Below are 55,375 nucleotides of genomic sequence, written 5' to 3'. Positions count from 1 at the left end.
GGAACGACCGCTGCCACCCGTTCACCTGGACCAAGACCGCCGACGAAATCCTGCCCCACGCCAGCCGTCAACGAACCTCGGACGCACGACACTAGCCGCGGCCAGTGGAAAGCGGCACCGGAGACACGGGCCGATCGGGCCCCGGGAGCACGACAGGGCACATGCGCTGGCCACCCCGGTTCGCTTGCGCGATCGAAGTCGGGCAGGCGCGTCAGTGGTGCCGCCCGCGCGGCACCCTCCCGTTCAGCGTCAGTGGTGCCGCCCGCGCGGCACCCTCCCGTTCAGATGTGGTGGCCGATGGGCCGACCTGTCCCCGGACGGGGTGCCGCTCCGCCGCTGAGGGCGGAGCGGCACCCCGTCACTCGGAGGCTTGTTCCGTCGTCGGGAGGTAGACGCGGAAACGGGTGTCGCCGGGTTCGGACTCGACTCGCAGGTCTCCTCGGTGGCGGTCCACCACGATGCGCCACGAGATGTCCAGCCCGAGGCCCGTGCCCTCCCCCACCGGCTTCGTCGTGAAGAACGGCTCGAAGATCCGCTGCTTGGTCTCCGCCGAGATGCCGGGGCCGGTGTCGCTGATCTCGACCACCACCCGGTCGCCGTCGCGGCTGGTGCGCAGCGTCAGCGTGCCCGTGCCCTCCATGGCGCTGACCGCGTTGTCGATGATGTTCGTCCACACCTGGTTCAGCTCGCCCGCGTACGCGGGCACCGTCGGCAGCGACCGGTCGTACTCCTTGACGACCTTGACCCCGGTGCCGATCTTGCCCGCCAGCATCACCAGCGTCGAATCCAGGCCGTCGTGCACGTCGATCCACTGGTGCGGCGCCCGGTCCATCTGCGAGTACTGCTTCGCCGCCCCGACCAGCGCCGAAATCCGCGTCGTCGAGTCCTCGATCTCCCCCATCAGCATCTCGGTCTCCAGCGCGTACGCCAGCCACCGCAGTGCGCCGTCCAGCAGGCCGTCGCCGACGGACTCCAGGACGTGGTCGAGGCTCTCGGCGGACAGGCCGGCCGCGACGAAGATCGGGGCCAGGTCCCAGCCCTGCTCGATGTCGCGCTCCTCGAGCCAGTCGCCGATCTCGTCCTCGCGGTCGGCCTGCTGCATCGCCGTCAGCGGCGGCGCGTCGGCCACCTGCTTGACCAGCCGCTCCTGCACGTCGAGCAACAGCTCCAGCAGATCGGGCTCGATGTCCCGCTTCGCCAGTATCGCCAGCTTGTGCCGCATCCCGGCGACCCGCTCGCGCAGCGCCGCGGTGGCGCGCACCGCGGCGGCCGCCGGGTTGTTCAGCTCGTGGGTCAGCCCCGCCGACATCTCGCCGAGCGCGAGCAGCCGCCGCCGCTGCCCGATCAGCGCGTCGGTGTTGCGCCAGCCCAGGTACGAACCCTCCAGCAGGTGCGTGGCCATCGGGAACCAGCTGCGGAACTGGTCGGCGAACTCCTTGGCGGGCAACGTCAGGAACATCAGGTCGGTGACCGCGTACACCGAGGCGCCGTAGCGCTGCTGCTGTTGCCCGTAGAAGAACTGCGTGGCCCCGCAGTAGGCGCCGCGCTGGTCGGAGCGGACGGTCTCCACCTCGCTGCCGCCCACCAGCCGCGTCATCCGCAGCGCGCCGGACAGCAGCACGTAGAAGCACGTCGCCGGATCGCCCTCGTTGATGATCGCGGTGTCCGCGGCGTACTGCTCGAGCTTGGCGTGGTCGAGGATCCAGTCGAGCTGGGCGTCCGACAGATCGGTGAACAGGAACAACTCCCGCAGGAACTCGCGGGTCAGCTGCGGCTCGCTCATCGTGCCTCCAGGTAGCGGTGCACGAGCGAGACGGCCATCGCGCCCTCGCCGACGGCCGAGGCGACGCGCTTGACCGACTGCGAGCGGACGTCCCCGGCCACGAACACACCCGGGATGGACGACTCCAGGTGGTGCGGGTCCCGGTCGGGGGTCCACCCCGGTGGTCGTTTGCCGTCGACCATCAGGTCGGCGCCCGTGCACACGAAACCGTGCTCGTCGCGCAGCACGTCGTCACCCAGCCACTCGGTGCGCGGCGCCGCGCCGATGAACACGAACAGGTGCCCGGTCTGCACCGTCTCGGTGATGCCCTGCTCCTCGTCGCACAGGGTCAGCTCTTCGAGGTGGTCGGTGCCGTGCGCGCGCACCACCGTGGTGCGGGTGCGGACGTGGATGTTGCCGATCGCCTCGATCTGCTCGATGAGGTAGTGCGACATGGACGCCTGCAGCGACGGCCCGCGCACCAGGATCGAGACTTCCTTGGCGTAGCGGGAGAAGAACACCGCCGCCTGCCCGGCGGAGTTGGCGCCGCCGACGATGTAGACGTGCTCGCCCTCGCACTCGGGCGCCTCGGTGGCGGCCGAGCCGTAGAACACGCCGCGGCCGGTCAGTTCGGCCACGCCCTCGGCCTCCAGCGCCCGGTAGGACACGCCGGTGGCGAGGACGACGGCGTGCGCCGCGATCTCGCTGCCGTCGCCGAACCGCACCACCCGCGCCGAGCCGCGGGCCTCCAGGCCGGTCACGTCCCGCGCGGTCAGCACCTCCGCGCCGAACTTCTGGGCCTGGCGGCGGGCCCGGTCGGTCAGCTGCGCCCCGGACACCCCGTCCGGGAAGCCGAGGTAGTTCTCGATCCGGGAGCTCTGCCCGGCCTGTCCGCCGGTGGCCCGGCGCTCGACCAGGACCGTGCGCAGCCCTTCGGAGGCGCCGTAGACGGCCGCGCCGAGCCCGGCGGGACCGCCGCCGATCACGACCAGGTCGTAGAACTCCGAAGCCGGTCGGGTCGACAGCCCGACGGCGTCGGCGATCTGCTCGCCGTCCGGCTTGCGCAGCACCGTCCCGTCGGGGGTGATCAGCACCGGGATGTCCGCCGAGACGCAGCCGGCGGCTTCGAGCAGGCGGCAGGCCTCCGGCTCCTCGACGGAGTACCACCGGTACGGCACCGAGTTGCGGGCCAGGAAGTCCCGCACCTTGTACGACGGCGAGGACCAGCGGTGCCCGATCACCTTCGTCTCCTCGACCGGCCGGTCCCCGGCCGCGCGCCACGCGTCGACGAGCGCGTCGACCACCGGGTACAGCTTCTCCTCCGGCGGGTCCCACGGCTTGAGGAGGTAGTGGTCGACGTCGACGACGTTGATCGCCTGGATCGCCGCGTCGGTGTCGGCGTACGCGGTCAGCAGGGCGCGCCGGGCGTACGGGAACAGGTCCATCGCCTGCTCCAGGAAGGTGATGCCGTCCATCTGCGGCATGCGGTAGTCGGCGAGGATGGCCGCGACGGCGTCGCCGCGCAGCTTGATCTCGCGCAGGGCTTCGAGCGCGTCCGCCCCGGAGGCGGCGCGCACGACGCGGTAGTCCTGGCCGTAACGACGGCGGAGGTCACGGGCGACCGACCGGGACACGGCCGGGTCGTCGTCGACGGTCATGAGGATGGGCAGGCTCACGACGCAAACCCTACGGCCTGGCAGCGTTCCAGGGTCAGAACTTTCCCGCACGAGGAGACCACATACTGGACGCACCTTGCCGCCCGCGGCCCTTCGCGGTGATCATCGGAACCCGTCCACGACCGCTGCGGGAGGTCCGCGAAAATGTCCGTCGAGCTGCCCGAACGCGTCCGCGCCCTGCGCTCCGCCGAGGTTCCGCCGGACGGCATTCTGGAGGGGCCGCGGCACCTCTCGCGACTTCACGAAGATGCACAGTCGCGCGAGTACGAGATGTTCACCTCGCGCCCGCTGGGACGCGTGATCGGCGCCGAGATCACCGGCGTGGACCTCAGCAGGCCCCTCACCCCGCGGCTGCGCGACGAGCTGAACCGCGCGCTGCTGGAGTGGAAGGTGCTGTTCTTCCGCGACCAGCGCATCACCCCGGAGCAGCAGCGGGCGTTCGCGCGCAACTGGGGCCCGCTGGAGACCAACCCGTTCCTGCCTGCCGGGGACTCCGACGAGGTCACCCGGTTCGCACGCGGCGCGGGGATGCCGGGTTTCGAGAACATCTGGCACGCCGACACGACCTGGCGCCCGGAGCCGGCGCTCGGCTCGGTCCTGCGACTGGTCGAGGTGCCGCCGCTGGGCGGGGACACCCTGTGGGCCGACATGGCCGCGGCCTACGACAACCTGCCCGCCGATGTCCGCGACCAAATCGACGGCCTGCGCGCGGTGCACGACTTCGTGCCCGGCTTCGCCCGCTTCGCCGACCACGACCTGCTGGCCCGCTGGCAGGACCGCTTCCCGCCGGTCGAGCACCCGGTCGTGCGCGTGCACCCGGAGACCGGCCGGAAGACGCTGTTCGTCAACCAGGCCTTCACCACGCACATCGTCGGCATGGACCGCGCGGAGAGCGACCGCCTGCTGCGGCTGCTGTTCGCGCAGGCGCACGTGCCGGAGTACCAGGTGCGGTTCTCGTGGCGCCCGGACACGGTCGCGTTCTGGGACAACCGCGCGACGCAGCACTACGCGGTCAACGACTACCACCCGCACGCGCGGATCGCGGAGCGCGTCGCGATCGCCGGTGATCGTCCGTTCTGACCGTTAGCCTGGGGCCATGGCGGACCCGAAGAGCACGGTCACCTCGTTCCTGACGGCCCTCGAACGCGACGACGTCGAAGGGGCGCTGACCTTCGCCGCCCCGGAGATGGTGTACCAGAACGTCCCGCTGCCCCCGGCGCGTGGCGTCGCGGCCGTGGAGAAGCAGCTGCGCCTGCTCAGCCGCTACCGCATCGGCTTCGAGGCGCGCGTGCACCACATCGCCGCCGACGGCCCGATCGTGCTGACCGAGCGGACCGACGTGCTGCGCGTGGGGTCGTGGGACACGCGGTTCTGGGTGTGCGGCACGTTCGAGGTGCGCGACGGCCGGATCGTGCTGTGGCGGGACTACTTCGACTGGGCGACCGTGCTCGCCTCGAGCGTGCGCGGCGCCGGGAGGGCCACCGTCACCGGGGTGTCGACGCTGGTCGCCCGCGCGCGCCTGCGGGACTGACGCCGGTACCACTGCAGGCAGATCACCAGCGCGAGCGCGATTTCGACGGCGTCCCCGCCGTAGTACAGGACCTGCGCCCCGGCGTGGAAGCCGTCCGCGTACAGGGTCTTGGCGAGGATGCCGTGCGCCGCGCCGGCCAGCACGAGCGTCGCGCCGCGCAACACCAGGCCGTGGCGGTGGCGCACCGGCTCCACCTGGCAGATCGCGGCGGTGAACAGCAGTCCCGCGGCGAACACGTGCGCCTGCACCCACGGCTGGTGCGCCTGCGCGATCAGCGGTGTCCGGTACAGCAGCCACAGCCCGCCGACGTCGAGCACCGCCGCGACCGGCGGGAACACCAGCACCGCGACCGGCCACGAGCGCAGCACCCGCACCAGCGCGCGGCGGCCACGCCAGGCCCGCGACGCGAGCGTGACCGGCCTGCCCAGCACCAGCAGCAGCGGGCCGGCCATGCCGACCACGAGGTGCTGCGCCATGTGGGCGGTGAACGTGTGCGCCGGGAACGACAGCGTCACGACGACCGCGAGCGCGCCCGCCGTGAACGAGATGGTGCGCCACCGCGGCCACGGGCGCCGCGCCGCGCACAGGTAACCCACCAGCGCGATGGCCACCGCCAGTGCGATCGGCCAGGTGCCGGTGGCGTGGTCAGGCACGCTGGCGCTCCCGCGCCAGCAGCACCACGCCCGCGGCCAGCAACAGCACCGCGATCACGTTCCACGCCCAGTCGTAGGGCACGAGGTCGACGTGGTAGCGGATCTGGTGCAGGGTCAGCAGCTTGTGCTGGATCGTCCCGTCGTAGAGCTGGAACGCGCCTGCCCCGGTGAGGATCCCGCCCAGCAGCGCGCGGCCGGACAGCGCCGCGCGCCGCCGCAGGTCGGCCACCAGCACCAGGCCGAGCACGGTGGCGAACCAGCCGAACGCGTGGAACAGCCCGTCGGACACCAGCCCGGCGTCCGAAGTGGACTTGTCGTAGAAGTGGTGCCAGTGCAGCAACTGGTGGAACACCGTCTCGTCGACGAACGCCGCGATCCCGACGCCGATCGCGGCGCCCGCCCAGGCCGAACGCGCCCGGGCCGGACGCTCCCGTGCCGCCATACCGTCGCACCTCCGAGGTAGCGGCTACCCTGAGGTGCGCGGGTTATGCGTTCAGTGCCGCGTCGAGTTCGGCGAGCAACCGGGCCTTCGGCCGGGCGCCCACCCACTGCGCCACCCGCTCGCCGTCACGGAACAGCACCAGCGTGGGCAGCGACATCACCTGCAGGTCGCGCGCGGTGCGCGGGTTCTCGTCGGAGTTGATCTTGCGGATGGTCAGCTCACCCGCGCGCTCGGCGGCGATCTCGGCGAGCACCGGCGCGATCATGTGGCACGGCGGGCACCACTGCGCCCAGAAGTCGACCAGCACGGGCCCGTCGTGGCGCAGCACCTCCGCCTCGAAGGTCTCGTCGGTCACGGCGAGCACGGCGCCGGTGGTGGTGGTCATCGGGACTCCTCGAAGGACGTGGTGACCCGGCACGGGCCGGGCTCTCGGTCGAGCGCTTCGGTGAGCTTGGCGCGCAGGTCGTCGCGCACGGCCTGCAGCCGGTCCAGGCAGGCCTCGACCTCGGCGAGCTTGCGCTCGTACACCTCGATCGAGTCGGCGCACGAGTCCCCGGTCTCGTGGCCTGCCCGCAGGCACTCCACGAACGGGCGAGTGTCGTCGAGGCTGAACCCGACCGCCTGGAGCGTCTGGATCTCGCGGACGAGCCGGAAGTCGTCCTCGCCGTACTCGCGGTAGCCGTTGGCCGCGCGCCGCGCGGACAGCAGCCCCTGTGACTCGTAGAACCGCAGCGCGCGCGTGGTCGTCCCGGCCCGCTGCGCCAGCTCCCCGATTCGCATGTGATCGAGCGTAAAGGTTGCCGCTGACGTCAAGGCAAGGATTCGCGCGCGACTCGTTCCAGGCGCTCCCGGTAGTCCGCCCACCACTGCGCGTCGGCGTCCGGCAGGTTGCCGGTGTCGCGGCGCATCCCGGCGGCGCCGTCGACGAGTTCGCGGACGATGTCCGCGTGCCCGGCGTGGCGGGAGGTCTCGGCGATCATGTGCACGAGGACCCGGTGCAGCGTGACCGGCTCCCGGCCGGGGATGTGCCCGACGGCGTCCAGCGCGAGCGCGCGGATCGTGGCGTCGGCGTGCGCCCAGGCCTGGCGGTAGAGCGCGACGATCTCGGCGGTGGACTCGTCCGCGCGCGCCCACATGTCGGCGTTGGGTTCGTCGTCGGCGAGCCAGGGCAGCTCGCGGCCGAACGGGCGTCCGAAGGTGGCCCCGAAGTACCCGAGCTCGCAGCCGATCAGGTGCTTGACCAGGCCGAGCAGGTTGGTGCCTGTCGGCGTCATCGGGCGGCGCAGGTCGTACTCGGAGAGGCCGTCGAGCTTCCAGAGCATCACCTCGCGCGCCTGCTGGAGGTACCGGTGCAGATCGTCCTTCGGATCGTTCTCGGTCATGCGGACAGCCTCCCACCGGAGACCGGAAAATGTCGGTGGCGGGTGCGAACATGTGTTCGTGACGAACGAGGGCCCGATCCTGCACGCCGACCTGGACGCGTTCTACGCGTCGGTCGAGCAGCGTGACGACCCGTCGCTGCGCGGGCAGCCGGTGATCGTCGGGGGCGGGGTGGTGCTGGCGGCGAGTTACGAGGCCAAGGCGCGCGGGGTGCGCACGGCGATGGGGTGCGCGCAGGCGCTGCGGCTGTGCCCGGCGGCGGTGGTGGTGCCGCCGCGGATGGCGGCCTACAGCGCGGCCAGCAAGGCGGTGTTCGCGGTGTTCGAGGACACCACGCCGCTGGTGGAAGGGCTCTCGATCGACGAGGCGTTCCTCGACGTCGGCGGGCTGGCCAGGATTTCCGGCTCACCCAGCCGGATCGCGGCCGATCTGCGCCGGGCCGTGGCGGAGCGGGTCGGGCTGCCGATCACGGTCGGGGTGGCGCGCACGAAGTTCCTCGCGAAGGTCGCCAGCGGGGTGGCGAAGCCGGACGGGCTGCTGGTCGTGCCGCACGACCGCGAGCTGGAGTTCCTGCACCCGCTGCCGGTCGAGCGGTTGTGGGGCGTGGGGAAGGTGACGGCGGAGAAGCTGCACGCGCGCGGCATCCGGACGGTGGGTCAGGTCGCCGAGCGGGGTGAGGCGGAACTGGTGGCGCTGCTCGGGCGGGCCGGCGGGCGGCACCTGTACGCGCTGGCGCACAACCGGGACCCGCGCCCGGTGGTCGTCGGACGGCGGCGGCGGTCGATCGGGGCGCAGCGGGCGCTGGGGCGGCGGGCGCGGTCGCCGGACGAGCTGGACGAGATCCTGGCCGCGCTGACGGACCGGCTGGCGCGGCGGTTGCGGGCCGCGCACCGGGTGTGCCGGACGGTGGTGCTGCGGATGCGGTTCGCCGACTACACCCGCGCGACGCGGTCGCAGACGGTGCCGCACCCTACGGCGCACACCGAGGACGTCCTGGCCACCGCGCGGGGTCTGCTGGCCGCGGCGATGCCGATGATCCGCGAGCGGGGGATCACCCTGATCGGCCTCGCACTGTCCAACCTGGACAACGACACGCCGCTGCAACTGGAGCTGCCCTTCGGCGAACACCAGCCCGACGCGCTCGACGCCGCGCTCGACCAGGTCCGCGACCGCTACGGGTCCAAGGCGGTGACCCGGGCGATGCTCCTCGGCCGCGACGACGGCCCGACGGTGCCCCTGCTGCCGGACTAGTGACCGTCCGATCACGACACGTGGCCGGATGTTGGCGGTGGGGCGGAGGGGCATGGCCGGGCGGTGGCGATGGAGCGAAGGCACACGCCCGGAGGCTGGTGGCGGAGGGGCATAGCCGGGCGGTGGCGATGGAGCGAAGGCACACGCCCGGAGGCTGGTGGCGGAGGGGCATAGCCGGGGAGTGCGGCGGAGCGGCAGGTGCGACCGTTTGGAGCCTTGCGCGGCCCCGGATGGGGGGCCACGGTGGGGGCTTGCGGGCGGGTGCCCGCCGGGGGCGGGGAGTGCGGCATGACCGAGGCAGCGAGCGGGTTCGGCAGAGTGGTGGGAGCGCTCCCGGTACGGCGGGCTCTTCTAAGCGGAGGGGTGGACCTGCCGGGCGACTTGCCTGTGATGGGCCGAATTCTGGTGCGGCCACTGCCGATGGTCCCCTCCGGCGGCGGCCCGCCGCGCACTCCTCCTGACTGGGGCGGCGCCGCGGCGCAGCCGTCCCGCACCCCCACACACCCGCTCGGCACCGACGCACAGCGGCGCCGCGGCGCGGTGCGGCCAGCCCGCAGCCACCCGGCGTCCACTCCCCTGGCACCTGCGGCCGGGGGCGGCACCGCCGCGCGCCCACCCCACGCACCCACGCGGGTCGCGCGATGACGGGCACCGCGGCGCGGGCCGCCGCTCCGGCCATCCATCCGCTTCCCCAGTTCGCCGCCGGGCCGGTCGGCGTCGTGCTCGCGCTGCAGGCTCTCGTGCTCAGTCTCTTGTCCGGGCGGTACGGGTTCCACCGCGACGAGCTGTACTTCCTCGCCGCGGGGAAGCGGCTCGACTGGGGATATGTCGACCAGCCGCCGGTCACCCCGCTGCTCGCCAGGGCCGGCACCGCCATGTTCGGCGACAGCCCGGCCGGTGTCCGCGCGCTGGCTACCGTCGCCGCACTCGCCACAGTCCTCCTCGTCGCGCTCGTCGCCCGGGAACTGGGTGGCGGGCGCAGTGCCCAGACCCTCGCCGCGGGCGCGGCGGCGCTCTCCTCGTTCGTGCTCGTCGTGGGCCACATGCTCGGCACCGCGACCTTCGACCTGCTGGTGTGGGTGGCGACCGGGCTGCTGGCGCTACGACTGCTGCGCACCGGCGACGGCCGGTGGTGGCTCGCGATCGGCGCGGTCGCCGGCGTGGGCCTGGCCAACAAGTGGCTGGTCCTGCTGCTCCTCTCCGCGCTCGGCATCGCCGTGCTCGTCACCGGGCCGCGGCACGTCTTCCGGAGCGTGTGGCTCCCCGCGGGCGTCCTCGTCGCCGCCGCGCTCGCCGCTCCGGTCGTGTGGTGGCAGGCCACCCACGGCTGGCCGTTGCTCACCGTCGCGGGCGGCATCAGCGAGGACGACGGCGCCGAGAACCGCATCCTGTTCGTCCCGCTCCAGCTGGTCTACCTGTCGCCGGTGCTGGTGCCGGTGTGGATCGCCGGCATGGTGCGGCTCTGGCGCGACCCGCGGCTCCGCTGGGCCCGCGCGCTCGTCGTGGCCTACTTCGTGGTGTGCGTGGAACTGCTCGTCCTCGGCGGCAAGCCGTACTACTCGATCCCGCTGCTGGTGCTGCTGATGGCCGCGGGCGCCGAACCCACCGTGCGCTGGCTCGCCCGCGGACGCCGCGCGGCCCGGCGGGCCCTCGCCGGCGCCCTCGTGCTGCTCGGGGCCGCGATGTCGCTCGTCGTGGCGCTGCCGGTGCTGCCGCCGGACGGGCTGAACCCGGTGCTGGCGATGAACAAGGAACAGGGCGAGCAGGTCGGCTGGCCGGAGTTCACCGCGACGGTCGCCGGGGTCTGGCGGCAGCTCCCGGAGCCGCAGCGGGCCACGGCGGTGATCCTGACGCGCAACTACGGCCAGGCCGGCGCCATCGAGCGCTACGGCCCGGACCACGGGCTGCCGCGGCCCTACTCCGGCCACATGTCCTACGCCGACTGGGGCCCACCGCCGGACAGCCACACCGGGCCGGTCGTCCTGGTCGGCGCGACCACCATGGCGGGCGTCGACGACTGCCGCGTCGCCGCGGAACATGACAACGGGCTCGGCCTCGACAACGACGAGCAAGGCACCGTCGTCACGGTCTGCGGCGTGCTGACCCGGCCGTGGTCGGAACTGTGGCCGCAACTACGCCACTTCTACTGATCCGCCTTTTCGGACACGCCCGGAATTCCCCCGATCGAGGCACTTTTCACTCTATTGTGCGCGGGCGACGCCGCGATTCGTGGAGGTGCCCATGCGTTATCAGGTGCTGCGCCCGCCGTACTGCTACCGCTGGGCCGTCCTGATCTCCGTGGTGCTCGTGACGATCTCGCTGATCATTTCGCTGTCCTGGTCCGGCGCCGAAGGCACCCCCGCCGCGCCCCGGCCCGAAGCCGGGCAGCCGGTCCGCGCCACCGCCACCCCACCGCCCGCGCCCGGCGCCCCCGTCCGCACCACCGCCAGACCCGGCCGGTTCGTCGCGCTGACCTTCGACGACGGCCCCGATCCCGCCTACACACCGCAGATCCTCGACCTCCTCGCCCACCATGGCGCGGTCGCCACCTTCTGCATGGTCGGCACCCAGGTGCGCCGCCATCCCGAACTCGTGGAACTGGTCGTGCGCCGCGGAATGCGCCTGTGTGATCACACGGTCAGCCACGACGAAGAACTCGCGAAACGCAACGAGGCGCGCATTTCCGCGGACATCACCGGAGCGCTCGCGGATCTGCGTCTCGCGGCCGACGGCGACGTTCCGGTTCCCTATTTCCGCGCACCCGGCGGCAACTGGTCGGAAACGATCACCGCGATCGCTTCCCGCGAAGGGATGACGTCATTGGGCTGGTCGGTCGATTCCCGGGATTGGACGCTCCCGGGGACGCCCGCGATCGTGGCGACGGTGCGGCAGGCCGTGCACCCCGGCGCGGTGATCCTGCTCCACGACGGCGGCGGACAGCGGCGGCAGACCGTCGCGGCCCTCGCCGAACTGCTCCCCTGGCTCGTCTCGCAGGGCTACCAGTTCGACTTCCCGGCGACCTGACCAACGGATTTCAACTCACAGTTGACGTCTTCAACACGCAGTTGTAGCGTCCCTGCTCATCGTTCGATCGGGTGAGGAGATGCGATGTCTGCGAGGTCACGGGTGACGCGCTGGGGCGCGGTGGTCGTCGGCTGCCTGCTGCTCACGGCAGCCTGCGGTGGCGGTTCCGACGGCGCCGGGAGCGCCCCCGCCACCGGATCGGACGTGCCCGACACCGCGGCGATCCTGCAGGGCGTCACGAAGGACGCGCAGCTGGCGGCGGGCCTGCCGGCTCCGGTCACGCAGGCGGGCAAGCTCAACATCGGCTCGAACATGCAGTCCGCGCCGAACAACTTCTACTCCGCCGACGGCAAGACGCCGGTCGGGTTCGAGGTGGACATCGCCAAGGCCGTCGCGGCCAAGCTGGGCCTGACCGTCCAGCACACCGACATGCCGTTCGGCTCGCTGATCACCAGCCTGCAGTCCGGCAGGCTCGACCTGACCATGGCCGGGATGAACGACACCCAGGCCCGCCAGCAGCAGATCGACTTCGTGGACTACTTCACCTCCGGCATCACGATCATGGTCCGCAAGGGCAACCCGGACGGCATCACCGGCCCGGACTCGCTGTGCGGCAAGACCGTCGCGGTCGTGCAGGGCACCAGCCACCAGACCTTCGCCGCCGAGCAGAGCGCCAAGTGCGTCCAGGCAGGCAAGCCGGAGGTCACCACCACCGCCACCGACAGTGACTCGCAGAACCAGAACCAGCTGCGCACCGGCCGCGTCGCCGCCATCCTCAACGACCTGCCGACCGCCGCCTACGTCAGCAAGAACGCGGGCGGCGGCCAGTTCTTCGAAGTCGTGCCGGGCGAGCCGATCAACGGCGGGCCGTACGGCATCGGCGTCAACAAGGCCAACCCGCAGCTGCGCGACGCCGTCGCCGGCGCGCTGACCGCGCTCGTCGACGACGGCACGTACGGCCGGATCCTCGACGCGTGGGGGGTCAAGCAGGGCGCGATCACGAAGGTGACCGTCAATGCCGGAAGCTGACCTGACCACCCGGGCGCCGCAGGCCGAACTGCCCATCGTGCGCCTGCGGCACTGGGGCCGCTGGATCTCGGCGGTGGTCATCGTCGCCCTGCTCGCCGGGCTCGGTGTGGTGCTGGCGCAGGCGCAGATCCAGTACGACACGGTGCCGGAGTTCCTGTGGTACCACGTGATGCTGGTGGGCCTCGTCAACACCGTCCTGCTCGCGGTGATCGCGCAGGCGGTGGCGATCGTCATCGGCGTGGTGATCGCGTTGATGCGCCGGTCGGCCAACCCGGTCGCGCGCGTCGTCGCCGCGGTCTACATCTGGCTGTTCCGCGGGCTGCCGGTGCTGCTGCAGATCCTGATCTGGTTCAACCTGGCGCTGGTGTTCGAGTTCGTCTCGATCCCGCTGCCGTTCGGCGGCGGATACCTGGTGCACGAGCCGACGAACGTCATCGTCAGCGCGTTCGTCGCCGCGCTGCTCGGCCTCGCGCTCAACGAAAGCGCCTACATGGCCGAGATCGTGCGCGCCGGGCTGAACAGCGTCGACCGCGGGCAGACCGAGGCGGCGAAGTCGATCGGCATGACCCCGGCCATGACGCTGCGGCGGATCGTGCTGCCGCAGGCGATGCGGGTGATCATCCCGCCGACCGGCAACGACTTCATCAACATGCTCAAGGGCACCTCGATGGCGTCGGTGATCGGCGTGACCGAGCTGATCCACGCCGCCAACAACATCTCGTCCAACAACCTGCTGGTCATGGAGACGCTGCTGGCGGCCGCGATCTGGTACATGGTCGTGGTCACCGTCGCCAGCGTCGGCCAGCACTACCTGGAACGCGCGTTCGCCGGAGACCAGCGGTCCGCGCGGCCGTGGTCGCGCGTCGGCCGCGCCCTGACCACGCTGCGGAGGGCCTGACATGACCGAACCCCTGCTGCGCGCGGTCGGCGTGCGCAAGCACTTCGCGGGCACGGAGGTGCTGCGCGGGATCGACCTGTCCGTCCACAAGGGACAGGTGGTGTGCCTGCTCGGCCCGTCCGGCGCGGGCAAGAGCACGTTCCTGCGCTGCGTCAACCACCTGGAGACCATCGACGGCGGCCAGGTGTGGGTGGACGGCGAGCCCGTCGGGTTCCGGCTGCGCGGCGGGAAGCTGCACGAGCTGCGCGAGCGCGACGTCGCCCGGCAGCGGCGGGACATCGGCATGGTGTTCCAGCGGTTCAACCTGTTCGCGCACCGCACCGTGCTGCAGAACGTCACCGAGGGCCCGGTCCGGGTGCGTGGCGTGTCCCCCGCCGAAGCCCGCCGCACCGCGCTGGAGCTACTGGACCGGGTCGGCCTCGCGCACCGCGCCGACGCCCACCCCGACCAGCTCTCCGGCGGCCAGCAGCAGCGGGTCGCGATCGCGCGGGCGCTGGCAATGAAACCGAAGCTGATGCTGTTCGACGAGCCGACCTCGGCGCTGGACCCGGAACTGGTCGGCGAGGTCCTGGAGGTGATGACCTCGCTCGCGGCCGAAGGGATGACAATGGTCGTCGTGACACACGAAATGGGGTTCGCGCGGGAGGTGGCCGACGAGGTCGTCTTCATGGCCGACGGCGCGGTCGTGGAGACCGGGCCGCCCGCGCAGGTCCTCGGCGCGCCGGAGCACGAGCGCACCCGTCAGTTCCTGGCGCGCATCCTCTGATGGCCAGGATCTCGCCAAGCTACCTGCTCCAGTTCGACGAGCCCGCCGGTTACCTGGACTTCGCCCGCTACGGCCCGCCCTCGCACGCCGTCGTGGACACCACCGCGCGACTGCTGGACTCCTCGGCCAAGGCCGGGCCGTCCACAGTGGACGACCTGATGCGGCAGGAGATCCGCGCGAAGGCGGCCGTGGCGCGGTTGTGCGGCACCGACACCGACCACGTCGTCCTGTTGCCCAACACCAGCCAGGGCCTGTTCCAGGCCGCGTTCAACGCCCCGGCGGGCGAGGTTCTGGTGTCGGCCGCGGAGTTCCCGGCCAACACCTACCCATGGGCGCGCGCCGAGGAGGTCGGGCGGATCACGCTGCGGCGAATGCGCTGCCGTCACGTGACCCCGGAGGTGGTCGCGAAGGAGCTGGGCCCGGACACGGCGGTGGTGTCGGTCAGCGCCGTCGACTTCCGCACCGGCTACCGCGCGGACCTCGCCGCGCTGCGGGAAACCGTGGGCGACCGGCTGCTCGTGGTCGACGGCATCCAGGGCTTCGGAGTGGTCGAGGCACCGTGGGACGCGGCGGACGTGCTGGTCGTCGGCGGACAGAAGTGGCTGCGCGCGGGCTGGGGCACCGGGTTCGCGGTGCTGTCGGACCGGGCGCTGGAGCGGATGCGGCCGGTGCTGTCGGGCTGGACCGGCGCGCACGACGCCGGCCTGTTCGACGACGAGATCCACCCGCCCGCGGAGTTCGCGGCGTCGTGGTCGGTGAGCAACCTGAGCCCGGTGACGTCGGGCGCGTTCGCCGCGGCGCTGGAACTGGTCGAGGAGGCCGGGGTCGCGGCGATCGAGTCGCGCATCGGCGAGCGGGTGGGCGAGCTGGAGGAGATGCTGCGCTCGCTCGGCGCGGAGATCGTGTCGGCGACCGACCGGCGCGCCGGGATCCTCGCGTTCAGCCTGCCCGGGCACCCGGCGGAGCGGGTCGGGGCGGTGCTGGCCGCGGAGGGCATCGCGGCGACCGTGCGCACCGAGCACGTGCGGCTGTCCCCGCACGCGTCCACACCGGTGTCGGCCGTCGAAGCCGTCCGCACCGCGCTGGAGCACCTGTCCCGCCCGCTGCGTGCCAGCCGGGTGCCGTCCGCGGCCGCCACCGATTCGGTGCTGTCCGCACTGGTCCCGGCGGTGAGCGGGCTGGCCGCGATGCTCGGTCCCGGCAACGAGGTCGTGCTGCACGACCTGTCCAAGCTGCCCGACTCGATCGTCGCCATCGCGGGCGGGATCACCGGCCGCGAACCCGGCGGACCGATGACGGACCTGCTGCTCGGGCTGGTCCGCCGCGGCACCACGCACGACCTGACCAACTACGAGACCCACGGCCCGGACGGCAGGCCGATCCGCTCGTCGACGATCTTCCTGCGCGATCCGGACGGCGTGGCGATCGGCTGCCTGTGCGTGAACAGCGAGGTCACGCAGGGGCCGGCGAGCGAGGTGCGGTCGGAGAGCTTCCCGCCCGACGTGGACAGCCTGCAGCGGTTCCTGGTCGACCGGGCGGTCGCCCAGGCCGGGATCCCGGTGGGGCTGATGAAGAAGAAGCACAAGGCCGCGGTGGTGCGGGAGCTGGACGAGGCCGGGTTCTTCCTGATCAAGGACGCGGTGGACTTCCTCGCCGGTGAGCTGGAGGTCACCCGCTACACCATCTACAACTACCTGAACGAAATCCGCGGTTGAGTGGACGGCCGGGCGACCGGCGGGGACGCTGGGGGGATGACCACGCAGGATCTCGCCGGCGTCTTCGCCGCGGTCGCCCGGCGGCTGGAGCCGGAACCGGACCTGGACCGCACCGTGTCCAGGCTGGTCGAAGCCGCGATCGCGACGGTTCCGGGCGCGGAGGACGCGGGCGTCTCGCTGCTCGAGCGGGACCAGGTGCGCTCGATCGGGCCGACCAGCGAGCGGGTGGCCAAGCTCGACCAGGTCCAGCACGAGCTGTGCCAGGGGCCGTGCACGGACGCCGCGTTCGAGGGCGACCTGTACCGCAGCGGCGACCTCAAACGCGACGACCGGTGGCCCGCGTTCACCGTGGCGGCCACCGAGCTGGGCGTGGTCTCGATGCTGGCGGTGCGGCTCTACACCGAGCGGACGGTGCTCGGGGCGCTGAACATGTACTCCGGGCAGCCGGAAGCGTTCGACGCCGCGTCGGAGACGGTGGCGGAGGTGTTCGCCGCGCACGCGGCCGTCGCCCTCTCCGGGGCGCGCAAGCAGGCCCAGCTTGTGACCGCGCTGGACACGCGGGACACCATCGGCATGGCGAAGGGCATCCTGATCGAACGCCACCACGTCGACGGTGAGCGGGCGTTCGGCATGCTCGTCGAGGCCTCCCAGCACGCGAACGTCAAGCTGCGGGACGTGGCGGCGTGGCTGATCCAGGAGGCGTCGGGGGCATAAGCCGGGCCCGCCCGGGGTAAGCCGGTTTCGAACACACCGGCGAACGGAGGCAGGGGTGACCGGACCGCAGAACCCGGAGAAGGACCCGCAGGAGTGGACCACGGGCGAGGAGCAGATGACCGGCCCGCAGCGCTCGTACCTGCAGACACTGGCCCGCGAGGCCGGTGAGGAGCTGCCGGAGGACCTGACCAAGGCCGAGGCGTCGCAGCTCATCGACCGGCTGCAGGAGAAGACCGGCCGCGGCACGGACAACTGAGCGGGACCGGCGCCCGGGGGCACGCGGAACCGAAAAACGCGGGCCTTTCGCACGCGTGAGCGTGGGACCTCGCGGGCAGGTGGCGCGAGCCTTCCGGGCAATTGCCCGCCCGGGCGCGGGAAGGTTCACCGCGCGGGTGGGGATCGTTCCACGAGGGGACATCGGGACGTCAGACGTGATCACCAGGCTGGGCGCGACTTTTCAGCCCAGGAGGCGGTATGTCCGACAGATCCCCATCCCCCGGTCTCGCTCGCCGGACCCTGCTGCAGGCCGCGGTGGGCACCCCCGTCGCGGCGGCGGCCGTGCTCGGCGCGCAGCCCGCTCAGGCCGCGGAGGCCGCGGGCGGCCCGGCCGACGCCGAGAGCCCGCGGTTCACCCTCGCGGTGGTGCCCGACACCCAGTACCTCTTCGACGAGGGCGGCTCGGACCCGGAGCCGGTCCGCGCGACCTTCCGCCACGTCATCGACCGGCGCCGGGAGGACGGCATCGTCTTCCTCGCGCACCTCGGCGACGTGACCGAGCACGGCACGACGACCGAGATGCGCCTCGCCGACGACGTCTTCCGCACGATCGACGGCCGCATGCCCTACAGCGTCCTCGGCGGCAACCACGACGTCTCCGGCGACGACCAGCGCGGCGACACGCCCTACCTGCGCACGTTCGGCCCGCGGCGCTTCACCCGCTCCGCCACCTACCGGGGTTCCTCGCCCGACGGGTACAACAGCTTCCACATCTTCCGCGCCGCCGGGCGGCAGTGGCTGCTGCTCGCGCTGGACTGGCGCGTCTCGGACGCGGGCATCGCCTGGACGAAGAGCGTTCTCGACGCGAACCGGGGCCTGCCGACGATCCTCACCACCCACGACCTCGTCTACCCCACCGACGGCGGCGGCGCGCACCTGTCCGACCACGGGCAGCGGCTGTGGGACCAGGTCATCCGCCGCTACGACCAGATCTTCCTGGCGATGGGCGGGCACTACTGGCCCACCGGCCGCACGACGCTGACCAACGACCACGGCAACCCCGTGGACCTGCACATCACCAACTACCAGGACCGCTACTACGGCGGCGCGGGCATGCTGCGGTACTACGCCTTCGACCTGGCCCGCGGCGTGATCGACGTCAGCACCTTCTCCCCCTGGCTGCAGGCGCGGCGCGACCCGACCGCACTCGAAGCCGAGACCCACGAGCTGACCGGCGACACCGACCGGTTCACCGTCGAGGTCGACTTCGACCGCCGGTTCCCGCCCGCGCCGTTGCCCGCCCGGCCCGCCGCGAAGGTCGTCATCCCCGGCACGGTCGCGTACTGGCGCTTCGACCGCGAAGGGCTCACCGGCGCGGACGGCAGCCCGGTCGCGGCCGGCGCCGTGGCGCGGGACCTGTCCGGCAACGGCAACGACCTCACCGTCACCCGCCTGCACGACGGGCCCGCCGACGTGCTCACCTTCTCCGGCGACCACCACCGCGCCGCGCCAGGGCACGGGAGCCTGCGCTTCGACGGCGGGCAGAACCCGGACCGCGGCGCGGTGCTGCGGACCAGCGCGAGCGCGCCGCTGGCCCGCGCGCGGTTCGAGAACGGCTACACCATCGAGACGTTCATCAAGCTGCCCGACCCGTTCGTCGGCGACCACGCGTTCATGGGCATCCTGAGCTGGGAGGGCCGCAGCGGCGACGCGGGCAAGACCAGCGGGTGGTCGCAGGACGAGCCGACCTGCAGCCTCAACCTGTCCGGAGAGCGCTTTCTGCAGTTCGTGGTGTACCCGGTCGACCGGGACGCCGACCCGACGTCGTGGAGCCACGCGCTGCCGGTGGGCCGGTGGACGCACGTCGCGGTGGTCAACGACGGGCGCCGCACGGTGACCTACGTCGACGGCTCCCGCATCGCGCGCAACGCCGCCGAGGACTCCAAGGGCATCACCACGCTGGGCAAGCCGTTCGCGATCGGCGGGACGCAGTTCGCCGAGAAGTACGGCCAGGGCTACTACGGCTGGCTGGGTGACACGCGCATCGTGTCGCGCGCGCTGCGGCCGGACCAGTTCCTGACGCGCTGAGAAACGGCCGGGATCCGCTCCGGGTCCCGGCCACTCAGGACAGCTTCGCGACCCAGCCCAGCGGCAGGTGCCGCATGGCGAAGCGCAGCGGGGCCCACGGCCAGGCCGGCGTGTACGCCTCGGCCCGTTCCCGCTCGATCGCCTTCACCATGGACGCCACGCCGGGCTTGGTGTCGACCAGCAGCGGCGTCTTGCGCACCCGCGCGTTCATCTCGGACCGGATGTAGCCGGGGAAGATCGTCGTGACCCGGATACCGGTGCCGAGCGTGTCGGCGCGGATGCCCTCGGCCAGCGCGGCCACCCCGGCCTTGCTCGCTGCGTAGGTGGTGAGGTTGCGTGGCAACCCGCGCATCGCGCTCATCGACGAGATCACCACCAGGTGCCCGGACCCCTGCTCGCGGAAGATCTCCATCGCGGCCTCGCACTGGGCGAGCGCGGCGACGAAGTTCACCTCCGCGGTCTGCCGGTTCGCGGCGAAGTACCCGGTGCCCAGCGGCTGCCCCTTGCCGAGCCCGGCGTTGACCACGATCCGGTCCAGCCCGCCCAGTTCGTCGCGCAGTTCGCGGAACACCCGGAACACCGCGTCGTGGTCGGTGACGTCCAGACCGCGAACCGCTACTGTGACACCGGGATGCGCCGACGTCACTTCCCCGCGCAGGGCTTCGAGCCGCTCGACCCGCCGGGCGCACAGGGCGAGATCCCGGCCGAGCGCCCCGAACTGCCGCGCCATCTCCTCGCCGAGGCCGGCGCTGGCGCCGGTGATCAGAATCCGCTTTCGCACGGGGGAAAACCTATCCGCCGCCGGACTTCGTCGCAGCGTGACAAATATCGTGCCGCGCGGACCGAATGACGTTCGGCTCCTTCCGCTTGCCGTGATCGGCCGTAACATGAACGACTGCCCGACGTCACGAAGGGGGTCGTTCGTCCTGGTAGAGAACCGGAACGCGGAGCTGCTCGCCTCCGGGCCGCGCTGGGTCGCCGTCGAACTGCGCCCGCACGCCGGGCGGATCGCGGCCGCGATCATGCAGGAGGTCCGGCGGTCGGTGCCGGCCTACGCGCGTCCGCTCACCGGGACGTTCGGCCGGGCGTTCACCGAGGGCGTCGAGCAGGCGGTCCGGCACGTCATCGAGAGCATCGGCAACCCGGCGATCAAGCACCACGACTGGATCGAACTGTTCCGCGAGCAGGGCAGGCGGGAGTTCGCCGACGGCCGCAGCCTCGACGCCCTGCAGGCCGCGGCCCGCATCGGCGCGCGTGTGGCGTGGCAGTACGTCGCGCCGGTGCTGCGCAAGGCGGGCGCGTCGCCGCAGGTGCTGGCGCACGCGGCGGAAATCATCTTCGCCTACGTGGAGGACCTGTCGGCCATCGCGCTGGACGGGTTCCACGAGGCGCAGTCCAGTTCCGGCGGCACCATCGAGCGGCGGCGGCGGCAGTTGCTGGAGCTGATCCTGTCCGGCCGCCCGGCTGGGCCGGAAACGCTGGCGAACATGTCGAAGGGCGCGGGCTGGGCGCTGCCGGACAAGGCCGCGATCGTCGCGCTGGAACGCGCCGAGGGCACCGCCGACTTCCCCGTCGAGCTGCTGGACGACGAGGTGCTGGTGGATCTGGAGAGCACGCAGCCGTGCCTGCTGACGACCCGGCCGAAGCGGCACCTGTTCCCGCTGACCGGGCGCTGGAACGGCTGGCGCGCGGCGGTTTCGCCGACGGTCCCGCTCGCCGACGCGCCTGCCGCGCACCGCACCGCCCGGCGCGCGCTCGCGCTGCTGCCCGCGTGCTCGGCCGACGACCCGATCACCTGGTGCGTCGACCGGCTGTCCGCGTTGTGGTTGCTCGGCGAGGACTTCCTCGCCGCCGAGGTGGCGCGGCAGGCGTTGCGGCCGCTGGACGAACTGGGCGGCAAGCAACGCGACCGTCTCGGCGAGACACTGCTCGCGTGGCTGGAAACCCGTGGCGGCGCACCGGAAATCGCCAAGCGGCTGCAGGTGCACCCGCAGACCGTGCGGGCGCGGCTGCACCAGTTGCGGGAGCTGTTCGGCGACCGGCTGGACGACAGCGAAGACCGGTTCAGCATGCACCTGGCGTTGCGCGCGCAACGGCTCGCCGCGCGGGGTGAGCCGTCGTGAGCGTGCGGATTTGTCACGTGGGTGAGGAAAACCGGAAGGCGGGCACTCACCGGGGCGAGGTGCGCTGGTCCGATCGCGCGGTCCGGTTGCTCCGCTCACGCAAGAGATCCTTGCCAAGCACCGGGCGTGGTGCGATGTTGTTCCTCCCGACAAGTGAAATCGAGGTTACCCGGACGACCGAATCGATCGGCTGCGAGGGCAGCGCCGCCAATTTTCGTTGCGATCAGAGGTAATCATGACGACCGATGCCGGTTACCGGCACGGGAACACCGTGCGGAAGAACGCCTCCCGAAGACCGCCCCGCGCGCCGGGACTTCCCCCGCGCCAGCGCCAGAACGCGCCGGACGTGACTGCCGGCATCGGACGCGCCAGCAGGCTGTGGGCCTCGCTGCCCCGTGAGCTGGCGAAGGCGTTCCGGCCGCACGCCGACGCCATGACGGCCGAGATCCTGCGGGAGATCCAGCTCGCGGTGCCCGAGTACGCGCGGCCGCTGGAAGGCCCGTTCGGGCGCACCATCGTGCGCAGCATCCAGCAGGCGGTCCGGCACTGCATGGACAACCTGGGCAACCCGGCCGCGCCGCAGGAGGCGTGGATCGGCGTGTTCCGGCACCTGGGCAAGGTCGAGTTCAGCGAGGGCCGGACGCTGGACCAGCTGCAGACCGCCTACCGCGTCGGCGGGCGGGTGGCGTGGCGGTATGTCGCGTCGGTGAGCCAGTCGCTGGGCCTGTCGACGGATTTCCTGTGCGTGGGGGCGGAGGCGATCTTCGCCTACGTCGACGAGATCTCGGCGCTGTCGCTGCAGGGTTACGCGGCCGCGCAGAAGCGGGCCGCGGGCACCCGGGCGCGGCAGCGGCGGCAGTTGCTGGAGCTGATCCTGGCCGACCCGCCCGCGTCGCCGGCGGCGATCGCCCGTCTGGCCGCGACGGCCGGGTGGCGGCTGCCGGAACGGGTGGTGGCGGTGGCCCTGGAACCCCGCGCCGACCAGCACCACCGCGAGCCGCCGTCGCTGGACAGCGAGGTGCTCATGGACCTGGAGGGACCGCAGCCGTGCCTGCTGGCCGATCCGCAGCTGGTCACGGCCGGGTCGCTGGAGCCGGCGCTGGCCGGGTGGCGCGCGGTGATCGGGCCCGAGGTGAAGCTGGGCGACGCGGCGATGTCGCTGCGCTGGGCGCGCCGCACGGTGGACCTGGCGCGCCGCGGCGTGATCGACGCGCCGCCGCTCGCGCGCGCGACCGACCACCTGGCGACGTTGTGGCTGCTGTCGGACGAGTTCCTGGTGAAGGAGCTGATCCGGCGGTGCCTCGCGCCGCTGGCCGGGCTGACCGACAAGCAGCGGACCCGGCTGGGCCAGACGCTGCTCGCCTGGCTGCAGTCCAGCGGAACCGCGCCGGACATGGCGGACCGGCTGGGTGTGCACCCGCAGACCGTGCGGTACCGGATGCGGCAGCTGGAGGAGTTGTTCGGGGAGCGGCTCAACGATCCGGAGAGCCGGTCGGACCTGGAGATCGCCCTGCGGGCCGCCCAGTTGCTGGACAAGTAGCCCGGGTGCCCGTCGCGGCGGACACCCGGGGCCGCCGGGTCACGCGCCTTCGAGTGCCTGGCAGGTCGGCGCCTTCTGGAAGGCCTTGGCCAGTTCCGGGTTGTCGGTGAGGTCCTTGGTCGGGCCTTCGGTGGTGTTGCCCAGTTTGGCGAAGGCGTCGCTGGCGCCGCGGACCGCTTGCTCGAACGTCGCCTGGTCGCTGACCGGGGCGGACGCCAGCGCCGCGCGGGCCTCGTCGACCGAGGCCTTCGTCGTGTTCAGGGTTTCCATCGCGCGCTGCACGGTGGCCTGGCCGTCGGTCACCGGGGGCGGGCCCTCGCGGGTGATGCCGTCGCCGAGGTCGGTCAGCGCCTGCGACAGCGACGCCAGGTAGGTGACCAGGCCCTCCCGCGCCTTGGTCACGTCCGAGGCGTCCACGCCAGGCAGCTGCGACAGCTTCGTGCCGCCGTCGCGGACGACCGCGCACACGTGGTCGGACCAGGTGATCGCGGCGGCGTTCTCCTCCGGCACGGCCTTGTCCTGCCCGCAGCCGGCGAGCACCGCCAGACCGGCCAGCGCGCCGGCGACCAACACAGCTCTCACCAGAACCATCTCCTCAGCGTCGGCACCCGGCCGCCGTGTTCAGCGGCGCGGGTGTGGTGTCGAGGCCGTTGCGGTACCGGGTGCCTTCGTACCCGGCGGTGCACGGCAGCGGATCGAAGAACGTCGTGGCCAGGCCGAAGCCCGCGGAGTCGCCCGCGATGACCGTGCTGCCCGCCTCGATCGCCGTCGGCGCGGCCACCAGCAGCTGCTCGACCCCGTCGCGGTGAGCGAGCAGCACCTGGGAGGTCGTGAGCAGGTTGGCCAGCAGAGTGGTCAGGTTCGGGCCGGTCTCCCGCAGCAGCCCGCTGATCTGCCCGGCGGCGGGCGGCGCAGTGGACAGGATCGTCGACAGGTCCGCGTCGGAGTCGCGCAGCATCGCGGCGATGCGCTTGGCGTCCGCGCCGAACGCGGTGATCGCGCCGGAGTTCTCGATCTGCGTGGTCAGCACGGTGTCGGCGTCGGTGATGAGCTGGATCGTCTGCGGCAGGTGCTCCGCGGCGGACTGCGTGAACGCGGACGTCGCGTCGAGCAGCGCCTGCAGGCTCGGGCCGGTGTCCAGCGTCGCGTCGTACAGCTCGTCCACCACCGACCGCAGCGCGTCCCGCGGCACCGACGCGACCAGCCGGTCCAGGTTCAGCACCAGCTGCTCGTTCGGCAAGGGCAACCGCGTACGGGACAACGCGATCACCGAGCCCTCGGCCAGCACCGGGCCGCCGGAGCTGCGTGGCCGCAGGTCGACGTACTGCTCCCCCACCGCCGACCGGTTCGTCACCACCGCCTCGACGTCCGCGGGCACCGGCGGGGCGCCGTCGTCGATCCGCAGGTCGGCCTCCAGCCCGGAGTCGGTGAGCCGCAGCTCGCCGACGCAGCCGATCGGCACGCCGTTGTAGGTGACCTCCGCATTGGTGAAAATGCCGCCGGAGTCGGCCAGCTCGACGCGCACCACGTACCCGCCGCCGCCGAAGAGCCGGTCCAGCCCGGCGTAGCGGGCGCCGACGTAGGTGATCCCGGCCAGCGCGATCAACGCGAACACGATGACCTGCACGCGCACCTTGCGGGTCAGCATCTAGGAACCACCACCCAGCGGGAGCGGCGCGGACTGCGGGCTCGTGCCCGAAGTCTGGTTGCCTGAGGTTTGGGCGTCGAAGTCCAGGAACAGGTTGAGGTAGTCGCCCTTGATCGCGTCGAGCGCGGCGTCCGGGAACGGGAACGTCAGCAGCATCTCCATCGCCTCCGGCAGCTGCTGCCCGGCCACGGTGAGCTGCCGCAGCGTCGGCTCCAGCGCCCGCAGGTCCGCGATCAGGTCGTCCTTGCTGCGGTTCACGGTGTCGACCGCGACGCCGGACAGGTGGTCCAGCGAGGTGAGCATGGTGACCAGCTGCTCGCGCTGCCGGGCCAGCACGTCGATGCCGGGCGTGAGGTCGTCCAGCACCCCGGTGATCTGGTCCTTGCGGGCGGACAGCGACGCGGAAAGCCGGTCGATCCCGTTGAGCGCCCTGGTGATCTCGCCGCGGTGCTGGTCCAGCCCGGCGACGAAGGTGTTCACCTCGGTCAGCAGGTCGCGGATCTCCGCCTCGTTGCCGCCCAGCGCGGCGTTCAGCTCGCGGCTGATCTGCTGCACCTGGCCGACGCCGCCGCCGTTGAGCAGCATCGACAGCGCGCCGAGCACCTCCTCGACCTGCGGGTTGCGGTTGGTGCGCTCGACCGGGATGCGGGCGCCGTCGGCGAGGGCGCCCTGCGGTTCGCCAACCGCGGGCGGCCCCAGCTCGACGAACTTCTCGCCGAGCAGGCTGCTCTGCCGCAGCCACGCCTCCGCGTTCGCCGGCAGCCGCACCGAGCCGTTGACCAGCAGCGTGACCTGCGCGGTGCGGCCGTCGGCGGACAGGTCGATCCGCTCGACGCGGCCGACCGGCACGTCGTCGACCTGGACGGCGGACTGGGGCACCAGGTCGAGCACGTCCCGGAAGCCGACGACGACCCGGTACGGGTGATCGCCGAGGTCCGCGCCGCCGGGCAGCGGCGTGTCGTAGAGGCCGCCGAACGAGCAGCCGGTCAGCAGCGCCAGCGCGGCCAGCAGGGCCGCGGCCAGTGGGGTGCGCTTCATCGGCCGCCTCCCAGCGGCAGGACCGGGCCCATGCTGAACTCGTTGAGGTCGGCCCGGCTGTAGATCGTGGAGTTCGCCGGGTCGTAGGCGGCGAGCAGCCGGTTCAACGCATCCGGCGCCGTGGTCAGCGCCTCGGACAGGGATGCGCGCTGGTTCGCCAGCACCTGGGCCGTGCCCATCAGCTTGTCCACATTGGACTTGATCCGGCCGCGGTTGTCCCGGACGAACTGCTGGATCTGCCCGAGCGCGCCGGCCAGCTCGTCCAGCGACGCGCCGAAGACGTCGCGTTCCGAGGCGAGGAACGCCGACACCCGCGCGAGCAGGTCGGCCAGCCTGCCCACCTGGTCGTCGTTGTCGGCGAGCATCGTGGTGAACCGCTGCAGGTTGTCGACGGTGGCGAACAGGTCGTCGCGCGAGCCGCTCAGGGTGGTGGCGGCCTGGCCGAGCTGCCGGATCATCTCGCCGAGCTGCGCGCCGTTGCCGGTGAGGTCCTCCGCCGCGCTGCTGAGCAGGGCCGACAGCGCGCCGTCGCCGTTGGCGCCCTGCGGGCCGAGCGCGGTGGTCAGGCGGTCCAGGCTCGCGAACAGCTGGTCCAGCTCGACCGGCACGGCGGTGCGGGCCACCGGGATCACCGTGCCGTCGGCGATCTCCGGGCCGCCGCGGTAGACCGGCGCGAGCTGCATGTACCGGTCGCTGACCAGGCTCGGCGTCACGACCAGTGCGGCCGCGTCGGCGGGCACCCGGATGCCGCGGTCCACCGTGAACCCGACCTTCACCTGCTGCCCCTGCGGCTCGACGGTGTCGACCGTGCCGACCGGCACGCCGAGGATCCGCACCTCCGAGCCGGGGTAGATGCCGACGGCCGCGGTGAAGTACGCGGTGAGGTGCTTGCCGCGCCCGCTGTCGCGCACGACGATCACGATCGCGGTGGCCAGCGTCGCGATGATCACGACGAGCGCGCCCCAGCGCAGCCACCTGCCGATGCGGGACACCGCCATCAGCCGCCTCCTCCCGGTTTCGGTGGTATGCACGGACCGCCGTCCGCGGGGACGATCAGCCCGCAGAGGTAGGTGTCGATCCAGTTGCCGTTGCCGATCGCGTCGCCGAGCAGCCGGTAGAACGGGCCGGACAGGCTCAGGCTGCGGTCGAGCGTGTTCTGGTTGCGCTGCAGCACGTCCGTGACGCGGTCGAGCTGTTCGAGCGCGGGCTGCAGCTGCGCGTTGTTCTCGTCGATCAGCCCGCGCACCTGCTGCGAGAGGTCGCGGGTGCCGTGCAGCAGCTGGTCGAGCGCGGACCGGCGCTGGTCGAACTCGGTCAGCAGCACGTTCCCGTCGGTGATCAGGCGGGCGAGCTGGTCGGTGCGCTCGGCGACCGTGCCGCTCAGCTCCGCGGTGCCGCTGAGCAACTGCTTCAGCTGGGTGTCGCGCGAGGAAATCGTCTGCGACAACGCGGCCAGACCGTCCAAAGCGGACCGGACGTCCTGCGGGGTGGCGGCGTCGAAGGTCTGCGCGAGGGTGCGGAAGCTCGCCGCCAGCTGGTCGGTGTCCAGTTCGCCGGTGGTGCGGGCGAGGTCGGCGAAGGCGTCGTTGACGTCGTACGGCGTCACCGTGCGGTTGCGCGGGATCGGCTGGTTCGGGTCCTGTTCGCGCTCGCCGCGCGGGTCGAGCGCGAGGTTCTTGGCCCCCAGCAAGGTTTTGATCCGCACGGACACGGTGCTCTCGTCGCCGACCCACGTGTCGGTGACCCGGAAGGTGACCTTGACGTGGTCGCCGTCCAGCGCGACGCCGGTGACCTCGCCGACCTTCGCGCCCGCGACGCGCACCTCGTCCCCGCTCTTGAGGCCGGCGGCTTCGGTGAACTCCGCGGTGTAGGTGGTGCCGCCCAGCGCGGGCAGCCGGTCCCAGAACAGGGTGAGCCCGCCGAGCACGAGCATCAGGGCCAGCCCGGCGAGGCCGAGGCGGAAGGAGTTGCGCGAGCGGAACGACTTCATCGCCGGCACCTCGCCTCGGTCACGGGCACCCCGACCGGGCCGCCGCCGGGCGCCGGGGCGGCGTCGGAGTGCACCGAGCACAGGTAGAAGTTCAGCCACGAGCCGTAGGAGGCGATGCGGCCGATCGACTCGTACTTGACGGGCAGGTTGTTCAGGAACTTCTCGAACTCCGGTGTGTTGTCGCCCAAGGTCCTCGCCAGCTCCTCCAGCGCGTCGATGTCGCCCCGCAGCGGGTCCCGCGCGTCCCGCACGAGCCCGGCGGTGGCGGTGGTGAGGTCGCCGATGCCGTCGATCGCCTCGCCGATCGGCCCGGAGTTCGCGGCGAGCCCGGACACCAGCTGCTGGGTGGCGTCGAGCAGCTGCGCGAGCTGGCCGTCGCGGGCGTTGACGCGGTCGAGGACCTCGTTGAGGTTCGTGATCACCTGGCCGATCACCTGGTCCTGGTCGGCGAGCGAGGACGTCAGCGATGCCGTGTGCCGCAACAGGTCCGCGACGGTGCCGCCCTCGCCCTGCAGCACCTGCACGATCTCGCCGGCGAGCTGGTTGACGTCTTGCGGGGACAACGCCTGGAACAACGGCTTGAACCCGTTGAACACCGCGGTCAGGTCCAGCGCGGGCCGGGTGCGTTCGAGCGGGATCAACCCGCCCGGGTCCAGCCGTCCGGTGCCCGCGCCCTGGTCGAGCGTGATGTAGCGCTGGCCGATGAGGTTGCGGTACTTCACGGCCGCGGTGACCGTCGAGCTGAGCGCGCGGTCCTTGTCGACCTCGAAGGACACCTCGGCGATGCGGCTGTCGACGATCTCGATGCCGGTGACCTGCCCGATGCGCACGCCGGACATGCGGACGTCGTCGCCGGAGTTGAGCGAGGTGACATCGCTGAACCAGGCGCGATAAGTGACGGTGTCGCCGTCGCCGCGGTTGGCGATCGTGACGGCCAGCAGCCCGGTCGCGAGCACCGTGACGACCGCGAAGACCAGGCCCTTGATCAGCGGTCGGATCATTTCAGCGTCACCTCCGCGCCACGCAGCAGCGGGTTCATCAACAGCCCGCTCCAGCCGGGGATCTCGGACGGCCGCTCCCCCAGCACGGGGGCGAGCAGTTCGGCCAGGAACCGCTGCGCCGCCGGGGTGTCCGCCCCCGGCGCGGCCGACCCGGCCGTGGGACACCGCGGTCCGTCCGCCGCGGGCGGCGGGGCGCCGCCCGGTTTCGGCGGCCGCACCGTGAGGTCCACGTGCAGGCCGGGTTCGGCCGTGCCCACCCCCAGGGCCCGCTCGACGACCGGCTTCAACCGGGCGGCCGCGTCGGCCACGCACGGGATCTCCGGGCTGTATTCGGCGAGCAGGTCGAGCACCGGCCTGCTGTCCGCGGACAGGTCGACCAGTGTGTCGTCGTTGGCGTCGAGGAAGCCGTGGGCGTCGTCGCCGGCCGCGGTCACGGTGGTGAACAACGCGGCGAGGTCCTGCTGCTGCCGGGTCAGGGTGGTCGCGGTGGTGCGCAGGTCGGCCATCGCGTCCACCAGGTCCGGCGCGGCGGTGGAGTAGGTGTTCACCGTGTCGGCGAGCTTGGTGATCGCGGTGCGCAGCTCCGGCACCTCCGGGTTGAGCCGGCCCAGGTAGTCGCCGAGGGACACCAGGGTCGTGCCCAGTTCGGGGCCGCGGCCCTCCAACGCCTGCGACACCGCGCCGAGGGTGCTCGCGAGCTTCTGCGGCTGCACGGCCTGCAGCACCGGCAGCAGGTCGCGCAGCGCCTGCTCGACCTCGACCGCCTGGCTGCTGCGATCCTCCTGGATCACCGCACCGGCCGACAAGGCGCGCGGCGCGGGCGCGGGCGGGATCACCAGGCTGACGTACCGCTGGCCGAACAACGTCTTCGGCAGCAGCCGGGCGGACACGTTCGCCGGGATGTCGTCGATCCGGTCCGGGTCCATCGCCAGCTCCACGTCGACCCAGCCGGGTTTGACGTCGATCGAGCGCACCGACCCGACGAGCACCCCGCGGACCTTGACGTCGGCGTTCTCCTTCAGCTGGGTGCCCGCCCGCTCGGCGCGCAGCACCACCGGGACCGCGGAGCTGAACGCCTTGCTGTAGACGGCGACCGCGAACCAGCCCATGGCGCCGAGCAGTGCGATGAACACCAGGCCGAGCGCGCCGAACACCAGGCGCCTGCGCTGCTCGCTCATCCCGCCACCCGCACGGTCGTGGTGGCGCCCCAGATCGCCAGGCTGAGGAAGAAGTCGAGCACGCTGACCACGACGATCGAGGTGCGCACCGACCGTCCCACCGCGACGCCGACCCCGGCCGGGCCGCCGCCGGCGCGGTAGCCGTAGAAGCAGTGGGTGAGGATGATCGCGACGCTGAACACCATCACCTTCGCGAACGACCAGAGCACGTCCTCGGGCGGCAGGAACAGGCTGAAGTAGTGGTCGTAAGTGCCACCCGACTGGCCGTAGACCGTGACGGTGATCGTGCGGGCCGCCAGGTAGGAGGTGAGCAGCCCGATCACGTACAGCGGGATGATCGCGATGAACCCGGCGATGATCCGGGTCGTCACCAGGTAGGGCATGCTGCGCACGGCCATCACCTCGAGCGCGTCGATCTCCTCGGAGATGCGCATCGCGCCGAGCTGCGCGGTGAACCCGGAGCCGACGGTGGAGGACAACGCGAGCGCGGCGACCAGCGGGGCGATCTCGCGGGTGTTGAAGTAGGCCGAGAGGAACCCGGCGAACGCCGACGTGCCCAGCTGGTCGAGCGCGGAGAAACCCTGCAGGCCGACGACGGTGCCGGTGAACACGCACATGCCGACCATCACGCCGATGGTGCCGCCGATGACGGCGAGCGCGCCGCTGCCGAACGCGACCTCGGCGAGCAGGCGGACCACCTCGCGGCCGTAGCGGGTGAGGGTGCGCGGCGTCCAGGCGAGTGCGCGCAGGTAGAACGCGAGCTGGTCGCCGAGGCGCACCAGGCCGTTCATCGGGCGCTCGGGGTTCAGCAACCGGTGGGTCACTGGCTCAGGCTCCCTTCGCAGGCACGACGCGCAGGTAGATCACGCTGATCACGAAGTTCACGAAGAACAGCAGCAGGAACGTGATGACGACGGACTGGTTGACGACGTCGCCGACGCCCTTGGCGCCGCCCTTCGGGTTGAGGCCGCGGTAGGAGGCGACGAGCCCGGCGAGGAACCCGAAGATCACCGCCTTCACCTCGCCCACCCACAGGTCGGGCAGTTGCGCCAGCGCGGAGAAGCTGGCGAGGAACGCGCCCGGGGTGCCGCCCTGCAGCAGCACGTTGAACACGTAGCCGCCGGTGACGCCGACGAAGCTGACCATGCCGTTCAACAGGACGGCGACGGCCATCGCGGCGAGCACCCGCGGCACGACGAGCCGCTGGATCGGGGAGACGCCGAGGACCTCCATGGCGTCGATCTCCTCGCGGATGGTGCGGGAGCCGAGCTCCGCGCAGATGGCGGAGCCGCCGGCCCCGGCGACGACGAGGGTGGTGACGATCGGGCTGGCCTGCTGGATGACGGCGAGGACGCTGGCGGCGCCGTTGAACGACTCGGCGCCGAGCTGGCTGGTGAGGCCGCCGAGCTGGAGCGTGATGACGGCGCCGAACGGAATGCTGACGAGCGCGGCGGGCAGGATCGACACGCTCGCGACGAACCAGAACTGCTGCACGAACTCGCGAACCTGGAAGGGCCGCTTGAACATCGCGACGACGATGTCCAGCGCGAGGCCGAAGAGCTTGCCGAACTCGCCGACGGCATTGCGGGCGGCGGTGACGGGGGCGGTCATGTCAGGCCACCCGCCGTCGTGTTTGACGCCTCCGCCGTCGTGTTTGCCCCTCCGGGCACCGAGTTGGCCGAACGCGGCTCAGAGTTGGCCGGTGTGAGTTGCGGATCGAGGACCTCCGGCGGGGTGGCGGTCATCTCAGCCCACCCCCTGCGCGGTCAGCGTCGTGGTCATCTTGTTGCCCGGGCCGGAGATCAGGCCCGTCAGGAGCGGGTCCAGGTCCTCGCTCACGCCGCAGCCCGAGAACGCCGGGATGTCGAAAGTGGACTCCATCGTCGACTTGCTGCCGAGCAGCAGCGACGTCTGCCCCTTCATCGGGATCACCAGCGGCGCCACCGTGCGGCAGCCCGGCCCCACCGCGATCGGCACGCCGTCCTGCTTCACGTTGCTCACCACCAGGTTCACGCGGATCGTCATGTCGATCGTCGGCGTGAACAGGCCGCCGCTGATGTCCGCGGTGCCCGTCGCCTTGCCTTCCTGCGGCAGCTCGACGTCGCTGGTCACCGGCATGAACCGGAACGCCACGAAGTAGCTGCTCGACTTCGGCAGGTTCAGGTCGCCCTCGATGCGAATCGTGTTCGGCACGTCGCCGGTGAACAGGCCCGCGTCGAACGTGCCCTGCTCCAGCACCAGGTCCGAGCCCATCTTCGCGATGTGCGAGGTGCCGTCGACGAGGAACTTCGCCGTCAGCAACGGCGCCTCCGCCACCGCCGCCGCGACGTCGGGCACTGCGACGTCGGGCACCGAAGGCGCCGCGGGAGCCGTCACCGCCACCCGCGCCAGTTCCCCGTTCGCCGCCGGATCCACGGTGCAGGCCAGGTCGGCGTTCAACGTCTCGCCACGCACAACCAGCCGAGGAGCCAGCGAGGTGAGGGAGACCGTCACCGGACCGGCGCCGGCCGCGATCGGCGGAACCCGGCCCGGCAGCGTGATCCGCAGCTCGCCGTCGGCAGGGAGCGGGATCTCCGATGTGGACAGTCCGGTGACGGTCAGTTCCTGGGTGCCCGCCTGCTGGGCGACGCTCAGCTCCACCGCGGCGGACGCGTCCACCGAGGTGCCGCCCGAGTCGCGCAGCGCGTCAACGGCCGCCGCGGGCACGACGAGCGTCACGGCGGCGTCGGACACCGGCACGTTCGCGCCCTGCGCAACGGTTTCGGCGAACGTGGCGCTGAATGACACCGGCACTTCGGCCGGCCCGCCGGCCTGGCACGTGCTCGTGCCGCCGCGGGTCGCCGCGGTGGCGACGGCCGTCGTGGCGGGCGCCAGCGCGGCGGCCACGAGAGCCAGTCCCAGCGCGGCGACAGCGGCGCGACGTGACCGGGTTTGCGTCATCGAACCCTCCGGTAGCGGACCGCGAGGACGTTACCGGCGGGTCAACCAGCGCCACAACGCTTCCCGTTCGATCTTCCGCGCCGGCCGCTTTTCTTGTCACCGGGCTACGAAATACCGCTCGGCTGCCTGTCACCCCCCGGCGACAGAACCCGGTTCGGGGTGGGCGGAAACCGGTTGGTGCACTAGCGTTTCGCCATCCCGCGACGAGGAGGTGGCGATGCGACGGCGGCAGCTGTTCCGGTTCGCCACCGTCGGCGCCGCAACCTTCGTCCTGACCGCCGCGCTCAACTACGCGCTGAAACTGACCGTGCTGACGGGCAAACCGGTGACCGCGCTCGCGATCGCGACGGTCGTGGCCACCGCCGTTTCCTATGTCCTGTCCCGGGAATGGTCGTTCGACACGCGCGGCGGCCGCAACAAATCCGCCGAGGCCGCGTTGTTCTTCCTCGTGAACGCGCTCGCGGTCGGGCTGAACCTGGTGCCACCGCTGGTTTCCCGGTACGCGCTGGACCTGCGGGTGCCGGAGGTGCCGCTCGTGACCCAGGAGGCCGCCGACTTCGTCAGCGGCATGGTCGTCGGCACCCTGCTGGGTGCGGTGTTCCGATGGTGGGCCTACCGGAAGTGGGTGTTCCCGGCGGCCGGCGCCCACTCCTCCTCCAGCAGCAGCCGTTTGAGCACCTTGCCGGTCGGGGTGCGCGGCAGCTCGTCGACGAACACGACCTCCCGCGGGATCGCGAACCGCGCCACCCGGCGGCGCAGGTACGCGCGCACGATGTCCTCGTCGAGCCGGGCGCCCGGCCGCACGGTCACGAACGCCACCAGCCGCTGCCCGAACTCGTCGTCGGGCACGCCGACCACGGCCGCGTCGGCCACGCCGGGCAGCTCGGTGAGCGCCTCCTCCACCGGGCGCGGGAACACGTTCTCCCCGCCGGAGACGATCATGTCGTCGTCCCGGCCCGCGACGAACAACCGGCCGTCGGCGTCGAGGTAGCCGCGGTCGCCGGTGTCCATCAGCTCACGGCGGGTCGCCCGGCTGGTGCCGTCGGTGTAGCCATCGAAGAGCAGGTCGTTGCCCACGAAGATGGCGCCGACCGTGCCGGGCGGCACCGGTTCGCCCGCCGGGCCCAGCACCGCCAGTCGCGTGCCGAGCGGCGGGTACCCCGCGGTTGCGGGGGCGGCACGCAGGTCGGCCGGCGTCGCGACGGAGGCCGCGGACACCTCGGTCGAGCCGTAGAAGTTGTAGAGCACGTCGCCGAAGGCGTCCTGGAACGCGGTGACGAGCGAGGCGGGCAGTGCCGACCCGCTGCTGGCCACGATCCGCAGGCTGCTGGTGTCGTACCGCGCTCGCACCTCCTCGGGCAGCGCCATGATGCGCTGCAGCATCACCGGAACGGCGAACATCGCGGTGCACCGGTGCTCCTGGATCGCCCGCAGGCACGCCTCCGGGTCGAACCGGCGCTGCATCACCAGCGTCGCGCGCAGCGGCATGCCGACCTGCAGCGCGGACAGGCCCCAGCTGTGGAACAGCGGCGCGGCCATCAGGATCCGCTCCCCCGCCCGCAACGGGATCCGCGACAGCAGCGCCACCGCGGCGCCGAGGCCCTTCGGCGTGGGGCGCCGCGCGCCTTTCGGCGTGCCGGTGGTGCCCGAGGTGAGGACGACGATCGGCGCCGGCCGCTCCGGCGGGGCGAACTCGGCGTCCGGGGTGTCGGCGATGACCTCGGTCAGCGTCGGCTGCCCCGGCGGGCCGTCGTCGGCTCCGGTGAGCAGGACCGCGGTGAGCGGCAGCCCGGCGACCAGCGGCGCGAACTCGCCGTCGGCCACCAGCACGCGCACGTCGTGCCGGTCCACCGCGTGGGCGACCTGCGGCCGGGCGAGGCCGGTGTTGAGCAGCACGGTGCTCGCGCCGAGCCGTCCGCACGCCAGCAACGTCTTCACCATCGCGCTGTGGTTGCGCGCCATGATCGCCACGGTGCCGTGCGGGCCGACGCCGACCGCTTGCAGCGCGGCGGCGAGCCGGTTCGCTTCGGCGCTGAGCGCGGCGAACGTGGTGCGGGCGCCGTCCTCGTCGATCACCGCGACACCGCGGGGTGAGCGGGCGGCGGCCGCGGTGTAGCCGCCGGCGAGGGTGGCGCCCCACTGGACCAGCGCACGCAGCTGCCGGATCAGGCGGTCCGGCCGGGCCGGCGCCAGGATTCCCGCCGCGATCAGCGTGTTGGCGACCTGCCGGGTCGACGGGGCGCGGTCCGGCGGCCACGGGTCCGCGGTTCCCCGGAGGTGGCGGTCGATCCGTTCGAGACCGTCCTGCGCCCAGGACCGCACGTCGGCCGGCGCGGGCGCGCGGCCTGGGCTGGGCACGCCCGGGCGGAAGTAGATGACCTTGAGCCGGGTGCCCCGGGGATCCTCGAACAGGCGCACCGACAGGCAGCCGCCGGTGTCCGGCACCGTTTCCAGCACCAGCTGTTCCTCGCGGCGGCTCAGCAGCACCCGCATGTCGTGCTCGACCGGCCGCCCGCTCAACGTCAGCCGGATCCGGTAGCGCGGGTGGCGTCCGGTGGTGCCCGTCCGCTCGACCGACCCGACGCCCCGGAAGAAGCGGGGGTACAGTTCCGGCGAGCCGATCAGCGGCCACAGCGCCGCCCGCGGCTGGTCGGAGAACAGGTCGAACGTGACGCAGTCGGGCATCCGCGGAAAGTAAGCCTGGCCCCCCTCCCGGTCAAGGCCGGCCACACGTCCTTGGCACTCCCGCGCGGGCGGGACAGCCGTTTTTTGTCATCTCCGTGAGCGCTTCCGCCGGCGGCTGCCGAACATTGTCCGCGCCGTGCGGGTCGGACCGGCGCCGTCACATCGGCCGGTGACAACTTCCTTGGCCCGCAACGACTTTGTTCGCGCACATATTGCCAATGCCGACGCCGCGAAACTAGTTTACCCATCGGTAGCAACCAATTCCGATGACCACGGCGGCCGTTTTCCTTGCTGTCGCGTGGTTTTCGTATCACTGCCGATACACCGGAGGATAGGTGTGCGAACTAGAACCAGAATGAGAAGGATGGTCGCGGCGGCCGCGTCGGCGACCGTCGCGACCGGCGCGGCGCTCACGGCCGTGCTGGCCGGAGCCGGGACCAGTGCGGCCGATCCGGTCTCGCTGACCCTGAACTACAGCTGCCCGTTCCCGCTGATCGGTACCCAGACCCTGCAGATCGTGATCAGCGCGGACATCCCGACGACCGTGAACGTGGGTGAGCCGACCCCGGCCTTCACGGTCACCGCCGTCGCGACCGTCCCGCCGACCGCGACGCAGGGCCTGACCCTCGTCGGGGCGGCCACGGTCGAGGGCTCCGCACAGGCGAGCTCGACCGTGACGGCGCCGGAGGCCACCATCCCGGTGACCGTGCCGGCGACGATCCCGGTGACCCCGGTGCCCGCGTCGGGCTCGTTCGACACGGTGGCCACCGGTGACGCGCCGTCCCTGACCTTCACCCAGGCCGGGCAGGCGACGATCACCGTCGGCGACATCCTGCTGACCCTGCACCCGAAGCGCGCCGACGGCACCGACACCGGGCTGGGCGTCTTCGACTCGCAGTGCACGCAGGTGGCCGGCCAGAACAACACGCTCGCCACCATCACGATCAACGGCGGCACGACGACCGAGCCGACCACCACCGAGCCGACGACGACGGAACCGACCACCACGGAACCCACCACCACCGAGCCCACAACGACAGAGCCCACGACCACCGAACCGACCACGACAGAGCCCACGACCACCGAGCCCAGCACGACCGAGCCGACGACCACCACCAGCAACCCGCCGACCGGGATCGACTACAGCTACGCCCTCGAAGGCGATTCGGTGGTCAAGAAGCTCAACGCCACGGTGCCGCTGTCCGGCGGTATCGACGCGAACCTCGACCTGGCGACCGGGAACTTCACGGCCGACCTGTCGCTGGAGCCGTCGAAGCTGAAGGCCACGCTGTTCCACTTCATCCCGATCACCGCGAAGGTGGCCTTCGAACAGGAGGGCAAGACGACCGGGACGCTGGCGGGCGGTGTGCTGAACTCCACCAGCCACACCACCATCAAGCTGCCCAGCGTGAAGGTCTTCGGCTTCCCGATCAGCAAGTCGCCGAAGTGCCAGAGCTCGGAGCCGTCGGAGATCAACCTTACCTCCGGCCCCGGGTTCGACCCGCTGGCGGGCGGTGACCTCAGCGGCACCTACGCGATCGCGCCGCTGGAGAACTGCGGTCCGCTGACCGGGCTGATCAGCCCGCTGGCGACCGGCCCCGGCAACACGATCGACGTCACCCTGTCCCCCAAGGAGTCCTGACCCGCTGACGGAAACGGGCCCGCTCCCCCGATCGCCGGGGAACGGGCCCGTTCTCCGTTGCCAGCGAGCTCAGCGGAGCAGCGGCAGGACCTCCGCGCCGAGCCGCGTCACGTTGGTCAGCACTCGCTCCCGCGCGCCGGCGCCCTCGACGAACAGGATCGTGTGCGCGATGCCCGTCCGCTCCGCCGCCGCGGCCAGCCGGTCGGCGCACGCGCGGGGGCCGCCGACCGGGTGCAGCCGGCACAGCAGCTCCGTGTACTCCGCCGCGTCACGCGGGCGGTACGGTCGGCCGTCCACGGGCACATACCCGGCCAGCCCCTCCCGCAGCCAGCCCGGCATCGACGCGCGCAGCTCGGCCTCCGCGGCCGCGCGGGAGTCGCTCACCTGCGCCAGCACCGCCGAGACGTGCGGCGCCGACGGGTCCTGCCCGGCCGCGGCCGCCGCCTTCCCGTAGTGGGCCACCATCGCGGCCTTCTCCTCGTCGCCGATGTGCATCCCCAGCAGCATCGGCAGCCCGCGCGCGGCCGCCAGCTCCACCGTCTCCCGCGACGTGCACGCCACGGTCACCGGCGGCAGCGACACCGGCCGCGGCACCACCGGCACCTCGCGGAACGCGAAGAACTCGCCCGCGGCGCCCACCGCAGCCGAGGAAAGCGCTTGCACCAGCAGATCCAGGCCCTCGGCGAACCCCCGCTCGTACCGGTCCAGCCCGGTGCCGAAGACCTCGAGGTCCACCCACGGCCCGCCGCGCCCGACCCCGAGCCGGAACCGCCCGCCGGACACCCGGTCCAGCATCGCGGCCTGCTCGGCCAGCGCGACGGGGTGGGCGCTCGACAGCACGCTCACCGCCGTCCCCACCGTGATCCGCCGCGTCCGGCCCAGCGCGTGCGCGGCGAACGTCACCGCCGACGGGCACACCCCGTAGGACATGAAGTGGTGCTCGGCGATCCACGCGTCGTCGAACCCGGCCGCCTCCGCCCGCTCGACCACGTCCAGCGACCGCGCGAGCGCCTCCCCGTCGTCCTGTCCCGGAAACCGCCCGGCGAGGACGAAAACCCCGAACCGCATGACGGCGAGCCTAGCGGTCCCGCCAGAACCCGCAGTGGTGCGCCGCGGCGAAGTCCCCGGTCGTGTGAGGGCCGTCCGGGGCTAGCGTGCGCACCTGCTCGTGCGCCGGGTCGTAGCGCGGCCAGTCCGGGCCGGGCGCGCCGGTGCGCACGAACGACGCCCAGTCGGCGACCATCCGCGCCGACAACTGCCGCTGCCCGTCGTCGAACGACGCGCCGCCGCCGAACAGGTAGGACACCTCCAGGCTGTGCGCGGCGCCGAGCGGGAACGGCGTGCGCGACAGGGTGTCCGGGACCGGGGCCCGCGAGTCACCGAACTCGTAGGCGTAGACCGGGCCGGTGCGGGACAGCGCTCCCGCCATGTCCCGCACCGGGCACGCGAACGCGGCGTCGGTGAGCGCCGCCGCCAGCGCACGCGGAGCCGAGCCGCCGTGGGCGGTGAGCGGGTACTCGGCGGCCACGGCCGCGGCGTCCGCCCCGAACACGCGCGTCAGCGCGGCCGGGTAGCCGTCGGCGGTGACCGTCTTCCCGGTCGCCGCGTACTGCTGCGCCAGGAACAGGGTGAACTCGTCCCGCGTCACGCCGACGAGCACCGGCACCCTGGCCGCGTCGCCGTCGCGCATCGCGTCGACCGGGTTGACGGGCAGCGCACCGCCGCCGGTCACCGGGCCCGCGACCGGGACACCGGCGAGGTCGTAGTAGCGCGGCGGGGTGAGCAGCCGGGACGGCGGCAGGGCACGCAGGCACGCGGCGGCGCTGGCCGGATCACTGCAGCCGAGCTTCGCCGCGTACTCGACGCTCGCCGCTTCCGCCACCGCGGCCGGGGAATGCGCCTGGCACGGTCCGCTTTGGACGATCGCGGCGTGGAAGAGCCCGGCCGAGCCCGGCGAGACCAGGTGATCGCACACCGACATCGCCCCCGCGGACTCGCCGGCGAGGGTGACCCGCGCCGGGTCGCCGCCGAACGCGGCGATGTTGTCCCGCACCCACCGCAGCGCCGCCTGCTGGTCGAGCAGGCCGAAGTTGCCGGTGCCGCCGTCGTGCGCGAGCGCCGGGTGCGCGAGCCAGCCGAGCGCGCCGAGCCGGTAGTTGACGGTGACGACCACCAGCCCGCGCGCGGCCAGGTCCCGCGCGTCGTAGGAGTCGCCGTTGCCACCGACGAACGCGCCGCCGTGGATCCAGACCAGCACCGGCAGCCGGCCGGGCTCACCCGCGGGGGTGGTCACGTTCAGGAACAGGCAGTCCTCGCTGCCAGCCTCACCCGGCTGGGGGCAGCGCGCGCCGGGCGCGATGGCGTCCCGCACGCCCGTCCACACCGGACCGGGCGCGGGCGGCTGCCAGCGCGCCGCGGTGGCGTACGGGATGCCTTGGAACAGCCGGTGTCCGTCGGTCACCGTGCCGCGGACCTGTCCGACGGCGAGGGACACGACGTCCGGCGGGGCGGGCGCGGGCGCCGCGCAGGCGGCCAGGACGACGGCGAGGAGCAGGAGCAGGCGCGTCACGGTCGGGTGGCCACCGGTTTCGTCGTCACCGGTGCAGCCTAGACGGTGCGGAACCGGCGATCGCATGTGGATTCGGCACCGCCGGAAAATGTCTCACCGACCAATACCGCAATTCGGTTTTCACCCGGCAATGCCGGTCGTTTTACCCACGGTGCCCCATTGCCCATTCACCCGCCATTAACCGGAGAACTCTCGGTGACCGTTCGGGAACCGCCCGCGGACCACCACAGAGGGGCCATTGCGACATTTGGCCGAACATCGTTCACCAGGTGTGACGCGCAGGGTTGACAAGGTCGCCCGGCTGCGGTTTTCTCCTGACACCGATCACCTGGGGAAGCCAATCACCGCGTTCCGCTTTCGCCGCGATCCCGCGCGGAACGGGGCATGGACACGAATCGGGCGGGCTGGGAGAAATGGATACTGCGGGCTCCGGCCCTGGGGCATGGCATCCGCGCGGCTGGAGCCTGCGCACGAAGATCTCGGTCGTGTTGCTGCTGCCGGTCGTGGTCGCGCTGGCGCTGGCCGGGGCGCGGGTGCGGGCCGAGCTCGCCGAGGCGAGCAAGCTCAGCGCGGTGCGCGACCAGCTGCCCGCGCTGCAGTCGACCCTGGACCTCACCGCGCTCGTCGAGGACGAGATGGTGCTGGCCGTCGCCTCGCCCGGCAGCAGCGAGCTGGGCAGGCAGATCTCCACCGTCGACGCGAAGACCGCCGCCGTGCAGAAGCAGGCCGAGTTCGCGGAGCTGCCCGCGGACACCGCGCGGACGCTGGACACCGCGGTCGGGCGGCTGGCCGGGCTGCGGATGGCAGGCGCCGCGACGGGTTCGGCCACGGTGGCGATGACCGCCGGCTACCACGACGTCGCGGTGGACCTGAGCCGGATCCTGCCGGAGTCCATCGCCGCCGCGGGCAGCTCCGCGATGGACACCACGGCGGCGACCGCGGGCGCGCTGATGCAGCTGCGCACCACCCGCGCGGTCGAGGAGGCGCTGATCCGCGCGTCGGTCACCGGCCCGGTCAACGACACGCTGCTGGCCGCCGCCGCCCGCGCGGCCGCCGAGGAGGGCGTGCTGGCGAGCCAGGTCGAGCGCGGCCTGCCGCAGGAGGCGATCGGGCGGTTCCGGTCCATCACGGGCAGCAACAGCAACCGCCAGGCCGTCCTGCTGGACGCGCTCACGACCGGCGACGGGAGCAGGCTGCCCGGCCTGCTCACCGCGCTGTCGACCGAATCGGCGGCGCTGTCCGACCTGCTGGCGGGGCAGGTGCGCGACCTGGCGGCCACCGTCGGCGAGCGCACCAACGAGGCCCGCTCCAGCGCCCTGCGCGACACCGCGCTCGTGCTGGGCGCACTGCTGGGGGCGCTGGCCATCGCGTTGCTCGTCGCACGCTCGCTGGTGACGCCGGTGCGCCGCCTGCACGCGGCCGCGCTGACCGCCGCGCGCCGCGAGCTGCCGGAGACGATCGAGAAGGTCCGGGCAGGCGAATCGGTGTCCTGGGAGTCAATCGAGCCGGTCCTGGTGGACGGCGACGAGGAGATCGGGCAGCTGGCGCAGGCCTTCGGCGACATGCACCGGCAGGCCGTGCGCCTGGCCGCCGACCAGGCCGAGCTGCGCCGCCAGGTCAGCGAGATGTTCATGACGCTGGCCCGCCGCAACCAGTCGCTGGTCGAGCAGCAGCTCACCCTCATCGAGGACCTGGAAGCCGACGAGCGCAACCCGCAGCGCCTGGAGGAGCTGTTCCGCCTCGACCACATGGCGACGCGGCTGCGCCGCAACGGCGAGAACCTCCAGGTCCTCGCGGGCGGCAGCCCGGCGCGGCGGGACCACGGCCCGGTCTCCACCGCCGAGCTGCTGCGCGCCGCGACCTCCGAGGTGAAGGACTACCGGCGGGTCACCATCGTCAACGCCCCCAACGGCGCGCTGCGCTCGCACGCCGCCAGCGACGTCGTGCACATCCTCGCCGAGCTGCTGGAGAACGCGATCCGGTTCTCCCCGCCCGAGCACAAGGTGCTGCTCACCGCCGACCGCGGCGCCGACGGCGGGCTGCTCGTCGAGGTGGTCGACAGCGGACTGGGCATGCAGCCGGACGACCTGGCCTCGGCCAACCAGCGGCTGGCCTCCGGCGACACGGTCAGCCCGGAGACCACCCGGCGGATGGGCCTGTTCGTGGTGGGGCGGCTGGCCGCCCCGCTCGGGGTCACGGTGCGCCTGCGGCCGACGCACCCGGGCGCGAAGCACGGCGGCATCACGGCCAGCGTGCACGTCCCGGGCGCACTGGTCCTCGCCGACGGCCTCGCCGCGCCCGACCCGGCGCCCGTGCGCCGCGAGCCGGTGCCCGCGCAGGCCCGCCCCGTCGCCACGCCCGTGCGCACCCCGATCTTCGACGGAGTGGTGTCCGGGTGGTTCGCCGAGCAGCCGGGGCCGGACTTCAGCAGCCCGGCCGACGAGAGCTGGCGCGCCGCGGAGATCGCGACCGAGCAGCCGGTCGCGGCTCAGGTCACCAGCGCCGGGCTGCCGACGCGCCGCCCCGGTGCGCAGCTCGCGCCGGGCGCGGCCATGCCGCGGCAGGCCGCGGCACCCGATCCGGCCGGTTTCCGCGACCCGAACGCGGTCCGGAACAACCTGGCCAGGCATTACAACGGAATGCGCGCCGCTCGCGCCCGCACGGGGAACGGGAACGGGCAGGCACCACAGGGGAAGGCGGAACCACGATGACCGAAGAGCACGGCCCGGGCTGGCTGGTGTCGGCGTTCACCCAGGAGGTGGCCGGGGTCGCGCACGCCGCGCTGGTGTCCGCGGACGGCCTGCTGGTGGCGGCGAACGAGAGCCTGCCCAAGGACCGGGCGGACCAGCTCTCGGCGATCGCGTCCGGGCTCGCGAGCCTCGCCGTCGGCACGGCGGAGCTGTTCACCGCGGGCCGCGTCGTGCAGTCGGTGATCGAGATGGAGGACGGGTTCCTGCTGCTGATGAGCGTCGGGGACGGGTCGAACCTCGTCGTGCTCGCGAGCCCGGGTTGCGACATCGGGCTGGTCGGGTACGAGATGACGCTCCTGGTCGACCGCGTCGGCCGCATGGTCGAGACGCCGGCGCGCCAGGTCGCGTACCGGGCAAGGCCGTGAGTGAGCCCGACAGCTTCGGGGACCGCAGGCCGAACTCCCGCTCGCCGTCCCTGGCTCGCCCGTACGCCTGGACCGAGGGCCGCACGCAGCCCACGGTCGAGCTGGCCATCGAAGCGCTGGTCCAGACCACGACCGAAGGCCAGACCCTGCCCTACAACCGCGCGAGCGCGCCGTCGGTGGTGACGCAGCTGTGCCTGCGGCCCCGCTCGGTCGCCGAGATCGCGGCGCACCTGAACATCCCGCTCGGTGTGGCGAAGGTGATCGTGAGCGACCTGCTCGGCGCCGGGCTGGTGACCGTGCGGGACACCCTCGGCGACAACGCCACCTGGGACGAACGCCACGACCTCCTGGAAAGGGTCCTGAGTGGACTACGCACGCTCTGAGGCGCTGAACCGCATCACCTCGGCCAAGATCGTGGTGGCCGGCGGGTTCGGTGTCGGCAAGACGACGTTCGTCGGGTCGATCTCGGAGATCATCCCGCTGCGGACGGAAGCGGCGATGACCGAGGCGTCGGTCGGCGTCGACGAGGTCGGCGCGATCCCCGGCAAGGCGGCGACAACGGTGGCCATGGACTTCGGCCGCATCACGCTCGCGCACGACCTGGTGCTGTACCTGTTCGGCACGCCGGGCCAGCACCGGTTCTGGTTCATGTGGGACGACCTGGTGCGCGGCGCGATCGGCGCGGTGGTGCTGGTGGACACGCGGCGCCTGGCGGACTGCTTCCCCGCGATCGACTTCTTCGAGACCCGCCGCCTGCCGTTCGTGGTGGCGCTCAACCAGTTCCCCGGCGCGCGGCGGCACTCGGTCGACGCGGTGCGGGAAGCGCTTTCCGTCGCGCCCGAGGTCCCGGTCATCACCTGCGACGCCCGGTCCGCCGACTCGACGAAGCAGACCCTGATCACCACCAGCGAGCACGCGATGGCGCAGATGCGGGCCCGGCTGCGCCGCCGGTAGACGAGGAGCTTGGCGATGGATCACGTCCACCACTTCGAAATGGGCGCCTGGGTGATGGTGCTGGCGTATTTGACGTCGGTGGCGGGCTGCGCGCTCGGCCTGGCCTGCACGCTGCAGGCCCGCACCGCGGTCAGCCCGCGGGCGCGCATCGCGTGGCTGGTGCTGGCCGCCGTGTCGATCGGCGGTGTCGGCATCTGGGTCATGCACTTCGTCGCGATGCTCGGGTTCGCCACGCCCGGGATGCCGGTGCGCTACGACATCCCGCGCACGATCCTGTCCGCGGTGCTCGCCGTCGTGTCGGTGTTCGCCGGGCTGCTGGTGTTCGGGGTGCGCGAGCGGTTCCGGTGGTGGCGGCTGCTCGCGGCCGGGCTGATCACCGGGCTCGCGGTGAACCTCATGCACTACACCGGCATGTGGGCGGTGCAGATCAAGGGCACCATCGGCTACCAGGGCGGCCTGGTCGCGCTGTCGATCGTGATCGCGGTGGTCGCGGCGACGGCGGCGCTGTGGTTCACCGCCGCGCTGGACAAGCTGCAGTGGCGGCTGCTCGCCGGTCTCGTCATGGGCGCGGCGGTCACCGGCATGCACTACACCGGCATGGCGGCGGTCCGGGTGCGCCTCGACGTCAGCGCGCCCGACCCGTCCGGCGCCGAGGTGTTCTCGTTCCTGTTCCCGGTGTTCGTGCTGGCCGCGATCGCGCTGGCGGTGCCGGTCTGCGCCGTGCTGATGGCGCAGGCGCCGCCGGAGCCTGCCGGGGAGGACGTCACCCCGGACGAGCAGCCGCTCCCTGCCGGTGCCGCTGCGGGCTCACCCCGTGAGCTCGTTTGAACGCGGCGCTGAGCGCGAACGGGCTGGAGTAGCCGACGCGGCGGGCGACGGCAGCGAGGGTGGTGTCCGGGTCCCGCAGCAGGTCCGCGGCGAGCGCGAGCCGCCAGCCGGTGAGGTAGGCCATCGGCGGCTCGCCGACCAGTTCGGTGAACCGGCGGGCCAGCGCGGCACGGGACACGCCGGTGGCGGCGGCGAGCGTGGCGACGGTCCACGGGTGTTCGGGCCGGTGCTGCAGCAGGCGCAGCGCCCGGCCGACGACCGGATCGGCGTAGGCGCGGTACCACGGGCCGGATTCGGGGCCGGCGAACCACTTCCGCAGCACGTCGATGAGCAGCAGGTCGAGCAGCCGGTCGAGGACGGCCTCCTGGCCCGGCTCGTCGCGGGAGATCTCGGCGCCGAGCAGGGTCATCACCGGTGAGTCCGGCACGGCCACGACGACCAGGACGGGCAGCGCGCCGAGCAGGCGGCGGCTGACCTCGCCGCGAAGCTGGTAGGTGCCGACGAGCAGCGTGGTCGGGCCGTGCGGGTCGTTGCCCCAGGTGCGCAGGCCGAGGCCGGTCATCACGACCTCCTGCCCGGCCGGGGTGGTGCAGACCTGCTCGGGGCCGACGACGACCTGCGGCGTGGTGTCCGGGTGGTCGCAGAAGGTGTAGGGGTCGGGGCCGCGCAGCACCGCCACGTCACCTGCGGTGAGCTTGCGCGTGGAGCCGTCGTCGAAGCACACCCACGCGCTGCCGCGCAGGACGGCGACGAGCGTCAGCGGCGCCTCGTCCTGGATCCGCATCGACCACGGCGGCGCCAGCTGGGCGCGGAGGAGGAAGGCGCCGCGGGCGCGGGGCCCGTCCAGGAGGCCTGCCAGCTCGTCCACGGGCCCAGCGTAGACGAACGCGCATGCGGACGAGCGCGCTCAGCATGGCCCGCCCGTCTGACGGCCGGTTTCCTTGGGGCATGACGAATTTCCTGGTGATCGGCGGAACGGGCAAGACGGGACGACGGGTCGCGGACCGGTTGCGGGCGCGCGGCGAGCAGGTGCGGATCGCGGCGCGGTCCACCGGCTTCGACTGGGACGAGCCGGGCACGTGGGAACCGGCGCTGAAGGACGTCACGACGGCGTACGTGACCTACGCGCCGGACGCCGGTTTCCCCGACGCGGCGCCGAAGATCGGCGCGCTGGCCCGCCAGGCCGGCGAGCAGGGCGTGCGGCGGCTGGTGCTGCTGACCGGCCGCGGCGAGGACGGCGCGCGGCGCAGCGAGGAGGCGATCCAGGATGCGGGTCCGGAGTGGACGGTCGTGCGGGCGAGCTTCTTCGCGCAGAACTTCAGCGAGGACTTCCTCGCCGAGTCGGTGGTGGCCGGCGAGTTCGCGTTCCCGGCGGGGGAGGTGTCGGAGCCGTTCATCGACGCCGACGACATCGCGGACGTCGCGGTGAAGGCGCTCACCGGGGACGGGCACGCGGGGCTGGTGCACGAGATCACCGGGCCGAGACTGCTCACGTTCGCCGAGGCCGCCGCGGAGATCTCGGCGGCGCTCGGCCGTCCGGTGCGGTACGTGCCGGTGAGCGCCGCGGAGTTCGCGGCCGGCCTCGTCGCGGCCGGTGTGGAGCCGGAGTTCGCGGGGCCGTTGAGCGAGCTGCTGGCCGAGGTGCTGGACGGCCGCAACGAATCCGTGACCGACGGCGTGCAGCAAGTGCTGGGCCGTCCGCCCCGCGGCTTCGCGGACTTCGCCCGGACGGCGCACTGGGGCTGACCCCCGGGACGATTCGGGGGTTTCCACCGATGCGCGCGGCCGCGGGCACGGGCATCGTGGTGGCATGACGACGACAACGATGCGACTGACGAGGTCCCGCGACAACCGGGTGATCGCCGGGGTGTGCGCCGGCCTGGCCCACCGCCTCGGCTGGAAACCCCGCACGATGCGCCTGCTGTTCGTGCTGTCCTGCCTGCTCCCCGGCCCGCAGTTCCTGATCTACCTGGGTCTGTGGATCTTCATCCCGAACGAGAGGCGCTGACCCGCATCACCCGATCGGGTTTGAAATTCACGGAGGGGGTTACTCCTTCGCATGGCCAGAACGGGAATCTACCGTGGACGCGGCACCGCCGTGCGAGTGGTCACCGGGATCGGGGCGCTGTTCGCGCTCGTCGAGGCGATCTACATCGTCCTGGTCCTGGCGGGCGCCAACACGGCGAACGCCTTCTACCGTTTCATCGATTCGATCGCCCAGCCGCTGGCGCTGTTCTTCCCCGGGCTCTTCCCCATCGCGAACGGGCAGCTCAACGTGCTGGTCCACTACGGTCTGGCGGCGGTCTTCTGGCTCGTCGTCACCGGCCTCATCGCCCGTCTGCTCCGCTGACGGCGCGTCGTCCTCGTCGGGCTCCTCCGGTGGAGGGGCCTGGCGGCGGGCGACCACGATGAGCACCACGATGATCGCGATGGGCCCGACGATGATCAGGGTCTCGTCCCACCCGCCCTGGTGGGCCAGGATCATCCGCTCACGCATTCACGCTCCCGAGACCAGTGCGATGCCGACCGCGGTGTAGCAGACCATCACGGCGAGCATGGGGTACTGCCCCACCTTCGCATAACCGTCCCGCAGCACGCCGAGCGCGCGGTCATGCGCCGAGGCGACCGCGAGGACGTGCCCGGCCACGATCCCGGCGATCTGGGTGAACGCGATCGCCGCCGGGGAGACCACCGTGTAGTCCACGCCGCCGCCGAACCCGCGCTGCCCCTCGAACACGGCGAACGAGAAGTAGTGCGCGACGGTGTACCCGGCCATGATCGGCACCAGCGACGGCGCGAAGGCGTCGTAGGGGCCGGTGACCGAGCGCCGCAGGTACGGCCGGGTCAGGCGGATCGCGCCGGCGTAGGCCAGCGCGGTGAGCCCGATCGACGCCGCGAGCCCGGCGGTGCCGAGGAGGACGCGGTCGCCGTCGCGGGTCAGATCGCCCCAGACCGGCAGCCGGGTCAGCCCGTCGAACGCCGTGGAGCCCAGCACGACCAGCACGAACGGGGTCAGGCCGCGCTCGCGTTCGAGCGTGCGCAGGCCGTCCAGCGGGTTGCGCAGCACCAGGCGGCCGTCCGCGCGGCGGCCCCACGGCGACAGCGCGGCGATCAGCACCGAGTAGACCTCGAACCCGTCGCCGCGGTCGAACCAGCGCGGCCCGAACACCGCACCCGCGACGACGTGCACCACCGCGTAGGCGGTGACGAACACCGCGATCGCCCGCGGGGAATCGGAGTGCGGGTACACCAGTTCCAGCCACAGGAAGGCGACCAGGCCCGCGACGGCCGGGACGAACCCCCAGCGCGGCAAGGGCAGACGGCCGGGGAAGATCGCGGTGAGTGTCCGCAGTGGATTGGCCAGCCGCCAGACCGGTCCGCACAGCACGGAAAGCGGCACGAGCCCGACCCAGAACCACACGTAGAACCAGGCGCCTGCGGGGTTCTTCGCCGAGTCGTCCGCGCCGGTCCAGGCGAACACCAGGAACACCGCGAACAGCGCCAGCCCGAGCAGGCGCAGCGCGATCCGCGTGGCGCGGGCGTCGGCGATCCGCTCGAGCGCCCGCGGCCACGCGCGCCCGGCTTCCGCGCCACGCAGCTTCGGCCGCTTCCACAGCGCGGTGAGCGCGAAGAACGACACCAGCACCGCGGCCGCGCCGGCGTAAAGCGCGAGCCACAGCGGGACCGGCAGGTCGGAGCGCCCGCCGAGACCGTGGGCGAGGATCACGCCGTGACCCGGAGCTCGGTGAGCGCGGCCCCGCTGTGGTGCAGCTCGACCTCGAACACCCCGGGGATGTCCGCGGTGAACGTGACGGAGGCGGGCTGCCCGGCCACCACGTCCGCCTTGCGGTCGTAGCCGTGCACGTGCAGCTCGTCAGGGGCGTCGGTGGTGACCTGGATGGTCACGGTCCGGCCCGCCGCGACCTCGACCCGGTCCGGCCCGGCCGTCCGCTTGCCGCCGGTCACGGTGAACACCGCCACCTCCGGCGCGGCGCCCGGCTGCTGCTGCGGCGCCGTGCTCCCGCACCCGGTGGTCACCAGCAACGTCGCCAGCACCGCCACGACGAACCTGCGCATTCCCCGTCCTTCCTCCGCCCGGCTTGCCCGCTGCGTCCGGGAGCCCGTAAAGTATGTGACCAACGGTAACAGTTACTTCGGGTAGCACGCATGCCCGGCTTCATCGAGGAAGGTCCACCGTGCTCGTCGCCCAGGAGTCCAGCCCGCCGGCGGGCGGGGCCGCGCTCGGCCAGATCGTCATCGCGGGCCTGATGTTCTTCGTGATCTTCCTGCCGCTCGCCGTGTTCGTCATCCGGGAGCGCGCCGGGCGCACCACGCTGGTCGGCAGGCTCGCGGACACCTCGGCCGGGCTGAGCGGGCTTCCCCGGTGGGCCGCGCTGCCGATGTTCGTCGCGTTCCTGTCCGGGATGGCCGCGTTGATCGGCGTGTACTGGGACGTGCCGATCCACATGGAACTCGGCCGCGACGAGGGGCCGCTGGCCAACCCGTCGCACTACCCGATCTGCTTCGGACTGATGGGCATCTTCGCCAGCGGGGTGCTCAGCGCCGCGCTGGCGAAGGGGAAGCTGCCGGTGCGCACGTTCCCGATCGGGCCGCACTGGCGCGCGCCGATGGGCAGCATCCAGATGATGGCGACCGGCCTGGTCGGCATCGCCGGGTTCCCGCTGGACGACGTGTGGCACCGGCTGTTCGGCCAGGACGTCACCGAGTGGGGGCCGACGCACGTGCTGATGATCGGCGGCGGGGTCGGCGTGGTGATCGGCCTGCAGCTGCTGCTCGGCGAGGCGCGGCAGGTCGGCGCGACCGGGCCGGTGGTGCGCCTGCTCGGGCCGCTGCTCGCGGGCGCCTGGCTGATGGGCGCGTCGGCGTTCCTGATGGAGTTCGACCTCGGGGTGCCGCAGTTCCCGATGCTCGCCCAGGTGGTGCTGGTCGGGCTGATCGGCAGCTGGACGCTGGTCTACGGGCGCCTGGCCGGCGGGCCGGGCGGGGCGCTGCTCGTGGTGGCCGTGGTGCTGGTGACCAGGGCGGTGTTCGCGGTGCTGCCGCTGGTCAACGACCTGCACGTGGCACTGCTGCTGCCGTACGCCGCCGAGGCCGTGGTGATCGAGGTGGTGGCCGTCCTGCTGCGCGGGCGGCAGGGGTACGCGTTCGCCGTGGTGGCCGGGCTGGCCACCGGGGTGTTCGGCATGTTCGGCGAGTGGGCGTTCTCGCAGTGGCTGATGCCGGACCCGTGGCCACTGTCCCACATGGACACCTTCGTGCTGTGGGGCGCGGCGGCGTCGGTGGCGGGCGCCCTGATCGGGGTGTGGCAGTACCAGCGGGTCGAGGCGGTGGCGGCGCGGCGCCCGTCGGACCCGGCGCCGTCGGGCGAGCCCGCGGCGCGGTTCCGGACGCGGCACCTGGGCGGGCTCGTCGGCGCGCTGCTGGCGGTCGGCTTGTCGGCGGCGGTGATCCCGCCCGCCGATCCGCCCGCGGGCCTGGTGGCGAACATCCAGCTCACCGACACCGCGGAGAGCCTGCCGATCTCGAACCCGCACGGCGGCGGGCAGCCGCGGTGGGTGACCGCGACGGTGACGATCAACCGGGCGGACCTGGTGTCGGATCCGGTGTGGCTCAACGGTTTCTCGTGGCAGGGCGGGGACTTCTACAGCGCGCCGCTGGAGCGGACGGCGGAGGGCACGTACCGCACGACGCAGCCGCTGCCGGTGTTCGGGCAGTGGAAGACCGGAATCCGCGTGCACTACGGCTCGCGGGTGATGGCGCTGGCGCCGATCTACGCGCCCGCCGACCCGGCCGCGAACGCCGGAGAGATCTCCGCGACGTCCGGGCCGCGCCCCTTCATGTCGGAGATCGAGTTCCTGCAGCGCGAACGCAAGACGGACACGCCGCTGGTGCTGTGGACCGTGGCGTACGTGGTGGTGGGCCTGGTGTTCGGCGGCATGTGGGTCCTGTTCGCGTGGCTGTACACCGCCGCGGCGGGCGGCGCACCGTCCCCCACGCGGCGGGTGCGGGTCAGCAGCTGACCCCGGGGCGGCCGGTGCCTTCCGGGGGCGCACCGGCCGCCTCGCACTCCCCGGGCCGCACACCCCTGGGGGCCACGGCGCGCAGCCACGCCGCACCTCCGCCCACCACCGGGCACAGCCGCCCGCCGCCACGCCACCACTGCCCAATCGCACGGCAGCATCCAGCTACCCCACCTCCACCCAGCACCGCACCGGCCGTCTCCTCGAGCAGCACGAGCCGCCACCTGCGCAAGGCAACCGCCACTCACACCGAGCCGCACCTCCACCCGTGAGGGGTGCCTGCAGCCACCAGCCACCCCTCCTACTACCCCACCTCCGCCAGCCGCCGCGTCAGGAAGCGGCGCTCCACATCCGTCGTGACCAGCCGCAGCGCCTCCCGGTACTCCGCCGCCGCCTCGGCACGCCGGCCCAGGCGACGGAGAAACTCCGCACGCGTGGCCGGCAGCAGGTGATACCCCGGCAGGTCCACATCGGACAGCAGTCGCAACCCCTCCGCCGGCCCCTCGGCCATCCCCACCGCCACCGCGCGGTTCAACTCCACCACCGGCGACCGGGTCATCGCCGCCAGCTCGCCGTACAGCGCGGCGATCTGCGGCCAGTCCGTGTCCGCCGCCCGCGCCGCCTTGCCGTGGCACGCCGCGATCGCCGCCTGCACCTGGTACGGCCCGGGCGCCCCGCGCCGCAGGGCGCCCTCCAGCAGCGCCACCCCCTCGGCGATCTGGGCGTGGTCCCACCGGTCGCGGTCCTGGTCGGTCAGCAGCACCAGGTCCCCGCGCTCGTCCACCCGCGCGTCCCGCCGCGAGTCCTGCAGCAGCAGGAGCGCGAGCAGCCCGGTGGCCTCCGGCTCGTCCGGCATCAGCTCGTGCAGCACGCGCGCCAACCGGATCGCCTCCGCGGACAGCTCGCGGCGCAGCAGGTCCGCACCCGCCGTCGCCGAGTAGCCCTCGTTGAACAGCAGGTACAGGACCGCCAGCACGGCAGGCGTCCGCTCGGGCAGCAGATGCGCCGGCGGCACCCGGTACGGGATGCCGGCGTGCCGGATCTTCTGCTTCGCCCGCACCAGCCGTTTCCGCAATGCGGGCTCGGCGACCAGCAGCGCCCGCGCGATTTCGGCCGGCGTCAGCCCCGCGAGCGTGCGCAGGGTCAGTGCCACCTGCGCGTCCAAGGACAGCGCGGGGTGGCAGCAGGTGAACATCAGGCGCAACCGGTCGTCGGGCACGCCGCTGTCGTCTTCGAACGGTTCGGGTTCGGGCATCGCCGCGACCTCCCGCAGCTTGGCCGCCCCCACCGCGTCCCGGCGCAGCCGGTCGAGAGCGCGGTTGCGGGCGGCGGTGGTGAGCCAGGCCCCGGGCCGGCGCGGCACGCCGTCCCGGGCCCACGCCCCGACTGCCTGGGTGAACGCGTCCTGCGCGCACTCCTCGGCGAGGTCCCAGTCGCCGGTGAGCCGGATCAGGGTCGCGACCACCTGCCCCCACTCGTCGCGGAACGCGCGGACGAGGGCGGTGTGGACGTCGGTCATGGCTGCCAGATCGGGCGGACCTCGATCGACCCGTAAGTGGCGGCCGGGTGCTTCGACGCGATCTCGACCGCCTCGTCCAGGTCGGCGCACTCGATGAGGCAGAACCCGCCGACCTGCTCACGTGTCTCGGCGAACGGACCGTCGGACAGCAGCACCTCGTCCGACCGCACCCGCACCGTGGTCGCCTCGTGCGGCGGCCGCAGCCCGGCCCCGCCACGCAGGACGCCCCGCCCGGCCATCTCCTCGCTCCAGCCGCCGCAGCCGTCCTCGGCGTGCTCGGCGGCCTCCGGGCCCCCGCAGATCAACAGCATGTACTGCATCGCAGTCCTCCTCGCCGGAAGTGTTCTCACCACACCGACGAACGGGACCCGCGATCAGGGACGCGCGGCGGCGAGGAATTCCCGGATCAGCCCATGGTCCTTCGTGCCGCGGGTGGACTCCACCCCGCTGGAGACGTCGACGCCCCACGGCCGCACGGTCTCGATCGCCTCCGCAACGTTGCCCGGCCGCAGCCCGCCGGCCAGCAGCCACCGCCCGGTCTGGCCGCGCAGCGCCGACCAGCCCCACTGCTCACCCGACCCGGCCCGGGGCGAGTCGAGGATGAGCATCTCCTCGCCGAACGCGCCGACCTCGACCCGCTCACCAGCGGTGGAGGTGGCACGCACCAGCCGCACCCCCAGGCCGGCGAGCTCGGCGAAGTCGCCGGCCGTGTAGCCGTCGCCGTGCAGCTGGACCGCGCCCAGCCCGGTCTTGACGGCGATGCCCCGGACGTCGGCGACCGGCATCCCCAGGAACACCCCCACGCTGAGGACCTCCGGGGGCACGGCGGCCACCAGGCGGGTGGCCTCCTCCACGGTCACCTGCCGGGGGCTCGGCGTCAGGACGAACCCGACGGCGTCGGCCCCGGCGGTCACCGCGCAGTCGACGTCGGCCTCGGTGCGCAGGCCGCAGATCTTCACGAACACCCCACCAGGGTAGGCGCCGCGGAAGTCTAAACTGCGGCGATGTCCTTGATCGGTACGCGGTTGCGCAGCCTGGCCAGGCGATACGCGGTCTCGCGGCGGACACACGAGGACCTCCTCGCCCGGTGCGCCGCGGCGGAGGCCGAACGGGACCAGCTCGCCGCCACCTACCGCACCTGGGTGCCGCCGGGGCACTTCTACTCACCGCAGCCGGACCCCGCGCAGGTCCTCACCCGCGCCGGCGCGCTGTTCGACACCGCCGCCGATCCCGCCAGCCTCGACCTGCGCGAGGACGACCAGCTCGCGCTGTTGCCCGTCCTCACCGAGCTGCTGAAGGAGCACCCGTTCCCCGAGCACCGGTCGCCGGAGTACCGCTACTTCTTCGGCAACCCGGAGTACTCCTGGTCCGACGCGCTAGTCCTGCACGGCATGCTGCGTCACCTGCGCCCACGGCGGCTGATCGAGATCGGATCCGGCTACTCGTCGGCGATGACGCTGGACACGGTCGAGCACTGGCTGGACGGCGCGGTCGAGCTGACGTTCGTCGAACCCCACCCGGAGCTGCTGCGGTCGCTGCTGCGCCCGGGCGACGAACAGCGGGTGACCGTGCGTGAGCAGCCGGTGCAGGACGTGCCGCTGGAGACGTTCCTCGCCCTGGAGGCCGGTGACGTGCTGTTCATCGACTCCACTCACGTGGTGAAGGCGGGCTCCGACGTCAACCACCTCTTCTTCGAGGTGCTGCCCCGCCTCGCCGACGGGGTGTGGATCCACGTGCACGACGTGTTCTTCCCGTTCGAGTACCCGCTGGAGTGGGTGACCGAGGGCCGCGCCTGGCAGGAGGTCTACCTGCTGCGCGCGTTCCTGGCCTACAACCCGCGCTTCGAGGTCCGCTGGTTCCAGCAGTACCTGTGGGCGCGGCACCGCGAGCTGCTGACGGCGGCCGTCCCGGACATGGCGCGCAACCCGGGCGGGAACATCTGGCTGCGGAAGGCGCCCGATTACGGCTCCACGGCCCCGGGTACTCGCGACGCATGACCGAGAGCCGCGCGGATCCGCTGGTCCGCCTCGACCACGTCGCGGCCGCGCTGGAGGACCTGCGCGGTCAGGCGGCCACCCAGCCGCTGGAGGAGGTCGCGCGGGGCATCGCCGAGAGCGCCGTGGCGACGCTGCCGGACGCCGACTCCGCGACGATCACCGCGATCGCCGAGGACGGTCACCTGTACACCCTGGCGGCCACGGACGAGGGAATCGTCGGGATCGACGAGTGCCAGTACAAGACGCGCCGCGGCCCGTGCGTCGAGGCGGCGACCCAGCGGCACCCGGTGCGCGCGATCGTCGGCGAGCACGAGCAGGAGTGGCCGGAGTTCACCGCCTCGGCGAAGGCGGCCGGTATCAACACTTACCTGTCGGTGCCGGTGCTGCTGCCGGGCGAGCCGGGTGGCGAGGACGAGGTCGTGGGCGGGCTGGACTTGTACAGCTTCACCGCCCAGGCCTTCGACGACTACGACGAGCAGGTGATGCGCCTGTTCACCACGGCGGCGTGCGAGGCGTTCACCAACGCCCGCCGCTGGGCCGCGACGCAACGCAAGATCGCCCAGCTGGAGACGGCGCTGACCTCGCGGGCCGAGATCGACCAGGCGAAGGGCGTGCTGATGGCGATCCACGGGTGCAGCGCGGACGAGGCGTTCGCCCGGCTGGTCGAGGAGTCCCAGCGGACGAACACGAAGCTGGCCGCGGTAGCGAGGAAGCTGCTCGAATCACTGCGCCGCTGAGGTAGCGCGCAGGCGGACGGCCGGCGGCGCGGAAGCGGCGCTGAGGCGGCGGGTCGGCGGCGGGCCGGTGGCACGGAGGCGGTGGCGCTGAGAGGGCGGCCACAGCGCCGGGCCAGCTGGCCGGTGGCACAGAGCCGGTGGCGCTGAGGGGGCGACCACGGCGCCGAGCCGGCGGGCCGGCGGCGCTGAGGGGCGGCGCAGACACGGCGGCCGGCCGCGCTGAGGGGGCGGGCCGGCAGCGGGCAGCGGCGCAGAGGCGGTGGCACAGACGCGGCAGGCCGGTGGCACAGAAGCAGCGGCGCTCATGCGGCGGGCCCGGCAGTGCAGCAGCGGCGGCCCGGCACCTCTTGGGCGGCGCTCAGGCGGTCGGCCGGCGGCGCAGAAGCGGCGGCTCAGTAGCGCCCAGGCGGCGGCCTGGCAGCGCAGAGGCGGCCAGGCGGCAGCGCAGAAGCGGCGGCCCGGCAGCCCGCAGGCGGCACAGAGGCGGCGGGCCAGCAGTGCAGAGGCGGCCGGCCTGGCAGCGCAGAAGCGGTGCTCGGCAGGACGATCACCGGCTGGATCCGGGACCGCAGGCTCGAGCGGTGCTGGCACCTGGTGACCGGCGGCGGGCGGGGCACCGGCGCGGCCGTCGTCGCCCGGTTGCGTGCCGCCGGCGCCGATGTCCTGGCCACCGCCCGCACCCGCC

53 protein-coding genes and 1 pseudogene are annotated in these 55,375 nt (G+C 72.6%); 27 read left to right on the top strand and 27 right to left on the bottom strand.

Annotated features, from left to right (window positions below; translation table 11 throughout):
* Nucleotides 1-358 precede the first annotated feature (358 nt).
* Entirely contained in the window at nt 359-1,783 is a 1,425-nt protein-coding gene (locus ABZ215_RS23255; protein ID WP_354951508.1) for an ATP-binding protein, read from the bottom strand.
* Nucleotides 1,780-3,438: an FAD-dependent oxidoreductase gene (locus tag ABZ215_RS23250; RefSeq protein WP_020423343.1), complete on the bottom strand. Its 1,659-nt coding sequence runs from the start codon at nt 3,436-3,438 to the stop codon at nt 1,780-1,782. The genes ABZ215_RS23255 and ABZ215_RS23250 overlap by 4 nt, the downstream gene beginning before the upstream one ends.
* 144 nt (nt 3,439-3,582) lie before the next feature.
* On the opposite strand from ABZ215_RS23250, the gene ABZ215_RS23245 reads away from it, so the two are divergent.
* Nucleotides 3,583-4,518, top strand: a complete 936-nt coding sequence (locus ABZ215_RS23245; protein ID WP_354951505.1) for a TauD/TfdA family dioxygenase — start codon at nt 3,583-3,585, stop codon at nt 4,516-4,518.
* A 16-nt stretch (nt 4,519-4,534) separates the two neighbouring features.
* On the top strand, nt 4,535-4,969 hold the full coding sequence (locus tag ABZ215_RS23240; RefSeq protein ID WP_354951503.1) for a limonene-1,2-epoxide hydrolase family protein: 435 nt from the start codon (nt 4,535-4,537) through the stop codon (nt 4,967-4,969).
* Here ABZ215_RS23240 and ABZ215_RS23235 read toward each other — a convergent pair.
* Genes ABZ215_RS23235 through ABZ215_RS23215 form a run of 5 tightly spaced genes read right to left on the bottom strand, consistent with a single transcriptional unit; the run spans nt 4,864 to nt 7,446 of the window.
* Nucleotides 4,864-5,622, bottom strand: a complete 759-nt coding sequence (locus ABZ215_RS23235) for a cytochrome c oxidase assembly protein (RefSeq protein WP_354951501.1) — start codon at nt 5,620-5,622, stop codon at nt 4,864-4,866. The genes ABZ215_RS23240 and ABZ215_RS23235 overlap by 106 nt on opposite strands.
* Nucleotides 5,615-6,064: a DUF2243 domain-containing protein gene (locus tag ABZ215_RS23230; RefSeq protein WP_020423347.1), complete on the bottom strand. Its 450-nt coding sequence runs from the start codon at nt 6,062-6,064 to the stop codon at nt 5,615-5,617. Before ABZ215_RS23230 ends, ABZ215_RS23235 begins: the two co-directional genes overlap by 8 nt.
* A 43-nt stretch (nt 6,065-6,107) precedes the next feature.
* A complete protein-coding gene (trxA, locus tag ABZ215_RS23225) occupies nt 6,108-6,449 on the bottom strand; it encodes a thioredoxin (protein WP_020423348.1) in 342 nt (113 codons plus the stop codon).
* The gene (locus ABZ215_RS23220) at nt 6,446-6,844 is read right to left on the bottom strand and encodes a MerR family transcriptional regulator (RefSeq protein WP_020423349.1); all 399 of its coding nucleotides are present in this window, start codon (nt 6,842-6,844) and stop codon (nt 6,446-6,448) included. The genes trxA and ABZ215_RS23220 overlap by 4 nt, the downstream gene beginning before the upstream one ends.
* Nucleotides 6,845-6,873: 29 nt before the next feature.
* Nucleotides 6,874-7,446 carry a DinB family protein gene (locus ABZ215_RS23215; protein ID WP_020423350.1) on the bottom strand — a complete coding sequence of 191 codons (573 nt, stop codon included), beginning with the start codon at nt 7,444-7,446 and terminating at the stop codon, nt 6,874-6,876.
* Between the two features lie 52 nt (nt 7,447-7,498).
* Between ABZ215_RS23215 and dinB the strand changes: the two genes are divergently transcribed.
* The 10 genes from dinB (at nt 7,499) to ABZ215_RS23165 (ending at nt 19,145) form a co-directional block, all read left to right on the top strand.
* A complete protein-coding gene (dinB, locus tag ABZ215_RS23210) occupies nt 7,499-8,695 on the top strand; it encodes a DNA polymerase IV (protein ID WP_354951498.1) in 1,197 nt (398 codons plus the stop codon).
* A 641-nt stretch (nt 8,696-9,336) separates the two neighbouring features.
* Nucleotides 9,337-10,845, top strand: a complete 1,509-nt coding sequence (locus tag ABZ215_RS23205) for a glycosyltransferase family 39 protein (protein ID WP_354951496.1) — start codon at nt 9,337-9,339, stop codon at nt 10,843-10,845.
* 91 nt (nt 10,846-10,936) lie between these two features.
* Entirely contained in the window at nt 10,937-11,719 is a 783-nt protein-coding gene (locus ABZ215_RS23200; RefSeq protein ID WP_354951494.1) for a polysaccharide deacetylase family protein, read from the top strand.
* Between the two features lie 84 nt (nt 11,720-11,803).
* Entirely contained in the window at nt 11,804-12,748 is a 945-nt protein-coding gene (locus tag ABZ215_RS23195; protein WP_354951492.1) for an ABC transporter substrate-binding protein, read from the top strand.
* Complete coding sequence (locus ABZ215_RS23190; protein ID WP_354710648.1) at nt 12,735-13,646, top strand: amino acid ABC transporter permease; 912 nt, start codon at nt 12,735-12,737, stop codon at nt 13,644-13,646. The genes ABZ215_RS23195 and ABZ215_RS23190 overlap by 14 nt, the downstream gene beginning before the upstream one ends.
* 1 nt (nt 13,647) lies before the next feature.
* Nucleotides 13,648-14,412 (top strand): amino acid ABC transporter ATP-binding protein, encoded by a 765-nt coding sequence (locus tag ABZ215_RS23185; protein WP_020422558.1) that lies wholly within the window; start codon nt 13,648-13,650, stop codon nt 14,410-14,412.
* The gene (locus ABZ215_RS23180; protein WP_020422559.1) at nt 14,412-16,127 is read left to right on the top strand and encodes an aminotransferase class V-fold PLP-dependent enzyme; all 1,716 of its coding nucleotides are present in this window, start codon (nt 14,412-14,414) and stop codon (nt 16,125-16,127) included. Before ABZ215_RS23185 ends, ABZ215_RS23180 begins: the two co-directional genes overlap by 1 nt.
* Nucleotides 16,128-16,163: 36 nt before the next feature.
* Complete coding sequence (locus ABZ215_RS23175) at nt 16,164-16,841, top strand: GAF and ANTAR domain-containing protein (RefSeq protein ID WP_354951490.1); 678 nt, start codon at nt 16,164-16,166, stop codon at nt 16,839-16,841.
* A 55-nt stretch (nt 16,842-16,896) separates the two neighbouring features.
* The gene (locus ABZ215_RS23170; protein WP_020422561.1) at nt 16,897-17,097 is read left to right on the top strand and encodes a DUF3072 domain-containing protein; all 201 of its coding nucleotides are present in this window, start codon (nt 16,897-16,899) and stop codon (nt 17,095-17,097) included.
* Nucleotides 17,098-17,315: 218 nt separating this feature from the next.
* The gene (locus ABZ215_RS23165) at nt 17,316-19,145 is read left to right on the top strand and encodes a LamG-like jellyroll fold domain-containing protein (RefSeq protein ID WP_354951488.1); all 1,830 of its coding nucleotides are present in this window, start codon (nt 17,316-17,318) and stop codon (nt 19,143-19,145) included.
* Nucleotides 19,146-19,179: 34 nt separating this feature from the next.
* Here the strand turns inward: ABZ215_RS23165 and ABZ215_RS23160 are convergent, their stop codons facing one another.
* Entirely contained in the window at nt 19,180-19,926 is a 747-nt protein-coding gene (locus tag ABZ215_RS23160; RefSeq protein WP_020422563.1) for an SDR family oxidoreductase, read from the bottom strand.
* Between the two features lie 106 nt (nt 19,927-20,032).
* Here ABZ215_RS23160 and ABZ215_RS23155 point away from each other — a divergent pair, with 106 nt between their 5' ends.
* Both ABZ215_RS23155 and ABZ215_RS23150 read left to right on the top strand, forming a co-directional pair.
* Nucleotides 20,033-21,268, top strand: coding sequence for a PucR family transcriptional regulator (locus ABZ215_RS23155; RefSeq protein ID WP_020422564.1), 1,236 nt, complete (start codon nt 20,033-20,035; stop codon nt 21,266-21,268).
* A gap of 235 nt (nt 21,269-21,503) precedes the next feature.
* The gene (locus tag ABZ215_RS23150) at nt 21,504-22,808 is read left to right on the top strand and encodes a helix-turn-helix domain-containing protein (RefSeq protein WP_354710652.1); all 1,305 of its coding nucleotides are present in this window, start codon (nt 21,504-21,506) and stop codon (nt 22,806-22,808) included.
* Nucleotides 22,809-22,847: 39 nt separating this feature from the next.
* Here ABZ215_RS23150 and ABZ215_RS23145 read toward each other — a convergent pair whose 3' ends face one another.
* The 10 genes from ABZ215_RS23145 to ABZ215_RS23100 all read right to left on the bottom strand — a co-directional run bounded on the left by ABZ215_RS23145 (nt 22,848) and on the right by ABZ215_RS23100 (nt 32,603).
* Nucleotides 22,848-23,390 (bottom strand): hypothetical protein, encoded by a 543-nt coding sequence (locus ABZ215_RS23145; protein ID WP_354951486.1) that lies wholly within the window; start codon nt 23,388-23,390, stop codon nt 22,848-22,850.
* Between the two features lie 13 nt (nt 23,391-23,403).
* A complete protein-coding gene (locus ABZ215_RS23140; RefSeq protein WP_354951484.1) occupies nt 23,404-24,456 on the bottom strand; it encodes an MlaD family protein in 1,053 nt (350 codons plus the stop codon).
* Nucleotides 24,457-25,494, bottom strand: coding sequence for an MCE family protein (locus tag ABZ215_RS23135; RefSeq protein WP_354951482.1), 1,038 nt, complete (start codon nt 25,492-25,494; stop codon nt 24,457-24,459).
* Nucleotides 25,491-26,492 carry an MCE family protein gene (locus ABZ215_RS23130; RefSeq protein WP_354951480.1) on the bottom strand — a complete coding sequence of 334 codons (1,002 nt, stop codon included), beginning with the start codon at nt 26,490-26,492 and terminating at the stop codon, nt 25,491-25,493. Before ABZ215_RS23130 ends, ABZ215_RS23135 begins: the two co-directional genes overlap by 4 nt.
* Nucleotides 26,492-27,484 (bottom strand): MCE family protein, encoded by a 993-nt coding sequence (locus tag ABZ215_RS23125; RefSeq protein WP_354951478.1) that lies wholly within the window; start codon nt 27,482-27,484, stop codon nt 26,492-26,494. The genes ABZ215_RS23130 and ABZ215_RS23125 overlap by 1 nt, the downstream gene beginning before the upstream one ends.
* On the bottom strand, nt 27,481-28,485 hold the full coding sequence (locus ABZ215_RS23120; protein ID WP_354951476.1) for an MCE family protein: 1,005 nt from the start codon (nt 28,483-28,485) through the stop codon (nt 27,481-27,483). The genes ABZ215_RS23125 and ABZ215_RS23120 overlap by 4 nt, the downstream gene beginning before the upstream one ends.
* Nucleotides 28,482-29,663, bottom strand: a complete 1,182-nt coding sequence (locus ABZ215_RS23115) for an MCE family protein (protein ID WP_354951474.1) — start codon at nt 29,661-29,663, stop codon at nt 28,482-28,484. The genes ABZ215_RS23120 and ABZ215_RS23115 overlap by 4 nt, the downstream gene beginning before the upstream one ends.
* Nucleotides 29,660-30,454, bottom strand: coding sequence for an ABC transporter permease (locus ABZ215_RS23110; RefSeq protein WP_051123663.1), 795 nt, complete (start codon nt 30,452-30,454; stop codon nt 29,660-29,662). Before ABZ215_RS23110 ends, ABZ215_RS23115 begins: the two co-directional genes overlap by 4 nt.
* Nucleotides 30,455-30,491: 37 nt before the next feature.
* Complete coding sequence (locus tag ABZ215_RS23105) at nt 30,492-31,274, bottom strand: ABC transporter permease (protein WP_020422574.1); 783 nt, start codon at nt 31,272-31,274, stop codon at nt 30,492-30,494.
* 135 nt (nt 31,275-31,409) lie between these two features.
* Nucleotides 31,410-32,603, bottom strand: a complete 1,194-nt coding sequence (locus ABZ215_RS23100; protein WP_354951472.1) for a DUF6801 domain-containing protein — start codon at nt 32,601-32,603, stop codon at nt 31,410-31,412.
* A gap of 217 nt (nt 32,604-32,820) precedes the next feature.
* Between ABZ215_RS23100 and ABZ215_RS23095 the strand changes: the two are divergent.
* A pseudogene (locus ABZ215_RS23095) lies at nt 32,821-33,174 on the top strand (GtrA family protein); the annotation flags it as partial.
* A 41-nt stretch (nt 33,175-33,215) separates the two neighbouring features.
* Here ABZ215_RS23095 and ABZ215_RS23090 read toward each other — a convergent pair.
* Nucleotides 33,216-35,288 (bottom strand): AMP-binding protein, encoded by a 2,073-nt coding sequence (locus ABZ215_RS23090; RefSeq protein WP_354951470.1) that lies wholly within the window; start codon nt 35,286-35,288, stop codon nt 33,216-33,218.
* Nucleotides 35,289-35,652: 364 nt separating this feature from the next.
* Here ABZ215_RS23090 and ABZ215_RS23085 point away from each other — a divergent pair, with 364 nt between their 5' ends.
* Nucleotides 35,653-36,930: a DUF6801 domain-containing protein gene (locus ABZ215_RS23085; RefSeq protein WP_237339626.1), complete on the top strand. Its 1,278-nt coding sequence runs from the start codon at nt 35,653-35,655 to the stop codon at nt 36,928-36,930.
* A gap of 69 nt (nt 36,931-36,999) precedes the next feature.
* Here the strand turns inward: ABZ215_RS23085 and ABZ215_RS23080 are convergent, their stop codons facing one another.
* Together ABZ215_RS23080 and ABZ215_RS23075 are read right to left on the bottom strand one after the other, a co-directional pair.
* Nucleotides 37,000-37,998, bottom strand: a complete 999-nt coding sequence (locus ABZ215_RS23080; RefSeq protein WP_354951468.1) for an LLM class flavin-dependent oxidoreductase — start codon at nt 37,996-37,998, stop codon at nt 37,000-37,002.
* 10 nt (nt 37,999-38,008) lie between these two features.
* Nucleotides 38,009-39,499 carry a carboxylesterase family protein gene (locus ABZ215_RS23075; protein ID WP_354951466.1) on the bottom strand — a complete coding sequence of 497 codons (1,491 nt, stop codon included), beginning with the start codon at nt 39,497-39,499 and terminating at the stop codon, nt 38,009-38,011.
* A 485-nt stretch (nt 39,500-39,984) separates the two neighbouring features.
* Between ABZ215_RS23075 and ABZ215_RS23070 the strand changes: the two genes are divergently transcribed.
* Genes ABZ215_RS23070 through ABZ215_RS23050 form a run of 5 tightly spaced genes read left to right on the top strand, consistent with a single transcriptional unit; the run spans nt 39,985 to nt 44,396 of the window.
* Nucleotides 39,985-42,210, top strand: a complete 2,226-nt coding sequence (locus ABZ215_RS23070; protein ID WP_354951464.1) for an ATP-binding protein — start codon at nt 39,985-39,987, stop codon at nt 42,208-42,210.
* Nucleotides 42,207-42,614 carry a roadblock/LC7 domain-containing protein gene (locus ABZ215_RS23065; RefSeq protein WP_017983289.1) on the top strand — a complete coding sequence of 136 codons (408 nt, stop codon included), beginning with the start codon at nt 42,207-42,209 and terminating at the stop codon, nt 42,612-42,614. The genes ABZ215_RS23070 and ABZ215_RS23065 overlap by 4 nt, the downstream gene beginning before the upstream one ends.
* Nucleotides 42,611-42,997: a DUF742 domain-containing protein gene (locus ABZ215_RS23060; protein WP_354951462.1), complete on the top strand. Its 387-nt coding sequence runs from the start codon at nt 42,611-42,613 to the stop codon at nt 42,995-42,997. The genes ABZ215_RS23065 and ABZ215_RS23060 overlap by 4 nt, the downstream gene beginning before the upstream one ends.
* The gene (locus ABZ215_RS23055; RefSeq protein ID WP_354951460.1) at nt 42,978-43,568 is read left to right on the top strand and encodes an ATP/GTP-binding protein; all 591 of its coding nucleotides are present in this window, start codon (nt 42,978-42,980) and stop codon (nt 43,566-43,568) included. The genes ABZ215_RS23060 and ABZ215_RS23055 overlap by 20 nt, the downstream gene beginning before the upstream one ends.
* Before the next feature lie 15 nt (nt 43,569-43,583).
* Nucleotides 43,584-44,396 (top strand): MHYT domain-containing protein, encoded by an 813-nt coding sequence (locus ABZ215_RS23050; protein ID WP_354710672.1) that lies wholly within the window; start codon nt 43,584-43,586, stop codon nt 44,394-44,396.
* On the opposite strand, the gene ABZ215_RS23045 is transcribed toward ABZ215_RS23050, so the two are convergent.
* A complete protein-coding gene (locus ABZ215_RS23045; RefSeq protein WP_354710674.1) occupies nt 44,332-45,264 on the bottom strand; it encodes an AraC family transcriptional regulator in 933 nt (310 codons plus the stop codon). The genes ABZ215_RS23050 and ABZ215_RS23045 overlap by 65 nt on opposite strands.
* Before the next feature lie 80 nt (nt 45,265-45,344).
* On the opposite strand from ABZ215_RS23045, the gene ABZ215_RS23040 reads away from it, so the two are divergent.
* The 3 genes from ABZ215_RS23040 to ABZ215_RS23030 all read left to right on the top strand — a co-directional run bounded on the left by ABZ215_RS23040 (nt 45,345) and on the right by ABZ215_RS23030 (nt 46,746).
* Nucleotides 45,345-46,142 (top strand): NmrA family transcriptional regulator, encoded by a 798-nt coding sequence (locus ABZ215_RS23040; protein WP_354951457.1) that lies wholly within the window; start codon nt 45,345-45,347, stop codon nt 46,140-46,142.
* A gap of 64 nt (nt 46,143-46,206) precedes the next feature.
* On the top strand, nt 46,207-46,404 hold the full coding sequence (locus ABZ215_RS23035) for a PspC domain-containing protein (RefSeq protein ID WP_027936553.1): 198 nt from the start codon (nt 46,207-46,209) through the stop codon (nt 46,402-46,404).
* A 51-nt stretch (nt 46,405-46,455) separates the two neighbouring features.
* On the top strand, nt 46,456-46,746 hold the full coding sequence (locus tag ABZ215_RS23030; RefSeq protein ID WP_354951455.1) for a hypothetical protein: 291 nt from the start codon (nt 46,456-46,458) through the stop codon (nt 46,744-46,746).
* Nucleotides 46,747-46,893: 147 nt separating this feature from the next.
* On the opposite strand, the gene ABZ215_RS23025 is transcribed toward ABZ215_RS23030, so the two are convergent.
* Nucleotides 46,894-48,123, bottom strand: coding sequence for a hypothetical protein (locus ABZ215_RS23025; RefSeq protein ID WP_354951453.1), 1,230 nt, complete (start codon nt 48,121-48,123; stop codon nt 46,894-46,896).
* Nucleotides 48,120-48,473, bottom strand: a complete 354-nt coding sequence (locus ABZ215_RS23020; RefSeq protein ID WP_354951451.1) for a hypothetical protein — start codon at nt 48,471-48,473, stop codon at nt 48,120-48,122. Before ABZ215_RS23020 ends, ABZ215_RS23025 begins: the two co-directional genes overlap by 4 nt.
* A gap of 119 nt (nt 48,474-48,592) precedes the next feature.
* On the opposite strand from ABZ215_RS23020, the gene ABZ215_RS23015 reads away from it, so the two are divergent.
* The gene (locus ABZ215_RS23015) at nt 48,593-50,437 is read left to right on the top strand and encodes a hypothetical protein (protein ID WP_354951449.1); all 1,845 of its coding nucleotides are present in this window, start codon (nt 48,593-48,595) and stop codon (nt 50,435-50,437) included.
* Between the two features lie 304 nt (nt 50,438-50,741).
* Here ABZ215_RS23015 and ABZ215_RS23010 read toward each other — a convergent pair whose 3' ends face one another.
* From ABZ215_RS23010 to ABZ215_RS23000, 3 genes are read right to left on the bottom strand one after another with little or no spacing between them, the layout of a single operon-like run.
* Complete coding sequence (locus tag ABZ215_RS23010; RefSeq protein ID WP_354951447.1) at nt 50,742-51,956, bottom strand: sigma-70 family RNA polymerase sigma factor; 1,215 nt, start codon at nt 51,954-51,956, stop codon at nt 50,742-50,744.
* Nucleotides 51,953-52,276 (bottom strand): YciI family protein, encoded by a 324-nt coding sequence (locus ABZ215_RS23005; protein WP_237339616.1) that lies wholly within the window; start codon nt 52,274-52,276, stop codon nt 51,953-51,955. The genes ABZ215_RS23010 and ABZ215_RS23005 overlap by 4 nt, the downstream gene beginning before the upstream one ends.
* A 54-nt stretch (nt 52,277-52,330) precedes the next feature.
* Nucleotides 52,331-52,921, bottom strand: coding sequence for a phosphoribosylanthranilate isomerase (locus ABZ215_RS23000; protein ID WP_354951445.1), 591 nt, complete (start codon nt 52,919-52,921; stop codon nt 52,331-52,333).
* A 39-nt stretch (nt 52,922-52,960) separates the two neighbouring features.
* Here ABZ215_RS23000 and ABZ215_RS22995 point away from each other — a divergent pair, with 39 nt between their 5' ends.
* Nucleotides 52,961-53,953, top strand: coding sequence for a class I SAM-dependent methyltransferase (locus ABZ215_RS22995; RefSeq protein WP_354951443.1), 993 nt, complete (start codon nt 52,961-52,963; stop codon nt 53,951-53,953).
* Nucleotides 53,950-54,690, top strand: a complete 741-nt coding sequence (locus ABZ215_RS22990) for a GAF and ANTAR domain-containing protein (protein ID WP_020422596.1) — start codon at nt 53,950-53,952, stop codon at nt 54,688-54,690. The genes ABZ215_RS22995 and ABZ215_RS22990 overlap by 4 nt, the downstream gene beginning before the upstream one ends.
* Nucleotides 54,691-55,375: the final 685 nt, after the last annotated feature.

Source organism: Amycolatopsis sp. NPDC006131 (assembly GCF_040614175.1).
Classification (GTDB): Bacteria; Actinomycetota; Actinomycetes; order Mycobacteriales; family Pseudonocardiaceae; genus Amycolatopsis_E; species Amycolatopsis_E tucumanensis.
This window is presented reverse-complemented; position numbering and strand designations above follow the sequence as displayed.

Coding starts and splice junctions, on each gene's coding strand:
- ABZ215_RS23085 (WP_237339626.1), top strand. CDS start 35,653: ATGGTCGCGGCGGCCGCGTCGGCGACCGTCGCGACCGGCGCGGCGCTC.
- ABZ215_RS23245 (WP_354951505.1), top strand. CDS start 3,583: ATGTCCGTCGAGCTGCCCGAACGCGTCCGCGCCCTGCGCTCCGCCGAG.
- ABZ215_RS23240 (WP_354951503.1), top strand. CDS start 4,535: ATGGCGGACCCGAAGAGCACGGTCACCTCGTTCCTGACGGCCCTCGAA.
- ABZ215_RS23100 (WP_354951472.1), bottom strand. CDS start 32,603: ATGACGCAAACCCGGTCACGTCGCGCCGCTGTCGCCGCGCTGGGACTG.
- ABZ215_RS23105 (WP_020422574.1), bottom strand. CDS start 31,274: ATGACCGCCCCCGTCACCGCCGCCCGCAATGCCGTCGGCGAGTTCGGC.
- trxA (WP_020423348.1), bottom strand. CDS start 6,449: ATGACCACCACCACCGGCGCCGTGCTCGCCGTGACCGACGAGACCTTC.
- ABZ215_RS23220 (WP_020423349.1), bottom strand. CDS start 6,844: ATGCGAATCGGGGAGCTGGCGCAGCGGGCCGGGACGACCACGCGCGCG.
- ABZ215_RS23040 (WP_354951457.1), top strand. CDS start 45,345: ATGACGAATTTCCTGGTGATCGGCGGAACGGGCAAGACGGGACGACGG.
- ABZ215_RS23050 (WP_354710672.1), top strand. CDS start 43,584: ATGGATCACGTCCACCACTTCGAAATGGGCGCCTGGGTGATGGTGCTG.
- ABZ215_RS22990 (WP_020422596.1), top strand. CDS start 53,950: ATGACCGAGAGCCGCGCGGATCCGCTGGTCCGCCTCGACCACGTCGCG.
- ABZ215_RS23140 (WP_354951484.1), bottom strand. CDS start 24,456: ATGCTGACCCGCAAGGTGCGCGTGCAGGTCATCGTGTTCGCGTTGATC.
- ABZ215_RS23115 (WP_354951474.1), bottom strand. CDS start 29,663: ATGAGCGAGCAGCGCAGGCGCCTGGTGTTCGGCGCGCTCGGCCTGGTG.
- ABZ215_RS23165 (WP_354951488.1), top strand. CDS start 17,316: ATGTCCGACAGATCCCCATCCCCCGGTCTCGCTCGCCGGACCCTGCTG.
- ABZ215_RS23200 (WP_354951494.1), top strand. CDS start 10,937: ATGCGTTATCAGGTGCTGCGCCCGCCGTACTGCTACCGCTGGGCCGTC.
- ABZ215_RS23120 (WP_354951476.1), bottom strand. CDS start 28,485: ATGATCCGACCGCTGATCAAGGGCCTGGTCTTCGCGGTCGTCACGGTG.
- ABZ215_RS23030 (WP_354951455.1), top strand. CDS start 46,456: ATGGCCAGAACGGGAATCTACCGTGGACGCGGCACCGCCGTGCGAGTG.
- ABZ215_RS23125 (WP_354951478.1), bottom strand. CDS start 27,484: ATGAAGTCGTTCCGCTCGCGCAACTCCTTCCGCCTCGGCCTCGCCGGG.
- ABZ215_RS23190 (WP_354710648.1), top strand. CDS start 12,735: ATGCCGGAAGCTGACCTGACCACCCGGGCGCCGCAGGCCGAACTGCCC.
- ABZ215_RS23130 (WP_354951480.1), bottom strand. CDS start 26,492: ATGGCGGTGTCCCGCATCGGCAGGTGGCTGCGCTGGGGCGCGCTCGTC.
- ABZ215_RS23065 (WP_017983289.1), top strand. CDS start 42,207: ATGACCGAAGAGCACGGCCCGGGCTGGCTGGTGTCGGCGTTCACCCAG.
- ABZ215_RS23035 (WP_027936553.1), top strand. CDS start 46,207: ATGACGACGACAACGATGCGACTGACGAGGTCCCGCGACAACCGGGTG.
- ABZ215_RS23205 (WP_354951496.1), top strand. CDS start 9,337: ATGACGGGCACCGCGGCGCGGGCCGCCGCTCCGGCCATCCATCCGCTT.
- ABZ215_RS23230 (WP_020423347.1), bottom strand. CDS start 6,064: ATGGCGGCACGGGAGCGTCCGGCCCGGGCGCGTTCGGCCTGGGCGGGC.
- ABZ215_RS23020 (WP_354951451.1), bottom strand. CDS start 48,473: ATGCGCAGGTTCGTCGTGGCGGTGCTGGCGACGTTGCTGGTGACCACC.
- ABZ215_RS23005 (WP_237339616.1), bottom strand. CDS start 52,276: ATGCAGTACATGCTGTTGATCTGCGGGGGCCCGGAGGCCGCCGAGCAC.
- ABZ215_RS23175 (WP_354951490.1), top strand. CDS start 16,164: ATGACCACGCAGGATCTCGCCGGCGTCTTCGCCGCGGTCGCCCGGCGG.
- ABZ215_RS23010 (WP_354951447.1), bottom strand. CDS start 51,956: ATGACCGACGTCCACACCGCCCTCGTCCGCGCGTTCCGCGACGAGTGG.
- ABZ215_RS23150 (WP_354710652.1), top strand. CDS start 21,504: ATGACGACCGATGCCGGTTACCGGCACGGGAACACCGTGCGGAAGAAC.
- ABZ215_RS23155 (WP_020422564.1), top strand. CDS start 20,033: ATGAACGACTGCCCGACGTCACGAAGGGGGTCGTTCGTCCTGGTAGAG.
- ABZ215_RS23185 (WP_020422558.1), top strand. CDS start 13,648: ATGACCGAACCCCTGCTGCGCGCGGTCGGCGTGCGCAAGCACTTCGCG.
- ABZ215_RS23195 (WP_354951492.1), top strand. CDS start 11,804: ATGTCTGCGAGGTCACGGGTGACGCGCTGGGGCGCGGTGGTCGTCGGC.
- ABZ215_RS23080 (WP_354951468.1), bottom strand. CDS start 37,998: ATGCGGTTCGGGGTTTTCGTCCTCGCCGGGCGGTTTCCGGGACAGGAC.
- ABZ215_RS23180 (WP_020422559.1), top strand. CDS start 14,412: ATGGCCAGGATCTCGCCAAGCTACCTGCTCCAGTTCGACGAGCCCGCC.
- ABZ215_RS23215 (WP_020423350.1), bottom strand. CDS start 7,446: ATGACCGAGAACGATCCGAAGGACGATCTGCACCGGTACCTCCAGCAG.
- ABZ215_RS23135 (WP_354951482.1), bottom strand. CDS start 25,494: ATGAAGCGCACCCCACTGGCCGCGGCCCTGCTGGCCGCGCTGGCGCTG.
- ABZ215_RS22995 (WP_354951443.1), top strand. CDS start 52,961: ATGTCCTTGATCGGTACGCGGTTGCGCAGCCTGGCCAGGCGATACGCG.
- ABZ215_RS23090 (WP_354951470.1), bottom strand. CDS start 35,288: ATGCCCGACTGCGTCACGTTCGACCTGTTCTCCGACCAGCCGCGGGCG.
- ABZ215_RS23110 (WP_051123663.1), bottom strand. CDS start 30,454: ATGAACGGCCTGGTGCGCCTCGGCGACCAGCTCGCGTTCTACCTGCGC.
- ABZ215_RS23255 (WP_354951508.1), bottom strand. CDS start 1,783: ATGAGCGAGCCGCAGCTGACCCGCGAGTTCCTGCGGGAGTTGTTCCTG.